Raw genomic sequence first — 57,671 nt, 5'->3', positions numbered from 1 at the left:
ACTGGGACGACATGCTCGCCCTCTGCGCGAAGGCGAAGAAGAAGGGCATCGCCGGCTGGACGTACGCCGGTAAGTACCCGTACTACCTGCCGTTCTCGCTCTACCCGTTCATCGCCAAGATCGGTGGCCGGGAGGTTCTCGACAAGATCGACAACCTGGAGCCGAACGCCTGGAAGGACCCCGCGGTCAAGGCGGCGTTCGAGGCGTACTACGAGCTGTACCAGAAGGGGTACATCCTCAAGGGCACCCCGGGCATGACCCACATCCAGTCGCAGACCGAGTGGACCAAGGGCAAGGCGCTCTTCATCCCGAACGGTTCGTGGGTGGAGAACGAGGCGGCGCCCACCACGCCCAAGGACTTCAAGATGATGGTCGCGGCGCCGTCCAGCCTGGACGCGTCCGACAAGATGCCGTTCGGCACCATCTGGGCCTCCGGCGGCGAGCCCTTCATCGTCCCGGCCAAGGCGAAGAACCCCGAGGGCGGCATGGAGCAGCTGCGCATCATGCTCTCCGAGGAGTCCTCGAAGAACTTCACCAAGCAGGTCAAGTCCCTCAGCGCCTTCAACGGTGGCACCGACGGTCTGACCCTGTCCACGGCCATGCAGGCCGGCGTCGACGCGCTGAAGAAGGCCGGCGACAACGTGGTGAACCCGCGTCTGCAGGACTGGTACGTGAAGCTCCAGAAGGAGCAGATCGGCGTCGCCGGCATCGGCGAGATGATGGCGGGCCGCGCGACCCCGGCGGAGGCCATCAAGAAGATCCAGGCCTTCGCGGACGCGGCGGCCAAGGACCAGTCCATCAAGCACTACAAGCACCAGTGAGCAACCGTCACCAGCGGCGGCACCCGCGGAAAGATCGGGGTCGGTAAACGATGCAGCACGGTAAGTACCGGTTCATTGTGGGGTTCTTGGCAGCCCCACTGGCGTTGTACGCGGTCTTCGTCATTTGGCCGTTCATCCAGTCCATCTACTATTCCTTCACGGACTGGACCGGCCTGAGCCCGGACTTCAAGATGGTCGGCTTCGACAACTACACCAGGATGCTGAAGGACGACATCTTCTGGAAGTCCTTGCAGCACAGCGTGTTGCTTGTGCTGCTGCTGCCGCTGGTGACGCTGGGCCTCGCGCTTTTCTTCGCCTTCATGCTCAATGTCGGCGGCCGGCGGCGGAAGAACGCCACGGTCGCCGGCGTGCGGGGTTCGGGCTTCTACAAGATCGCCTATTTCTTCCCGCAGGTGCTCTCGATCGTGATCGTCGCCCTGCTCTTCCAGTTCGCGTTCAACCCCAGTGACGGGATGCTGAATTCGACCCTGAAGGGCATCGGTCTCGGCTCCATCCAGCCGGACTGGCTGGGCGATCCGAGCCTCGCGCTCATCTGCGTCATGTCGGTGCTGGTCTGGTCGACGGTCGGATTCTTCGTCGTCCTGTTCTCCGCCGGAATGGCGTCCATTCCGAAGGACTTCTACGAGGCGGCGCTCCTCGACGGCGCCAACCGCATCACGACGTTCTTCCGGATCACCCTGCCGCTGCTCTGGGACACGGTGCAGTCGGGCTGGGTCTACATGGGAATTCTGGCGCTCGGCGTGGAGGCGTTCACGGCCGTACAGGTCATGACCGTGGGTCCCGGTGGTCCCGACTACTCGACCACGGTCCTGCCGCTGTACGTGTACCAGACGGCCTTCCGTGACGGCCAGGCAGGATACGCAACAACGATCGGTGTCGGACTGCTCATCGTCACCATGGCCTTCGCGGCTATCGTGATGCGACTGGGCCGGCGCGAGCGGCTGGAGTTCTGATGAAGACCACTGACACCCCTCCCGCGCCTGCGGCGGACCGCGTGCCCGTGTCGCCGGTGACCGTGCCCGGTGGCAAGAAGGAGAAGAGCAGCGAGGGCTCCGTCCTCAATGTCTTCTCACACGGTGTGCTGATCATCTGGGCGATCCTGGTCGTCATGCCGCTGCTCTGGGCGGTGATGGCGTCCTTCAAGACGGACGACTCGATCCTGTCGACGCCGTGGGCACTGCCCGACAAGCTGCACTTCGAGAACTGGTCGCGCGCCTGGAGCCAGGCACACATGAGCGACTACTTCTTCAACACGATCATCGTGGTGGGCGGCTCGCTCATCGGCACGCTGCTGCTCGGTTCCATGGCGGCGTACGTACTGGCGCGGTTCGACTTCCCCGGGAACCGCTTCCTGTACTTCCTGTTCATCGGCGGGATGAGCTTCCCGATCATCCTGGCGCTGGTCCCGCTGTTCTTCGTGATGAACAACATGGGCCTGCTGAACACGGTGCACGGGCTGATCCTGGTCTACATCGCGTACTCGCTGCCGTTCACCGTCTTCTTCCTCACCTCGTTCTTCCGGACGCTGCCGACCTCGGTGGCGGAAGCGGCGATGCTCGACGGGGCCTCGCACACCCGGACGTTCTTCCAGGTGATGCTGCCGATGGCGAAGCCCGGCCTGATCAGCGTCGGCATCTTCAACTTCCTCGGGCAGTGGAACCAGTACATGCTGCCGACGGTGCTGAACACCGAACCGGATCACCGGGTGCTCTCCCAGGGCCTGGTCGAACTGGCCACCAGCCAGGGATACAAGGGGGACTGGTCCGGCCTCTTCGCCGGTCTGGTGATGGCGATGCTGCCGGTCCTCGCGGCCTACATCATCTTCCAGCGCCAGGTCGTCGCGGGCCTGACCGCGGGAGCCGTGAAGTAGCGGCCCACCGAACACCGTAGAGACGGACGAACCGCCCGTCGGCCCTGTGCCGGCGGGCGGTTCGTCCGTTCTTTGTGTCCGTTCTGTGTGTCCGCCCATCGGGGCCTGCCCGCTCATCCGAGGCTCGGACTGCTCAAGGTCTTGACGGGGAGTACCCCAAAACGGTCAGCTTAGAGTTCACATGTTGGAGAAAACGGTAGGAGTGAGAGAGTCGATGGAGACTCCGGGGTCGCAGACATCTCTGCATCGCGCCAACCTTGAGCGGGTCGTGCGTGCCGTACGTATGGCGGGTTCGCTCACCCAGGCGGAGATCGCCAGAAGCACGGGCCTCTCCGCCGCCACGGTCTCCAATATCGTTCGTGAACTGAAGGATGGCGGCACGGTCGAGGTGACCCCTACCTCGGCGGGCGGCCGCCGGGCCCGCAGCGTCTCCCTGAGCGGTGACGCGGGCATCGTGATCGGCGTCGACTTCGGACATACGCATCTGCGGGTGGCGGTCGGCAACCTCGCCCACCAGGTGCTCGCCGAGGAGTCCGAGCCGCTGGACGTGGACGCCTCGTCGGCGGAGGGCTTCGGCCGGGCGGAACAGCTGGTCAAGCGGCTGATCGAGACGACCGGGATCGGCCCGGACAAGGTGATCGGAGTAGGTCTCGGCGTTCCCGGTCCGATCGATGTGGAGTCCGGCACGCTGGGCTCCACGTCGATCCTGCCGGGCTGGACGGGCATCAACCCGAGAGCGGAGCTCGCCGCACGGCTGGGCGTGCCGGTGTACGTCGACAACGACGCCAACCTCGGGGCGCTGGGAGAGCTCGTCTGGGGGAGCGGCCGGGGGGTCAAGGACCTCGCGTACATCAAGGTCGCAAGCGGTGTCGGCGCGGGTCTGGTGATCGACGGGCACATCTACCGGGGGCCGGGCGGCACAGCCGGCGAGATCGGCCACATCACGCTCGACGAGTCGGGCCCCGTCTGCCGCTGCGGCAACCGCGGGTGCCTGGAGACCTTCACCGCCGCGCGGTACGTGCTGCCCCTGCTCCAGCCCAGCCACGGGCCCGATCTGACGATGGAACGGGTGGTCAAGCTGGCCCGGGAGGGTGATCCGGGCTGCCGCCGGGTGATCGGGGACGTCGGGCGGCACATCGGCAGCGGCGTCGCCAACCTGTGCAACCTGCTCAACCCCAGCCGGGTGGTCCTCGGCGGATCCCTCGCCGAGGCGGGGGAGCTGGTGCTCGGGCCGATCCGCGACTCGGTGTCGCGCTACGCCATCCCCAGTGCCGCCCGACAGCTCTCGGTCCTTCCGGGGGCCCTCGGCGGCCGGGCCGAGGTGCTCGGTGCGCTGGCTCTCGTACTGAGTGAAATGGGGGATTCAACCCTTTTGGGGAGTGCTCTGCCCACAGCAACACCTGCCTTCACTTAGATAACGAATGGCACCGTTGTCATCTCGTTAAGGATTTACTCCTTGACGCTGACGGCGCAGCCGAGTTGACTTCCAGCCACCTCGGCCGCAACGTCGCGGCCTCGTCAGGGAGGGGTTCGAGAATGAACACGCGTATGCGTCGTGCCGCCGTTGCCGTTGCCGCGACCACCATGGCTGTCTCGCTTGCCGCTTGCGGCAGCGCCAAGGAGTCCGGCGACAAGGTCAAGGACACCGGCTCCGCGAAGAAGGGCAGCGATCTCAAGATCGGTCTGCTGCTTCCCGAGAACCAGACGGCCCGGTATGAGAAGTTCGACAAGCCGATCATCGAGAAGAAGATCAGCGATCTCACCGGCGGCAAGGCGAAGGTCATCTACGCCAACGCCAAGCAGGACGCCACGCTGCAGACGCAGCAGGTCGACACCATGATCACCAACAAGGTCGACGCGCTGATCGTCGACTCGGTGGACTCCAAGGCCATCGCGGGCGCCGTGAAGAAGGCCAAGGACGCGGGCATCCCCGTCGTCGCCTTCGACCGCCTCGCCGAGGGCCCGATCGACGCGTACACCTCCTTCGACAACGAAGAGGTCGGCCACGTCCAGGGCAAGGCCCTGCTGGAGGCCATGGGCTCCAAGGCCAACGGCGGCACGATCGTGATGATGAACGGCGCGATCACCGACCCGAATGCCGCGCTCTTCAAGAAGGGTGCCAAGGCGGAGCTCGACGGCAAGGTCAAGGTCGGCAAGGAATACGACACCAAGGAGTGGAAGCCGGAGAACGCCAACGCCAACATGGAGGCGGCGATCTCGGCTCTCGGCAAGGGCAAGATCGACGGCGTCTACTCCGCCAACGACGGCATGGCGGGCGGCATCATCACCGCCCTCAAGGCCGCCGGTATCTCCAAGCTCCCGCCGGTGACCGGTCAGGACGCCGAGCTGGCCGGTGTGCAGCGCATCGTCGCCGGTGAGCAGTTCATGAGCGTCTACAAGCCGTACGGCCCCGAGGGCGAGGCCGCCGCCGCGATGGCCGTGGCGCTGGCCCAGGGCAAGACGCTCGACTCGATCGTCACCTCCACGGTCGACAGCCCCACCAGCAAGGGCGTTCCCACGTTCCTGGTCCCGGTCGTCTCGCTGACCAAGGACAACATCAAGGACACCGTCCTCAAGGACGGCGTCTACACGCTGGACGAGATCTGCACGGCCAACTACAAGGCCGCCTGCGACAAGCTCGGCCTGAAGTAGGCTCCACCTTCGTCGCGATCACGGTCGGGTAATCGCCTTACTTATAAGGCGAGTTGACCGCGCTCCGGAAGCAAGTCAGCTGATTGTCCGGCGACTTGCACCATGGAAGCCTGTCCGGCGCCCCGCACATCAACCGTCCCGCTACCGGGCGGGGCGCCGGGCGGAACACTTCCGCACTCTCTGTTCTCTTCTGCTCGACCACCGCGCCCTCCCCCGGCGCGGCATCCCCGCCGGTCAGGCGGCGAAGGAGATGGTTCACGTGTCCGCTACGCCCGTGTTGGCGTTGCGAGGGGTCTCCAAGCGATTCGGTGCCGTTCAGGCGCTCACCGATGTAGAGCTCGAGGTCCACGCCGGAGAGGTGGTCGCCCTGGTCGGCGACAACGGCGCCGGTAAGTCAACGCTGGTCAAGACGATCGCCGGGGTCCACCCCATCGATGACGGCGTCATCGAGTGGGAGGGCAAGTGCGTCCAGATCAACCGGCCGCACGACGCCCAGAACCTGGGCATCGCGACCGTCTATCAGGACCTGGCGCTCTGCGACAACATCGATGTCGTCGGCAACCTCTACCTCGGCCGGGAGCTCCGTAAGTTCGGAGTCCTCAACGAGGTCGAGATGGAGCGCCGCTCCCGCGAGCTCCTCAGCACGCTGTCGATCCGCATACCCAGCGTCCGCATTCCGATCGCCTCGCTCTCCGGCGGTCAGCGCCAGACCGTGGCCATCGCCCGTTCGATGCTCGGTGAGCCGAAGCTCGTCATCCTCGACGAGCCCACCGCGGCCCTCGGTGTCGAGCAGACCGCCCAGGTCCTCGACCTCGTCGAGCGGCTGCGCGAGCGCGGTCACGCGGTGATCCTCATCAGCCACAACATGGCCGACGTCAAGGCGGTCGCCGACAAGGTGGCCGTGCTCCGGCTGGGCCGCAACAACGGCGTCTTCGACGTCGCGACCACCTCGCAGGAAGAGATCATCTCCGCGATCACGGGCGCCACGGACAATGCCGTGACCCGCCGCGCGGCGCGCAACGGGGAGGCCCAGAAGTGAGCACCGACAACACCTCCAAGCCGATACTGGCGAAGACGGCCGACGCGCCCGCCGAGAACCCCGCAGCGGCGGACGGCTCCGTCACCGCTGTCGACCCCCGGCTGCTCGTCCGCGAGCAGGGCTTCGCCGGATACCTCGGCGAGTTCAAGCGCAAGATGAAGGCCGGCGACCTGGGCTCGATCCCCGTCGTCCTGGGACTGATCATCATCTGGGCGATCTTCCAGAGCCTCAACTCGAACTTCCTCACCGCGGGCAACCTCTCGGACATCTCGGTCGCCATGGTCGGCACCGGCATGATCGCGGTCGGTATCGTCTTCGTCCTGCTGCTCGGCGAGATCGACCTCTCGGTCGGCTCGGTCAGCGGTGTGGCGGGCGCCACCTTCGCGGTCCTCAATGTCACCCACGGCATGTCCGAGTGGCTGGCCCTGATCCTGGCGATCCTCACCGGCGCCGCGGCCGGCGCGATCCACGGCTACGTCTTCGCCAGGATCGGCGTCCCCGCCTTCGCTGTCACCCTGGCCGGCCTGCTGTTCTGGAACGGCTTCATGCTCCAGATCCTCGGCTCCAACGGCACCATCAACCTCGACTCCGAGGGCCTGGTCGCCAAGCTGACCAGCTACTACTTCAGCGATGTCGCGGCCGGCTACGGCCTCGCCGCGATCGCCGTGGCGGCGTACTTCCTGTCGTCCTACTTCGACAACCGTCGCCGCGAGGCGGTGGGCGTCCCGTCCCGCCCGCTCAGCGAGATCATCGTGCGCACGGTCGCGCTGGCCGTGGTGGCCTTCGCCGTCGCCATCATGTTCAACCAGTACAAGGGTCTGCCGCTCGCCGTGGTGATCTTCCTGGTCATGCTGGTGGCGACCGACTTCGTCCTGCGCCGCACCTCGTACGGCCGCAAGGTCTTCGCGCTCGGCGGCAGCGTCGAGGCGTCCCGCCGCGCCGGTATCAACGTGGTGATGATCCGGACCTCGGTCTACGCGATCTCCGGCACCTTCGCCGCCATCGGCGGACTCTTCATCGCCTCCAAGATCACCTCTGCCAACCAGGGCGCGGGCAGCGGTGAGCTTCTGATGAACGCCATCGCGGCGGCCGTCATCGGTGGCACCAGCCTCTTCGGCGGCCGCGGCCGCACCTGGAACGCCCTGCTCGGTGTGCTGGTCATCATCTCGATCCAGTACGGCCTTGCCCTGCAGGGCATCGCCTCGCCGATCCAGTACATGATCACCGGTGGTGTGCTTCTCGCCACGGTCGTCATCGACGCAGTCACCCGCAAGACCCAGAAGACGGCGGGCCGCGCCTGACCGCGGAACCCGAGCGTGTGCCCGGCACTCTTCGCGGTGCCGGGCACACGCGCGTACGTACACGCATACGCATCAAAGGGAACGTCCGGAACCGATCCGGTACCGAACACGCCGCCCGATGACCTCGCGCGCGGACGGAACATTAGACTCATCGGATCGGCATGCTCGACCAGCTCGAAACGCAAGGAGGCACGGGTGGCTCTGCTGACCCGCATCGGTGGACCGCGTGATCTGGACCGGCTTACTCCCGAGCAGCTGAACCAGCTCGCCGAAGAGATCCGGACCTTCCTCGTCGACGCCGTTTCCAAGACCGGTGGCCACCTCGGCCCCAACCTGGGTGTGGTCGAGCTGACCATCGCCCTGCACCGGGTCTTCGATTCGCCGAAGGACAAGGTGCTTTTCGACACCGGGCACCAGAGCTATGTGCACAAGCTGCTCACCGGTCGCCAGGACTTCTCGAAGCTCAAGAGCAAGGGAGGCCTGTCCGGTTACCCCTCGCGCGCCGAGTCCGAGCACGACATCATCGAGAACTCGCACGCCTCCACCGTCCTCGGCTGGGCCGACGGTCTCGCCAAGGCCAACGAGGTACTGAAGAAGGACGACCATGTCGTCGCGGTCATCGGTGACGGCGCGCTCACCGGCGGCATGGCCTGGGAGGCGCTGAACAACATCGCCGCCGCCAAGGACCGTCCGCTCGTCATCGTCGTCAACGACAACGAGCGCTCCTACGGCCCGACCATCGGCGGCCTCGCCAACCACCTGGCCACGCTCCGTACCACCGACGGCTACGAGCGCTTCCTGGCCCGCGGCAAGGACATCCTGGAGCGCACCCCCGTCGTCGGGAAGCCGCTCTACGAGACGCTGCACGGCGCCAAGAAGGGGCTGAAGGACTTCATCGCCCCGCAGGGCATGTTCGAGGACCTCGGCCTGAAGTACGTCGGCCCGATCGACGGCCACGACATCGAGGCCCTGGAATCCGCGCTGCAGCGCGCCAAGCGCTTCGGCGGACCGGTCATCGTGCACTGCCTCACCGAGAAGGGCCGCGGTTACACCCCCGCCCTCCTCGACGAGGCCGACCGCTTCCACGCCGTCGGCAAGATCCACCCCGACACCGGCCTGCCCATCTCCACCTCCGGCCTCGACTGGACCTCCGTCTTCGGCGAGGAGATGGTCAAGCTCGGCAGGGAGCGCGAGGACATCGTCGCGATCACCGCGGCCATGCTCCATCCGGTCGGCCTCAGCAAGTTCGAGAAGGCGTTCCCGGACCGCATCTACGACGTCGGCATCGCCGAGCAGCACGGCGCGGTCTCCGCAGCGGGCCTCGCCACCGGCGGACTACACCCCGTCTTCGCGGTGTACGCCACCTTCCTCAACCGCGCCTTCGACCAGGTCCTCATGGATGTCGCCCTGCACAAGTGCGGCGTGACGTTCGTCCTGGACCGTGCCGGTGTCACCGGCACGGACGGCGCCTCGCACAACGGCATGTGGGACATGTCGATCCTGCAGTGCGTGCCGACCCTGCGGATCGCGGCCCCGCGCGACGCCGACCAGGTCCGCGCCCAGCTGCGCGAGGCCGTCGAGGTCGACGACGCCCCGACCGTGGTCCGCTTCTCCAAGGGCGCGGTCGGCCCGGCGGTCAAGGCCGTCGGCCGGGTCGGCGGCATGGATGTGCTGCGCAGGTCCGACGCGACCCGCCCGGACGTCCTCCTGGTCTCCGTCGGTGCGCTCGCCCCGATGTGCCTGGAGATCGCGGACCTGCTGGACGCCCAGGGCATCACGACGACGGTCGTCGACCCGCGCTGGGTCAAGCCCGTCGACGAGGCCATGGCGCCGCTCGCCGAGCAGCACCGCGTCGTCGTCACCGTCGAGGACAACAGCCGGGCCGGCGGTGTCGGCTCCGCCGTCGCCCAGGCGCTGCGCGACGCCGGGGTCGACGTACCGCTGCGCGACTTCGGTATCCCGCCGCGCTTCCTCGACCACGCCTCCCGCAAGGAGGTCATGGCCGAGATCGGGCTGACCGCGCCGGACATCGCCCGTCAGGTCACCGGACTCGTCGCCAGGCTGGACGGCCGCTTCGACAGCGGTGCCGACAGCCGCTCCGTGATCGAACCCGCGCGCGACTGACCCGTTCGACCACGGTCCCCGCGACCTGCGAGCTATACGGCAGATGGGCCGGGCGAACCACCCTGTGCGGGTGGTTTGCCCGGCCCATTCGCGTGAAATCGCCCGGTGCGGAGCCTTCCGCGACCGATGAGGTCCCAATCATGGCGTACACGACGAGCGCGTGGAGGTACGCCGGTGACTGCCCACCAGGACACACCACCCAGGAAGGATGGACTGTTCCGGACCAAGACGGTCGAGCAGTCCATCCGCGACACCGAGGAACCGGAGCACGCGCTCAAGAAGTCACTCTCCGCCCTGGACCTCACGGTCTTCGGAGTGGGTGTCATCATCGGTACCGGCATCTTCGTCCTCACCGGCAAGGTGGCGAAGGAGACCGCGGGGCCCGCCACCGCCCTCGCCTTCGTGGCCGCGGCCATCGTCTGCGCGCTCGCCGCGCTCTGCTACGCCGAGTTCGCCTCCACCGTGCCCGTCGCCGGCTCCGCATACACCTTCTCGTACGCCTCGCTCGGCGAACTCGTCGCCTGGATCATCGGCTGGGACCTGGTGCTGGAATTCGCCCTGGGCACCGCGGTGGTGGCGGTCGGATGGTCCGGCTACGTCCGCTCGCTGATGGACAACGTCGGCTGGCACATGCCCGACGTGCTCTCCGGGACGGATGCGGCAAAAGGATTCGGCTTCGACGTCCTGGCCTTTCTCCTGGTGCTCGTCCTGACCGTCGTCCTGGTGCTCGGCATGAAGCTCTCCGCCCGGGTCACGACGGTCGTCGTCGCCATCAAGCTGGCCGTCGTCCTGATCGTGATCATCGCGGGGCTCTTCTTCATCAAGGCCGCCAACTACTCGCCCTTCATCCCGCCGGCGCAGCCGCAGCCGGCCGGCTCCGGACTGAGCGCGCCATTGATCCAGCTGATGTTCGGCTACGCACCGACCAACTTCGGCGTCATGGGCATCTTCACCGCAGCCTCCGTCGTCTTCTTCGCCTTCATCGGCTTCGACGTCGTCGCGACGGCCGCCGAGGAGACCAAGCTCCCGCAACGCGACATGCCGCGCGGCATCCTCGCCTCGCTCTTCATCTGCACGGTGCTCTACGTCGCCGTATCGCTGGTGGTCACCGGCATGGAGCACTACACCGAACTGTCGGTGAGCGCCCCGCTGGCCGATGCCTTCAAGGCCGTCGGCCATCCCGTCTACGCCGGGTTCATCAGCTTCGGCGCGGCGGTCGGCCTGACGACGGTGTGCATGATCCTGCTGCTGGGTCAGACCCGGGTGTTCTTCGCGATGAGCCGCGACGGGCTGCTCCCGCGGTTCTTCTCCAGGACGCACCCGAAGTTCGGCACCCCGTACCGCCCGACCATTCTGCTCGGCGGGATCATCGCGATCGTCGCGGGCTTCACCAGCATCAACGAGCTGGCGACGCTGGTGAACATCGGCACGCTCTTCGCGTTCGTCGTCGTCGCGCTGGGCGTCATGGTGCTGCGCCGCACCCGCCCCGATCTGCACCGCGCGTTCCGTACTCCGTGGGTGCCGGCGCTCCCGATCCTCTCGGTGGCCGCGTCAGTGTGGCTGATGCTCAATCTGCCGGCCGAGACGTGGCTCCGGTTCGGCATCTGGATGGTCATCGGCGTGATCATCTACTTCGCGTACGGGCGCGGCCACAGCCGGATCAACCTCGAGAGCGGCCGACCGTGAGTCACGGCCTCCCCCGCGATGGGGAGCCCGCTCCCTATCGTGGGGGAGGCCGTCAGTCCGTACGCGACGGCGGCAGCGGCCGTACGGCACGGGGGCCCGCGCACTGAGCCCCGTACGCCTCCACCCGCTGCCGCAGCTCCCGGTCGGCGGTGACCACGACACAGCCGTGGCCCGCCGACCGGGCCGCTTCGGCCGCGACCAGCGCGACGATCAGGTCGTCCCCACTGCCGAGCGCCGACTCCACCCGTACCCCCGGCACCGACGTGACGCCGCGGGCCGCGCCCTCGACGACCAGTACCAGCTCGAGGGGGCCGGGATGCCCGGGCAGACCGTCAGCGGCGAACGGGACCAGGGAGTCCCGCAGCCGCTCGGCCGCGCCCCGCCGGTCCCGCCACCACCCATCGGGGACCGAACCAACCACGTTCGCCGCGTCGACAATCACCAGAGTGCGTTCGCTCCGCATGCCGGAAGCGTGGCACGCACCGGCCGGAGCACGGTCCGTCAGCCGCCGGTGGCGGGGGACTTCTTCGCCGACTCCGGGATCGTGTCGTCCTTGCGGATCGCCTTCCAGAGGTCACCGGCCTGCGGCTGGGCCGCCACCACACGGTTCGGATCCTGCTTGTCGTACGCCACCGGAAGCATGATCGTTTCCATGGTGCTCGGGTCCACGCCGTTCATCGAACGGCCGAACTCGGCAAGGGACGTCAGTGAGTTGAGCTCGGAGTCCGTGGTTAGCGACTTGGTGGCCGAGTTGGCGATCTTGTACGACTTGGTCGGACTGCCCAGCAGATCCTGCGACTTGACCTCGCTCAGCAGTGCCAGCAGGAACTGCTGCTGAAGGCCGATCCGCCCGAGGTCGCTGCCGTCGCCGATGCCGTGCCGGGTGCGGACGTACGCGAGGGACTGGGTGCCGTCGAGCTTGTGCTGGCCTGCCGTGAGGTCGAGGCCGGACGACTTGTCGCGGATGTCCTGCGGGACATCGACCGTGACCCCGCCGATGGCGTCGACCAGATCCTTGAACCCGGCGAAGTTGATCTCCAGGTAGTGGTCGATCCGGACCCCGGACATCTTCTCGACGGTCTTGACCACGCAGGCCGGACCGACCTGCGAGTAGACGGAGTTGAACATCACGCGGTTCGCGGACGGCGTCGTCGAGCCGTCGGCCTTGGTGCACTCGGGCCGGGTGACGAGGGTGTCGCGCGGAATGGACACGGCGACGGCCCTGCTCCGGCCCTCGGGTATGTGCACCACCATCGCGGTGTCGGACCGGGCACCGCTGACGCTGCCGCCGCCGCCCAGTGCCTTGTTCTCGGCGCCGGCCCGCGAGTCCGAACCGAGGACCAGCAGGTTCTGCCCACTCGTCGGCAGCTTCTCCGGTCGGTCGTCGCCCAGCGCCTTGTTGATGTCGACGCCCTTGATGTTGCCGTCCAGCTTGCTGTACAGCCAGTAGACGGTTCCGCCCGCGGCGAGGAGCAGCACGAGCACGATGCTGAGCGTGATCTTGAGGCCGCGGCGGCGCTTGCGCGGCGCGCCTCTCCGCTTCCGTCCGCCGTCATCAGAGGCCGAACGACCGTCGCGCGGGCCCGGTGTCATGGCGTCGTGGCTCATCGTGGTCGAGTCCTCAATCTCATTGCCCGGGGTGGGCGGTGAAGTACGTGGGACTCGGGTGGGGGGTGTGACCGGTCCGTGAAATGCATGACTGACCGAGCACTATAGAACAGAGGATCGTGCGAACGCGCGTGTTGGTCCCGGGAATCATGACGTGGGCATCTCGAACTATTATTCGCTCATGACTTGATTGATCACGGGCGGGGCGGGTTTCATCGGCGCGCATGTGGTGCGCGCCATGCGGGTGTCTGCGGATGCCGCAGGCGCGGCGCTGAACCGAGTGCCGACGACCCGCCGGGGCGGGTCGACGCTGAGCATATGATGTGTCGGCCCCGTGAGGGCAGGATGAACAACCGGTGAGGCAGAGAGGGTGTTACGGGTCATGCGGAGAAGAGGATCGGACTCCGCGAGCAGTGCCCCCCCTCTCGCCCGGTCGTCCGGGCGCCATCAGGTGTGCGGAACGCCGCGTGGCCGCTGGATGCCGCTCGGCAAGGACGGCAGGCTCACGCTCTACGCCCGTACGGACGGCGGTCTGTTGCGCTGGACGCAGCAGAGCCCGGGCGGGGACCGGTGGGACGGCCCGGACTTCGTGCCGATCGCGGACCTGACGGACCTCACCATCGTTCAGGGTGCCGACTCGTACGTGCACTTCCTCGGACGGCGCGAGCGCCGTGGTTCCGACGGGCCGAGCGTGGACATCGTGCACGCGGTCCAGTACCAGACCGGCCGTCCCGTCGCCGAATGGCGCTCGATCGGCAACTTCTACCGTGACCGGGAGACGGGCCGGAAGATAGGCGCGCCGGCCGGGGCCGTCGACGCACAGGGGACGGTCTTCGTCTTCGTGCGCAACGCGGGTCGCGGACTGCAGGTGCGCCGCGAAGGGAAGGGCGGCAAATGGGGAGCCTGGCAGGACCTCAAAGGCGCCGGGCTTGCCGCCGACATCGTGCCGTCGGTGACCTCGAGCGGGCTCGTGGAGGTCTTCGCGCCCAGTGATCGCGGGGCGCAGCAGTGGCGTCAGGACGATCCGGACGGCCCGCTGCTGATCGCTCCGCCCTTGCCGTTCCACGCGCTGGAGGGTTCCGCGACGGCGCTGGAGACGGCGCCTGACCGCCTCACCTACTACTGGACCGATACGAACAGGGCAGGGGTCGTCTCCTACCGGGTGGGCGCTTGGCCCGTGCCGGTGGGCGGACAGCCTGGGGACGGCGCCGTCGTGGCAATGCGCACCCCGCTCGACGGCTATGACTGCACGGTTCTCGCGCAGCGCGGGGCGGGCGGCACTCTGCTGATCGGGGTCTGCAGTACCGAGGGTGAGCAGGGTGGCGTCTGGTGGTCGGACACCACCGAGGAGTGCGTCGGTGATCCCGCGCTCGCCCTCGACGGACGCGGTCGCGTCGTCGTAGCGGTTCGCGGGCGGGACGGGGCGGTGTCCGTCGCCCGACAGGAATCGGGCCCGGGGCTCACGCTCTCGCCGCACTGGCACCGGCTGTGATCTGACGACACCTTCTGGAGTGCTGGGCGACACCGGTGTGTCGCCTCGATTTCATGTGGTGTTTTCGTGAAGTCGTAAAAAGTTGTACGAGCACCTGGTGGGATTCATCACGGGCAACATGTCATATATGTCCACTTCACTGGCTGGACGTTGACTGGACGTTGATCGGTTCTTTATGTGAAAGTTCTGTGACTCGTTCGCGGGTGAGCAGGTGTGACCGTCCAGTGGGGCGGTCTCAATGGGGATGACAGGTTTCGGTCTCATACCGTCCGTCGTCCGGGCATGAGGTGGTGCCTGGTCGCGGCAGGCGCTGGACCGCAGTGGCGTGGGTGGTGGATGCCTCGTGGTCGGTTCCGGTAATCCGGAGGCGGGATCGCTGGTTTCGGCGTACCGGTCTGTGGTGCCGGCGGGCGCGCGAAGGGGCATTGTCCGCAAGGTGCCGGCCCCGCTGCGCTCCGCCGTGAAGTCCTCGTTCACCTCGGTCGACGCCATCCGGTCGGCGACGGTCGTCTGGGCGATGGGCGGCCGCCGCAACGCGCCCCGGCACAGTGCGGCCTCCACGCGCCGGGTGGTGCGTTTCAAGGGCCGGCACATGTATGCCCTGCTCGTGGAGGGCGCCACGGCGTGGGCTGCCCGGGCCCGTAATCTGCACATTCTCATCGCCGCGCTGGAGGCCGGGGGGATCGAATACTTCTGTGTCCGCGGTGCCACGGCGGACCTTCCGACGGTCGCGGTGCCCGTCGGGCTGCGCGAGTCGGCGGAGGAGATGCTCCAGATCGCCTTCGAACAGACTCCGGGCTACGTGGGCGCGGCCACCGCATCGGAGTCGGGCATGCGACCTGGCGAAGACGACAGGTCCTGGCGCCAGCTGCGCAGGCACGACGCCCTCCGGGTCGCCTGGTACGTCACCGACCCCACAGAGGAGCTCGTCTTCGGCGCTGATCAGGGCTGTGACCTGGAGTTCTGGGCGGAACGGAACGGCCGGTTGGAGGCACCCCGCCCCAACCGGGTGGTGGACGAGGTGCCGGTCGACGCACCACGCCACATCGTCCCGCAGGCCCTGTTCGCCCTGGTGCCCGGCGCCTACACCACGGGCAGCGCGCGTACCGTAGCCGAATTCACCCAACCCCTCGCAGAGGACCACCTCTTCCCCATCGACGTCGTCTACACCTGGGTCGACGACTCCGACCCCAAATGGAGCGCCGAACGCGACGCCGTCCGCTCGGGACGGATGGGCGGCCCGCCTCAGGCCCTGCATGCCCAGGCAGCCAACGACGCGCGCTTCACCAGTCGCGACGAACTGCGCTACTCCCTGCGCTCCCTGCACCAGTACGCACCCTGGGTCCGCACCGTCTATCTGGTCACCGCCGGACAGGTGCCCGGCTGGCTGGACACCGATGCCCCAGGCATCCAGGTCGTCGACCACCGCGAGATCTTCTCGGACCCCGACGCTCTGCCCACATTCAACTCACACGCCATCGAAAGCCAGCTGCACCACATCGACGGCCTGTCCGAGCACTTCCTCTACCTCAACGACGATGTGTTCCTCGGCCGCCCGGTCGGCGCCGAACGCTTCTTCCACACCAACGGCCTGACCAAGTTCTTCCAGTCCAAGGCACTCATACCGAGCGGCCCCGCGGACACGGACGACCTGCCGGTGAACGCAGCGGGCAAGAACAGCCGGGCACTGATCGAGCGGTCCTTCGGCACCCGTATCGCGCAGAAGATGAAGCACACCCCGCATCCGCTGCGCCGTAGCATCCTCGCCGACATCGAGCTGGTCTACAGCGAGGAACACCACCGCACCCAGCACTCCCGCTTCCGGTCCCCCGAGGACGTCCCGATCGCCTCGTCCCTGCACCACTACTACGGCTTCCACACCGGCCGTACGACCGCCGGGAACCTGCGCTACCAGTACATCGACCTTGCCGCCGACCAGGCCCGACGCCGCCTGGACAACCTCCTCGCTCATCGGAACTTCGACACGTTCTGCCTGAACGACACCGTCGAGCATCCCGACCCGGAGGCTCAGGAGCGCATGGTCAGGAACTTTCTCGACGCATACTTCCCCGTCCCCAGCCGCTTCGAGCGGGTGGACTTGGACGAGTACCGCAACGCGAACCGGTCGATCCGGTCACGGAAGGCCGAAATCAGACGGTGAGCGAACCGCTCCTCCTGCCGCAGCACCCATCCCCCGTAACGAAAGTGAACCGCGTGTTTGACACCTCCAGCCGAGAAACGGCTGGCGAGACCGCCATGGGCACCGGCCCTCGCCCGGAGCCCACGCCGGCGCGACTGCGCGGGAGCCGTACGGAGCGGCAGGTCGTCGTGGACATGCACAAGCGTGTCGCGCTGGTGCACGACCGTCTCACACCGCTCGCCGCGCGTGAGCTGAACAACCTGGAAGTCCGTCGCGCCCTGGAAGCCGAGCGGATCGACTGGTTCGCGGTGCCGGGCCTCGACGACACCGCCTCCGCGGTCGGCGTCGACGCGCGTCGACGCCCTGAGGCCCTGGCGGCGCTGCGCGCCCGCCTGTCCGACAGCAGGGGCTACATCGCCCGCCCCAAGGCCGGGATGGCCCCCGGCGACGGCGCGTGGGACGGCTCCTCGGACAAGACCTGGGAGCGGGCGAACGGCCTGTCTATCGTGCGCGCCTTCTGGTTCCGCACCACGGAGGAAGGGCATCTGACGCATGGTGCCGATACGGGCTGTGACATCGAGTTCTGGGAGCCCGAGGAGAGCGTGCCCGGCCAGGGAGTCGACCGCCTTGTCGCACCCCGCCGCAACCGCGCCAGCGAGCACGTCTTCCTCGGCCACCAGCAGATTGTCGTCCCCGGAGAGCAGATGACCAGGCTCGTGGGCCGGGCCCACGAGTCCGAGGTGCCGCCGCTGCGCCCGACACGTACCCGCCCCGAACTGGACATCCTCTTCCCCGACGAGCACCCCTTCCCCATCGACGTCGTGTACACCTGGGTGGACGGCGACGACCCGGCCTGGCAACGGCGCCGCGCCGAGAGCCGCGGTGAGGTCTTCCATGCGGAGGCGGCAAGCCTGGCCCGTTATGTCTCCCGCGACGAGCTGAAGTACAGCCTTCGCTCGGTGCGGATGTTCATGCCGTGGGTGCGGAACATCTACATCGTCACCGACCAGCAGATTCCGCACTGGTGGGCCGACGGCGACGGCAGGGCCCGCGTGGTGGACCACCGGGAGATCTTCGACGACCCCTCCCACCTGCCCACCTTCAACAGCCATGCGATCGAGTCCAGGCTGCACCACATCCCCGGACTGTCGCGCCACTTCGTCTACTTCAACGACGACATGTTCATCGGTCGGACTCTCACTCCCTCCGCGTTCTTCCACCCGAACGGCATCGCCAAGTTCTTCCCGTCCCCGGCACAGGTCCCCTATGGCCCCCCGGAGCCCGACGAGGTGCCAACCTCGGTCGCCGCGAAGAACAACCGTCAGCTCATCCAGGAGCGGTTCGGCCGCACGCTCGTACAGAAGATGAAGCATGTGCCGTACGCGCTCAACCGGGACATCCTCGCCGCCATCGAACGGGACTTCCCCGAAGAGCACCAGCGCACCTCCGCCAGTCCCGTGCGGAGTATCTCCGACCTGTCCATAGCCTCCTCGCTGCACCACTACTACAGCTACTACTCCGGGTGCAGCCTGCCCGGCGACCTCCGGTACGGCTACTTCGCGCTGGACGACCCCGAGCTGGAGCACAAGCTGGAACTGCTGCTGCTGCGCCGGGACCGGGACACCTTCTGCCTCAACGACTCCGCGAGCGACCCCGCCGAGATCGAGCACCAGAGTCAGGTGCTCCACCGGTTCCTCGAGGCCTTCTACCCGGTGCCGAGCCCGTACGAGAAGACGGCGGCCTGAGCCATGAACATCGAAATCCTGGTCCATACCCTGGCTACCGATTCCGTCGGCGCGCGGGCGGCTGCCCGGCTCGCCCAGTCCCTCGTCGCCAGGCACCGGGTGACCGTCGTCACCGTGCGAGGCGCGGCCGCACCGCACCCGGGGCTGCGGCTCCCGGAGAACGTCGGCGTCCTGGCCCTGGCTCCCTCGGTCGGGGCCGGCGACCGGGACGACGACGACACGTCACAGCTTGTCATCGCCGGCGACCCCGAGTTCCGGCGCTACAACCGCGCCGACGACGGAAGGCTCCGCAAGCACCTGTCCGCGAGCGGCGCCGACGTGGTGGTCGCCCTCAGCTCCGCACTCGGTGCGGCCCTGGCTCAGTGCCGCGTACCCCACGCGCGGCGCATCGCCCGCCAGCCGGCACCTGTCGAGCGACTCCCGGAGTCGGTGCGCGCCCGCTGGACGGAGCTCTACCGCGAGCTGGACGCGGTCGTCCCGCTCACCCAAGGCGACGCCGCCGCCCCCGAGTACCAAGCGCTGCGCGCCGCAGGCGTCGAGGTGCGCCACATTGCTGAGCCGGTGCTGCTTGCCGAGAGCCCGGACAAACCGACGACAGGTGTGGTGATCAGCGCCGGGCGGCTGATCTCGCACCGGCGCGTCGACTTGGCGCTGCACGCCTTCGCCCAGACCCGGGCGGCTCAACCGGGCTGGCAGCTGAGGGTCGTCGGCACCGGGCCGCTGCGCCGTGAGACCCGCGAACTGGTCACCGCGCTGGGACTCCATGACCATGTGCTGCTGTTCGACCGGGAAGCCGGCGAAGAGGACTTCTACGACGCCGACATCGCCCTGGTGACCGCGGAGCGCCTGGACAGTGCTCGTCCGGTGTTGGAGGCGCTCGCCCAGGCCACGCCCGTGGTCGCCACGGAGGTGCCCTACGGAGCTCCCGAGGTGATGGCCGAGGGCCACGGCGGGCTGCTGGTGCCGGTCGGTGACGTCCATGCCACGGCCCGCGCCCTGGAGCGCTACATGGCGGACGAGCGACTGCGCTCCGCGCATCGGGCCCAGGCCCTGCGGACCGCACAGTCCGCAGGCACGGAGCAGGTCGGCGACGCGTACGAGGAACTGTTCAGGACGGTCAAGGCCGGGATACGCGGCCGCTGGGGCAAGGGGCGGCGCACGGGCGGCGGCGCGCCCGCCGAGGACCGCCCCCTCCCCACCGCTGACTGCCGGGTGCTGCCGAACGGCGCATGGGAGGTCACCTTGCGTGGCGTGTCCGGTGCCCGCACCGTGCGGGTCAAGGAGCAGGGCAAAGGCCGCGAGGAAGTGGTCGACTTCGCAGTCGAGAGCGGCGGGACCCGGGCCCTGATCGACGCTCGCGCGCTTGCCGTGCTGGGCGAGGGACGCGCCGATCTCTACGTGGTGGACGGCAGGGGCAAGGAGAGGCGCCTGCGCTACGGGCGGTGCACGCTCGGCGGGGCACGCGACGTCGGACACCTGAGCGACCTGGACCACTTCCACTGGGTCCTGCCGTACGCGACCGAGGGCGGCTATCTGCGTCTGCGTGTCTGGTCCCGGCCGAGCCATGCCGAGCTGGTGGCCGTCGACTACAGCGACACGAGCCTGTGGCTGACGGGCTGGCTGCAGGGGGAGTGGCAGCTCGGCGGCGAGCTGTTGCTGCTGCTGCGTCGGCGCCAGGAGCCCGCGCGCACGCTGGCAGCCGGTCGGGTGCGCTTCGAAGACGGCTGGTTCGGCGCGGAGTTGAACATGGACGAGGCCATGAGGGCCCGGCTGCTCATGCGCGAGAACTGGGACGTGCTGCTCACCGACAGCGGCGGCAGCGAGCCGGTCAGGGTGGCGCGCATCGCCGACGACCAGGTGGTGAGGCGCGACGTGCAGCGCTTCCCGGAGCTGGTGCGGGAGGAGCCGACGGACCTGTTCGGCCCCGACGTCGGCCGTGCCGTAGTCGGACTGCGCCCCTACTTCACCGCGGACAACGAACTCTCGCTCGTGGTGACCGAGCATCACTGACAGAGCGGCCCCTTACCGACCTCGAGAATCCCGAAGGACACTTGTGCGGATCTCCTTCCTGCTCCACAGCATCGACAATTTTGGCGGGGTACCGCGGGCGACCAGCAGTCTGGCCTCCGCGCTGGCGGTCCACCATGAGGTGGAGATCGTCTCGGTTTTCCGTACAGCGGACCGGCCGTCCTTCGCGCCGTCCAGCGGAGTGACCGTGCGCTACCTGGCCGACCGGCGCGAGGGGGCGGCGAAGACCAAGGGCGGCAAACCGTCCCGGATCATGCCGCGAGAGGACGGCTGGGCCGACCAGTACACCCAGGAAGACGATGACCTGATCCTCGGTTACCTCGGCAGTTGCAGCGCCGATGTCGTGATCGCTGCCCGGCCGGCGTTCGCCGCGTATTTCATCGCCCATGGGCGGCACGGCTACGGGCGCGTGGTCATCGACCACGAGGGCTCGATGGTGCCCTCTCAAGAGCTGCGCGAGCGCACTCTGGAGCTGTACCGCGAGATGGACGGGGTCGTCTGCCTCACCCAGGCCGACTCGAACAACTACCAGCGACAGCTGGGCGACCAGGCGCCCCCGTTCGCCGCCATCGGGAACATCGTGCCGCCGCCGGCCCGGCATGCCCGTGTGCGCGGCCTGCCGCTGATCGCCGCCGCGGGACAGCTCGTGCCGCGCAAGGGCTTCGACACGCTGATCAACGCGTTCGCCCAGGTTGCCCCCCACCACCCGCAGTGGCGGCTGCGCATTTTCGGCCGCGGGCCCGAGCACGCACGGCTGCAGGACCTCGTGCACGCGCACGGGCTCAGCGACGCCATCCGTCTCATGGGCGCGCTGCCCGACCTCACAGCGGAGTGGGACAAGGCCGCGTTCGCGGTGAGCGCGGCCCGCCGCGAGTCCTTCGGCCTGACGATGGTGGAGGCCATGCACCATGGGCTTCCGGTTCTCGCGGCCGATGCGCCCTTCGGCCCCGGCGAGATCGTCGTCCCCGGCCGCAACGGCATCCTGGTTCCGGTCGGTGACGAGGAGGCCATGGCCCAGGCGATGCGCTACCTCATCGAACAGCCGGCCGAGCGGGAGAAGCTGTCGCAGGGCGCCTACGCCTCGGCCCCGCTCTACAGCGCCGAGCGCATTGCCTTCCGTTACGACGCGTTCCTGCGGGATGTGGCGGCCTCGGTACCGAAGGAGCCCACCGCCGCGGTCGCGTCCGTGGTCCCGTCCGGTGTCCCGGCGGAGGTACTGGTGCGCGGCGACGGCGCCATCGAGGTCCGCGCCGTGCTGCACCCCGGCACAGAGCCCCCCACGCTGTGTGTCACCCCGCGCAGGGCTGAGACACTGGTCAGGCTGGCTGCCCTCGGGACGTCGGTGGATGAGGCGACGGGCACTCTGCGGTCGGTGTACGCGATCCCCGCCGAACCGCCGGTCCTCGCGGAGGGCCGTTATGACATCGACCTGGAGCTGCCGGACGGCCGACGCCAGCCGCTCGCCGTGGAGGGCGTCCACACCGGTGGTCTGCTGATCCGGCGGATTCCGGCGGAAGGTCCCGCGTACTGGCCCGTGCCCTACCGCACCGCGGACGGCCATCTGTCGATTTTCGTGCGTCATCGCGTGGAGCATGCCGAGGTGCATGCCGTGCTGGTGGGGCAAGACGGTTGGCTCGTGCGCGGCAGCCTGGTCGTTCCGCCGGGCACCGACCTCTCCGGGCTGCGGCTGGGGGCCATGCCCCGCAAGGGGAGTGCGGCGTCCACTGTGTCGGGCCAGGTTTCCGTGGGACACGACGGCGCCTTCGAGGCGCATCTGCCGTTCGCCGGGGTGGTGGCCGCCTCGTCGGGCGGCCACGACGACTGGGACCTGTGGCTGGAGCGTGAACCCGGCCAACCGCGTATCCGGTTGGCGCGCTTCTTCGACGACATCCTGGAGCGCAAGCGGATCGATGTCTATCCCACGCAGCGCTGGCACCACCCGACGCAGGGTCCGGCGCGCGGAAGGGTCTTCTTCACGCCTGGCAACGAGCTGTCCTTCACCGTCAGCCCCGACAAGGCCTGACCCCCCTTCTTTCCGGCCCTGGATCCCCGGCCTCGGGCCCGGCTCCGGGCCTCCGTCCCGTCACATCGTCATATCCGCCGCCCGCTGTGGAGTACACGTTCATGCCTACGCACCACTGCCGCACCCGCAAGGCCGTCATCCCGGCCGCGGGTCTTGGCACCCGATTCCTCCCCGCGACCAAGGCGACTCCCAAGGAGATGCTCCCGGTCGTGGATCGGCCCGCCATCGAGTACGTCGTGGCGGAGGCCGTACGCAGCGGACTCGATGACGTGCTCATGGTCACCGGCCGTAACAAGCGGGCCCTGGAGGACCACTTCGACCGTGCCTACGAACTGGAGCATCTGCTGGAGCTGAAGGGCGACCTCGGCAAGCTGCGCCAGGTCCGTGAGTCAAGCGAACTGGCCGACGTCCACTACGTGCGGCAGGGCAACCCGCTCGGCCTGGGCCACGCCGTCCTCTGCGCCGAACCGCATGTCGGCGACGCCCCGTTCGCGGTGTTGCTCGGCGATGACCTCATCGACGAGCGCGATTTGCTGCTCGCCCGGATGCTGGAGGTCCAGGAGCAGCGTGGCGGTAGCGTCGTGGCGCTCATGGAGGTCGAGGACGACCGGACGCACCTGTACGGATGCGCAGCTGTGGCCCCCTCGGGCGATGAGGCGGGCGACGTATTGGCCGTCACCGATCTCGTGGAGAAGCCCGAACCTGGCACCGCGCCCAGCAATCTCGCCGTGATCGGGCGGTACGTCCTCGCCCCGCAGATCTTCGAGATCCTGCGCAAGACCCCGCCGGGCCGCGGCGGTGAGGTCCAACTGACAGATGCCCTACGTCAGTTGGCCCTCGATCCGACTCTCGGTGGTCCCGTGCATGCGGTGGTCTTCCGCGGTCGCCGCTACGACACCGGGGATCGCGGCGACTACCTGCGTGCCGTCGTCCGGCTGGCCTGCGAGCGCGAGGACCTCGGCCCGGAATTCCGTGCCTGGCTGGGCGAGTTCGTGCAGGAAGAGGGCATCCGGTAGCAGGCCGGCCCGTGACATGCGGGAAGCTGAATCAATGAGGGCCGTACGGGAGTGATCCCGTACGGCCCTCACCGCGTTCGCAGTGGTGCTGTTACGCCGGAACGCTCGCCACGCCCTGCGCCAGGAACTTCTTGCCGTTCACCCGCTCCGAGACGCCCTCACGGTCCAGGTACGGCGTGATGCCGCCCAGGTGGAAGGGCCAGCCCGCGCCGGTGATCAGGCAGAGGTCGATGTCCTGGGCCTCGGCGACGACGCCCTCGTCCAGCATCAGACCGATCTCCTGCGCGACTGCGTCCAGGACTCGGTCGCGGACCTGCTCCGCGGACAGGACGACATCGCCCTGCTTGAGGAGCGCGGCGACCTCCGGGTCCAGCTCCGGCTTGCCGGAGTCGTACACGTAGAAGCCGCGCTTGCCGGCCTTGACGACCGCCGCCAGGTTCTCGGAGACGGTGAAACGCTCCGGGAAGGCGCGGTTCAGGGTCTCGGAGACATGCAGACCGATGGCCGGGCCGACCAGTTCCAGGAGCACCAGCGGGGACATCGGCAGACCGAGGGGCTCGATGGCCTTCTCGGCGACCTCGACCGGGGTGCCCTCGTCGATGACGTTCTGGATCTCGCCCATGAAGCGGGTGAGGATCCGGTTGACGACGAACGCCGGGGCGTCCTTCACCAGCACCGCGGTCTTCTTCAGCTTCCGTGCCACACCGAACGCCGTGGCGAGCGAGGCGTCGTCGGTCTGCTCGCCGCGGACGATCTCCAGCAGCGGGAGGATCGCGACCGGGTTGAAGAAGTGGAAGCCGACGACCCGCTCCGGGTGCTGCAGCTTCGACGCCATCTCGGTGACCGAGAGGGACGAGGTGTTGGTGGCGAGGATCGCGTGCGCCGGGGCGACCGCCTCGACCTCCGCGAACACCTGCTGCTTGACGCCGATCTCCTCGAAGACGGCCTCGATGATGAAGTCGGCGTCAAAGAAGCCCTCGGCCTTGTCCAGCACACCGGTGACCAGGGCCTTGAGGCGGTTGGCCTTGTCCTGGTTGATCCTGCCCTTGCCCAGCAGCTTCTCGATCTCGGCGTGGACGTAGCCCACACCCTTGTCGACGCGCTCCTGGTCGATGTCGGTGAGGACGACCGGGACCTCGAGGCGGCGGAGGAAGAGAAGAGCGAGCTGCGAAGCCATCAGGCCCGCGCCCACCACGCCGACCTTGGTGACCGGGCGGGCCAGGTTCTTGTCCGGGGCGCCGGCCGGGCGCTTGGCGCGCTTCTGGACCAGGTTGAAGGAGTAGATCCCGGAGCGCAGCTCGCCGCCCATGATCAGGTCCGCGAGGGCCTGGTCCTCGGCGTCGAAGCCGGCGCTCAGGTCGCCGTCCTTCGCCGCGGCGATGATCTCCAGCGCGCGGTACGCGGCCGGGGCGGCGCCGTGCACCTTGGAGTCGGCGATGGCCTTGCCGCGGGCGACGGCCTGGTCCCAGGCGTCACCGCGGTCGATCTCGGGGCGCTCCACCGTGACCGTGCCGTTCAGCACGTTCGCGGTCCAGATCAGCGACTGCTCCAGGAAGTCCGCGCCCTCGAAGAGGGCATCGGCGATCCCGAGCTCGAAGACCTGCTTGCCCTTCAGCTGGCGGTTCTGGTTCAGCGAGTTCTCGATGATCACCGAGACCGCGCGGTCGGCGCCGATCAGGTTCGGCAGCAGGGCGCAGCCGCCCCAGCCGGGGACCAGACCGAGGAAGACCTCGGGCAGCGAGAACGCGGGCAGCGCCTTGGAGACAGTGCGGTACGAGCAGTGCAGACCGACCTCGACACCGCCGCCCATCGCCGCGCCGTTGTAGTACGCGAACGTCGGGACCGCGAGACCGGAGAGACGGCGGAAGACGTCGTGTCCGCCCTTGCCGATGGCCAGCGCGTCGTCGCGGTTCTTCAGCAGCTCGACGCCCTTGAGGTCGGCGCCGACCGCGAAGATGAACGGCTTGCCGGTGATACCGATACCGGCGATCGCGCCCTCGGCGGCCTCCTTCTCGACCTGGTCGACGGCGGCGTTCAGGTTCGCCAGCGACTGCGGTCCGAAGGTGGTCGGCTTGGTGTGGTCCAGGCCGTTGTCCAGCGTGATGAGGGCGAACCTGCCCGCACCCGCAGGGAGGTCGAGGTGGCGTACGTGCGCCTGCGTGACGACCTCACCCGGGAACAGCTCGGCTGCGCCCTTCAGAAGCTCAGTGGTGGAACTCACTTGTTGCCTCCGTCTGCCTTGTCGAAGTGCGGGTTCTCCCAGACGACCGTCGCGCCCATGCCGAAGCCGACACACATGGTGGTCAGGCCGTAGCGGACGCTCGGCTGCTCCTCGAACTGGCGGGCCAGCTGCGTCATCAGACGCACACCCGAGGAGGCCAGCGGGTGACCGTAGGCGATGGCGCCGCCGTACTGGTTGACACGCGCGTCGTCGTCGGCGATGCCGTAGTGGTCGAGGAAGGCGAGCACCTGGACGGCGAACGCCTCGTTGATCTCGAAGAGACCGATGTCACCGATCGACAGACCGGCCTTGGCGAGGGCCTTCTCGGTCGACGGGATCGGGCCGTAGCCCATGACCTCCGGCTCGACACCTGCGAAGGCGTACGAGACGAGACGCATCTTGACCGGGAGACCGAGCTCGCGGGCGACGTCCTCGGCGGCGAGCAGCGAGGCGGTGGCGCCGTCGTTGAGACCGGCGGCGTTACCCGCGGTGACGCGGCCGTGCGTACGGAACGGCGTCTTCAGGCCGGCCAGGGACTCCAGCGTGGTGCCCGGGCGCATCGGCTCGTCGGCGGTGACCAGGCCCCAGCCCGTCTCGCCGACCTCCGCGTTGGTGTTGCGCACCGAGATCGGTACCAGGTCCTGCTGGATCTTGCCGTTGGCGTACGCCTTGGCGGCCTTCTCCTGCGAGCGCACGGCGTACTCGTCGGCGCGCTGCTTGGTGATCTGCGGGTAGCGGTCGTGCAGGTTCTCGGCGGTCATGCCCATGAACAGGGCGGACTCGTCGACCAGTTTCTCCGACACAAAGCGCGGGTTCGGGTCCACGCCCTCGCCCATCGGGTGGCGGCCCATGTGCTCGACACCACCGGCGACGACGACGTCGTACGCGCCGAAGGCGATGGAACCGGCCGTCGACGTGACGGCGGTCAGGGCGCCCGCACACATGCGGTCGATGGAGTAGCCGGGCACCGACTGCGGCAGACCGGCCAGGATTCCGGCGGTCCGGCCCAGCGTCAGGCCCTGGTCGCCGATCTGGGTGGTCGCGGCGATGGCGACCTCGTCGATACGGGCGGGGTCCAGGTCCGGGTTGCGGCGCAGCAGCTCCCGGATGGCCTTCACAACGAGATCGTCGGCGCGGGTCTCGTGGTAGATGCCCTTCGGGCCCGCCTTGCCGAACGGGGTGCGGACGCCGTCGACGAAGACGACGTCCCGGATGGTACGAGGCACGATGGCTCTCCTCCAGGGTGCGGGGTGGCACTGCTGCGGAGCACGCCCCGGAGGCGTGCCGCATCCCCTCATGCTACTTGCGAGTAACCAGACTGCCCACCCCCCACGACGGGAGCGGCGAAGGTCACATGCGGGCGGGGCGGGCGGGCGGCCGTTTCACCCTCCATTGCCGGACAGGCCGGAAACGCCGATCGCCGGGCGGGCTCGCGATGAGCCCGCCCGGCGATGGACGAGACGGCGCGGTCGCGGGCCGCGCAACCTGGCCCGAATTCGACCTCGGGAAACCGCTCAGGCGGCCTCGGCCAGCGCGCGGAACAGCAGCGGCGCCACCTGTTCGACCTGCCAGCGCCGCGCCCCGTACGCGACGAGCGCGTCCTCGACCGCGCCCGGCGTGGGATTCTTCGGCGGCTCCCAGCAGAGGCGGCGCACCGTGTCCGGCGTGATCAGGTTCTCCTGCGGCATGTGCAGCCGCTCGGCGAGTTCCGACACCGCGGCGCGGGCCGCCGACAGCCGGGCGGCGGCCGCCGGGTCCTTGTCCGCCCAGGAACGTGGCGGCGGCGGGCCCGCGAGAGGCTGGCCCGGCTGAGGGAGCTCGGCTTCGGGCAGCGCCCTGGCCCGGTCGACGGCCGCCTGCCACTGCTCCAGCTGACGCCGTCCCATCCGGTGGCCGAAGCCGGGCAGGGCGGTCAGGGACTGGACGTTGGCCGGCAGCGAGAGGGCCGCCTCGACGATCGCCGCGTCGCCGAGCACCTTGCCGGGCGAGATGTCACGGCGCTGCGCGACCTGGTCGCGGGCGTTCCACAGTTCCCGTACGACCGCCATCTGGCGGCGACGGCGCACCTTGTGCATGCCGGACGTACGGCGCCACGGGTCCTTGCGCGGGGGAGCGGGCGGCGCCGAGGCGATCGCGTCGAACTCCTCCTGCGCCCACTCCAGCTTGCCCTGACGGTCGAGCTCCCCCTCCAGGGCGTCGCGCAGATCGATCAGCAGCTCGACATCGAGCGCGGCATAGCGGAGCCAGGGGTCGGGCAGCGGGCGGGTGGACCAGTCGACGGCGGAGTGCCCCTTCTCCAGCGCGTAACCGAGCACGCTCTCGACCATCGCGCCGAGGCCGACCCGCGGGAACCCGGCCAGCCGCCCGGCGAGCTCCGTATCGAAGAGCCCGGTGGGGGTCATCCCTATTTCGCGCAGACAGGGCAGGTCCTGCGTGGCGGCGTGCAGGATCCACTCGCTGCCCAGCAGCGCCTCGCCGAGCGACGACAGGTCGGGGCAGCCGACCGGGTCGATCAGCGCGCTGCCCGCACCCTCCCGGCGCAGCTGTACGAGATAGGCGCGCTGGCCGTAGCGGTAGCCGGATGCGCGCTCGGCATCGACGGCGACGGGGCCGGTGCCCGCGGCGAAGGCCGCGACCATCCGGGCAAGGGCGTCGTCGGAGGCCACCACCGGGGGAATGCCCTCGCGAGGTTCGAGCAAGGGGATCGGCGCCGGGGCGACGTCGGCCGGGGGAGCGCCCCCGGTGGTTCGCAGTGAAGTGTCTGCTGCGGTCTCTTGGGCGTCGGTCACGTGTCAAGGGTATCTGTGTATGCACGGCGCCCGTCGACGGAACGTTCCGTCGACGGGCGCCGATGAATGTAAACCAGCCGGGTCCGTATCTCGGTACACGCCGGCCGGCGTGCCGGGGTCAGTGGATGATGCCCGTGCGCAGGGCCACGGCGACCATTCCGGCGCGGTCACCGGTGCCGAGCTTGCGGGCGATGCGGGCGAGGTGGCTCTTGACCGTCAGGGCGGAGAGCCCCATGGAGACGCCGATGGCCTTGTTGGACTGGCCTTCGGCAACCAGCCGGAGCACCTCCACCTCGCGGCCGGACAGTTCGCGGTAGCCGCCCGGGTGGCTCGGGGTGCCGGGGGGCCGGCGGTGCATACGGGCGGCGTTGGCGCCGATGGGGGCGACGCCGGGTCGGGTCGGGTGGCCGATATTGGTGCGCGTGCCGGTGACGACATAACCCTTCACGCCGCCCGCGAGGGCGTTGCGTACGGCGCCGATGTCATCGGCGGCGGAGAGGGCGAGGCCGTTCGGCCAGCCGGCGGCTCGGGTTTCGGACAACAGGGTCAGCCCGGAACCGTCGGGCAGATGGACGTCGGCAACACAGATGTCGCGCGGGTTGCCGACGCGGGGACGGGCCTCCGCGATGGACGACGCCTCGATGACGTCACGTACTCCGAGGGCCCACAGGTGGCGGGTGACGGTGGAACGGACGCGGGGGTCGGCCACGACGACCATGGCCGTCGGCTTGTTCGGGCGGTAGGCGACCAGGCTTGCGGGCTGCTCTAGGAGAACGGACACCAGGCCTCCTGGGGAGTGGCGGGACGGGCCGGCTCGGGGATGAAGCCGGGGCGAACCGTGCTTGAAGGGTCATTGACCTCTTCGGCAGCAGACCCGTCCTCCTTTAGAGGAAGATCACGATTTCATGCGTAACAATTCGGACAAATCGGACGGGCGATCGATTGTACGAAAAGAATGCCGGTGGCTGTGCGAAGCCTGTGACGCGCCGTCGAGGACAGGACCCGGTCGCCGGGACGCGCGGCACGGTCCGGTGCCGCGTGCTCCGGCGGCCGGGACGGGCGTGCGGGATCCGGCGTACGGCACCGACGGCGGGACACTGCAGGCAGGACCGGGCGTCCGGGGGTTGCGGCGGTGCGACCCGGCGTGCGGGGCCGGGGGTGCGGATACGACGGCGCGACCGGGCGTGCGGCATCCGGCCGCGGAGCGACGGGCCGCGCCGGCGTGAGGAACCGGGGGAACGGAACCGGCATACCGGGCCCTCTGTCGGAGCCGCCGCGCGGAACCTGGGTCCCGGATCCGGTTTCGGACCGGCTACAAGGAATGGGCACAACGGAATCGGTGGGATACGGAACCGGCGTAGGCGGGATCCGCCTCCGCGTCCGGCCTGCGCACCCACATGGCGCATCCGGCCTACGCACCCACATGGCGCACCCGGCCCTGGGACCCGCCCCTGGGAGTCCGCCCGGCGTGGCCCCGCTACGGCGCCTGCGGGCCGCGCCGCTGGGGCAGTGTCACCACCGCCGCGTCGGCGGGTCCCGACGGCGGCAGACCGGCGATCTGGCACAGCAGATCTCCCCACGCCGCCAGATGCGCCGCCGTGTCCGGCACCCCGCCACGCCCCTCGCGCGGCGTCCAGGACGCACGGATCTCGATCTGGGTCGCCGGGCGCCGCTCGGCCAGCGTCCCGAAGTAATGGGAACCGGCGCGGGTGACTGTGCCGCCCGCCTCCCCGTACGACAGGCCCCGCGCCTCCAGCGCGCCGGTCAGCCAGGACCAGCACACCTCCGGCAGCAGCGGGTCGGACGCCATCTCCGGCTCCAGCTCGGCACGTACCAGCGTGACCAGGCGGAATGTGCCCTGCCAGGCGTCATGCCCGGCCGGATCGTGCAGCAGCACGAGGCGGCCGTCGGCGAGATCGTCCTCGCCGTCGACGACCGCCGCCTCCACGGCGTACGCGTGCGGAGCGAGGCGCTGGGGCGGCCGAGTCGGCTCCACTTCCAGCTCAGGGCGGAGCCGCGCAGAGCGCAACGCGTCCACCGCCGACCGGAACGCGGGCGGGACGGAACTGCCCTCCGCACTGTCCTTGCCGTCAGCGCTGTCGGAATGTTCGGAAAATTGTCCCTGAGCCGGAGCCATGCGGGGAAGAGTAGGCGGAACCGGAGCCTCGTGCAGGGAGGGACACCCTGCGGGGCTCGGCTCCTTACCGCTTCATGCGAAGATTCTGTGCGTGAGCGCCAACGACAGCCCCTCGGGCCAGCAGACGAAGACCTCCGCCACCCATGAGTCGGCGTTCCTGAAGGCGTGCCGCCGCGAGCCCGTGCCGCACACGCCGGTCTGGTTCATGCGTCAGGCGGGGCGCTCGCTGCCCGAGTACCTGAAGGTGCGCGAGGGCATCGCGATGCTCGACTCCTGCATGATGCCGGAGCTGGTCACGGAGATCACGCTGCAGCCCGTACGCCGCCACAAGGTCGACGCGGCGATCTACTTCAGCGACATCGTCGTCCCCCTCAAGGCCATCGGGATCGACCTCGACATCAAGCCCGGCGTCGGTCCGGTCGTCGCGGACCCGATCCGTACCCGAGCCGACCTGGCCAGGCTGCGTGACCTCACGCCGGAGGACGTCCACTACGTCACCGAGGCCATTGGCATGCTCACCGCGGAACTCGGGTCGACGCCGCTGATCGGGTTCGCCGGTGCGCCGTTCACTCTGGCGAGCTACCTCGTGGAGGGCGGCCCGTCCCGCAGCCACGAGCGCACCAAGGCGATGATGTACGGCGAGCCGGAGCTCTGGGCCGAGCTGCTCGACCGGCTGGCGGAGATCACCGGTGCGTTCCTGAAGGTGCAGATCGAGGCGGGCGCCTCGGCCGTGCAGCTCTTCGACTCCTGGGTCGGCGCGCTCGCCCCCGCCGACTACCGCCGCTCCGTGATGCCGGCCTCCGCGAAGGTCTTCGACGCGGTTGCCTCGTACGGCGTCCCGCGCATCCACTTCGGCGTCGGCACCGGTGAACTGCTCGGGCTGATGGGCGAGGCGGGCGCGGATGTCGTCGGCGTCGACTGGCGGGTCCCGATGGACGAGGGCGCGCGCCGGGTCGGACCCGGCAAGGCGCTCCAGGGCAACCTCGACCCGGCGGTGCTGTTCGCGCCGACGGCGACGGTGGAGGCGAAGACGCGTGAGGTGCTGGACGCGGCCGCCGGTCTGGAAGGTCACATCTTCAACCTGGGGCACGGCGTAATGCCGACGACCGACCCGGACGCACTGACCCGGCTCGTCGAGTACGTCCACACGCAGACGGCCCGCTGAACCGGTCGCCGAAACGCACCCTGCTCGCCGTGAAACCCTCGGGTTCCGCGGCGAGCAGTGCATTCGGGGGCGCGGCGCGGAGCGCGCGTACGGAGTGTCGGATCACGTGATCGATTCAATTCACCGTGTCCATTTCGTCCCATTCGGCGACCATGGAGTGACCGTCCGTCCGCCTGACGACGGAGAGTTCTCCTACACACCCGCCGCGCGCACGGCCTGGACCGTCTTGCGCGCCGCCACCAGGACCGGGTCCCACACAGGCGAGAACGGCGGGGCATATCCCAGGTCGAGCGCCGTCATCTGCTCCACCGTCATCCCCGCGGTGAGTGCGACCGCCGCGATGTCGACGCGCTTCGCCGCTCCGTCCCGGCCCACGATCTGTACGCCGAGCAGCCGGCCCGTGCGGTACTCCGCGAGCATCTTCACCGTCATCGGCCGAGTGCCCGGGTAGTAGCCCGCCCGCCCGGTCGACTCGATCGTCGCCGTGACGAACCGCAGCCCCACCGCGCGGGCGTCCTTCTCCCGCAGCCCCGTCCGGGCGATCTCCAGGTCGCAGACCTTGCTGACCGCCGTACCGACCACGCCCGGGAATGTCCCGTACCCGCCGCCCGCATTGGACCCGATGATCTGGCCGTGCTTGTTGGCGTGGGTGCCCAGCGCGATATGCCGGGTGCGGCCCGCCACCAGGTCGAGAACCTCGACGCAGTCGCCGCCCGCCCAGATGTTGTCGTGCCCGACGACCCGCATCGACAGATCGGTGAGCAGGCCGCCGTGCGGGCCGACCGGGAGGCCGGCCGCGCGGGCCAGCGTCGTCTCCGGTTCGACGCCGATGCCGAGCACCACCACGTCCGCGGGGTAGGTCCCCTCCTCCGTGGCGACCGCGCCGACCCGGCCGTCGGCGCCGGTGATGATCTTGCTGACCCGGGCCCGGTTCACCGTTGTGATCCCCAGACCGTCCATCGCGTCGTGGACCAGGCGCCCCATGTCGGGGTCGAGCGTCGCCATCGGCTGCTCCCCGCGGTTGAGGACCGTCACCTCGAAGCCGTGCTTCAGCAGCGCCTCCGCCATCTCGACACCGATGTAACCGGCGCCGACAACGACCGCGCGCCGACCGGGCGCCCGGTCCAGGGAGTCCAGCAGCGCCTGACCGTCGTCCAGGGTCTGCACCCCGTGCACCCCGGCCGCGTCCATGCCGGGCAGCGCGGGGCGCACCGGCCGGGCACCGGTCGCGATCACCAGCTTGTCGAAGCCGGCCCAGTATGTATCGCCGGTCTCCCGGTCCAGCGCGCGCACCCGCTGCCCGGCGACATCGATCTCCGTCACCTCGGTGCGCATCCGCAGATCGATGGCGCGGGCCCGGTGCTCCTCGGGCGTACGGGCGATGAGGTCGTCCCGCTGCTCGACGTCTCCGCCGACCCAGTAGGGGATGCCGCAGGCGGAGTACGAGGTGAAGTGGCCGCGCTCGAAGGCGACGATGTCCATCTCGCCCGGCCCCTTGAGCCGGCGGGCCTGGGACGCGGCGGACATGCCCGCCGCGTCCCCACCGATGACCACCAGTCGCTCCGCTGCCATGCCGGGTCCCTTCGAGCGTCGAGTACGAAGGGACCACGCTACGACCCTCAGGGAGCGGACGGAGTCTCCGGCGGTACGGAGGCATGCTCGGGCGCCGCCGCCGGTACGGAGGCGTGCTCGGCCGCCCGGGGCGTGCGGCGCCGGGTGAGCCGGGTGCGCACCAGCCGCCAGAGCAGCAGCAGCGCGGCCGCGGCCGCCAGGAACGGCGCCGCCGCACCCACCGCCATCGCGATCCACTTCACCATGGTCACGAACGCGTGCCAGCCGCCGCCGAGCGCGTCCACGAACCCCGGATCGTCGCCGTCCGCGCCCTGCGCCGAGGGCTCCGGCTCGGCGAGGTCGAGGGTGATCGTGGCCAGGGTGGTGCGGTCCTTGAGCGACTCCTGCCGGGCGAGCAGCGACTCCAGCTCTGCCTGGCGATTGCTCAGTTCCCCTTCCAGGGCGACCACATCGGCAATCTTCTCGGCCCGGTCCATCAGTTTCCGGACCCGGGCGACGCTCGCCCGCTGGGTGGCGATCCGGCTCTCCACGTCGACGACCTGATCGGTGACGTCCTTCGCCTCCGACGTACGGGACAGCAGTTTCCCGCCGCCCGCCAGCTTCCGCAGCACGGCGTCGTACTCGGCCTGCGGCACCCGCAGCACCAGGTGCGACGTCTCGCGCAGGTCGTCGATCCGGTCGGTGGACTCGTTCGCCACCAGCCCGCCCGCGTCCTCCGTGACCGAACGGGCCGCCGCGGCCGCCTTCGGCACGCTTTTCACCTCCACGGAGAGCGAGGCCTTACGGATGACATGGGCGGTCGTCAGCGACGTGGGCTTCGCCGACTGAGCCGGGCTGCCGTTCGAGGCCGCCCGGTCCGACTCCCCGCCGGCGGATTCGGCGCGCTCCGCAGGAGCCGCCGCCTTGTTGTCTGCGGAGTCCATCGCGCTCTTGCTGTCGGAGCTGTCGTCGGCGCCGCCGCAACCGCTCAGCGCGAGCAGCGCGGCAAGCATCCCGGCGGCGAGCACCGTGCGTGAACGACAGGTGGACGAACGGCTCGAATGACGTGTTCTCTGCATAACTGCTCCCCCGGGGCGGGTGGTTGATGGTGTCGGTTCGACGTGCGAGACGGGGGTGCGGGTTGCCCTTTACCGATTTCGAAGCGGTCACGGTCAGGACTCGGAAGGGGTCTGAGAGAGTGGAGGCATGCAGCGTTCAACACACCGCGTGGACACAGGTACGGGTCATGTCGTCGTCATCGGCGGCGGCATCGCCGGACTCGCGGCCGCCCACCGGCTCATCGGCGCAGGACTGAGGGTCACGCTCCTGGAGGCGACCGACCGGCTGGGCGGCAAGCTCATGACCGGTGAGATCGCCGGCACCCGGGTCGATCTGGGTGCGGAGTCGGTGCTTGCCAGACGACCCGAGGCGGTCGACCTGGCGCGCGCCGTCGGGCTCGGCGACCGTCTTCAGCCACCCGCCACCGCCATCGCGTCGGTCTGGACGCGGGGCGATCTCCGGCCGATGCCCAAGGGCCATGTGATGGGAGTCCCGGGCGACCCCGACGCACTCAGCGGGGTGATCTCCCCGGAGGGTCTCGCCCGCATCGCGCAGGAACGGGACCTCACGCCGACCGCGGTCGGCGACGATGTCGCGGTCGGCGCGTATGTCGCCGACCGGCTGGGCCGCGAGGTTGTCGACCGGCTCGTGGAGCCCCTGCTCGGCGGCGTCTACGCGGGCGACGCCTACCGGATCTCGATGCGCGCAGCCGTGCCGCAGCTCTTCGAGGTGGTCCAGGAGGGCGGCTCGCTGCTCGACGGCGTGCAGCGCATCCAGCGGCAGGCCGCAGCCCGGCATCAGACCGGCCCGGTCTTCCAGGGCATCGACGGCGGCATCGGCACCCTGCCGGAGGCGGTCGCCGACGCCGTGCGCGCCGGAGGCGGCGAGATCATCACCGCCACGCCCGTCCTGGGCCTGACCCGTACCGCCGACGGCTGGGACGTCCGCACCGACACCCGGGTGATCGCCGCCGACGGCATCGTCCTCGCCGCCCCCGCCTGGTCCGCGTCGACGCTGCTGGCTGCCGAGTCCCCGGCCGCCTCCGCCGAGCTCGCGGGCGTCGAGTACGCGTCGATGGCGCTGGTCACCCTGGCGTTCCGACGCTCCGACGTGGCGACCACGGGCGCCCTCGGCGGGCGCTCCGGCTTCCTCGTGCCGCCGGTCGACGGCCGTACGATCAAGGCCTCCACCTTCTCCACCCACAAGTGGCAGTGGGTCGCCGACGCCGCCCCCGACCTGTTCATCCTGCGCACCTCGGTCGGCCGGTACGGCGAGGAGGACCATCTCCACCGCGAGGACACCGAACTCGTCGACGTCTCGCTGCGTGACCTCGCCGACGCCACCGGACTCGCCGCGAAGCCGGTGGACACCGAGGTCACCCGGTGGATCGGCGGCCTGCCCCAGTACCCCGTCGGCCATCTGACCCGGGTCGCCCGGATCCGCGACGAGGTCGCCAAGCTGCCGGCCCTGCGGGTCTGCGGAGCGGTGTACGACGGGGTCGGCATCCCCGCCTGCATCGCCGGCGCGCACCGGGCCGCGGACGAGATCGCCGCGGACATCGCGGGCGGGACCGCGGGAGAGATCATTGCCACTCCGACCCCGGTTCAGGGCACACGGAGCGAGGCGGGACAATAGCCGTATGAGTGCGCCTGAGACTGTGAAATCAACCAAGGGCCCGAACGCCGGTAAGAAGGCCAAGGACCTCAACGAGGTCATCCGCTACACGCTGTGGTCCGTCTTCAAGCTGCGCGATGTGCTGCCCGCCGACCGTGCCGGTTACGCCGACGAGGTCCAGGAACTGTTCGACCAGCTCGCGGCCAAGGACATCACCGTCCGCGGCACCTACGACGTGTCCGGCCTGCGTGCCGACGCCGATGTCATGATCTGGTGGCACGCGGAGACGGCGGACGAGCTGCAGGAGGCGTACAACCTCTTCCGGCGCACCAAGCTGGGCCTGGCGCTGGAGCCCGTCTGGTCGAACATGGCGCTGCACCGCCCCGCCGAGTTCAACAAGTCGCACATCCCGGCGTTCCTCGCCGACGAGACGCCGCGCAACTACATCAGCGTGTACCCCTTCGTGCGCAGCTACGACTGGTACCTGCTGCCCGACGAGGACCGCCGCCGTATGCTCGCGGACCACGGCAAGATGGCCCGCGGCTACCCCGACGTCCGCGCCAACACCGTGGCCTCGTTCTCGCTCGGCGACTACGAGTGGATCCTCGCCTTCGAGGCCGACGAGCTGTACCGCATCGTCGACCTCATGCGTCATCTGCGGGCCTCCGAGGCGCGGATGCATGTTCGCGAGGAGGTCCCCTTCTACACGGGCCGCAGGAAGTCCGTCGCAGACCTGGTGGCCGGGCTCGCGTAGCGAGCGGGCTCCGACCACCCCAACCCGGAAGATCAGACGGCGGGCGCCGGCGCACAGCTGTGCGCTGCCCGCCGCTCCAGCGACACCGGGTTCGGCTTCGGGTTCGCCGAGGGCTCCGACCTGCGGCGATCCCGAGACCTGCGGGGAAGCGCACCGCCCTTCCCCGCAGGTCCCCGGCCCGCCTCCGCGTGGGCCGGTCGCATGTTCCCGCGGGGGCACGACGGTCCGTGCCGCCCCGCCGCACGATCGCTCACCAGCCAGGAACGGCTTCGCCCCGTACCGCGAGGTGCCGGTGTCAGGAGCTGCTGCCGCAGCTCGACCCCCCGCAGCTGGATCCACTGCTGCTTGAACAACTGCTGCTGGAACAGCTGCTGCTGGAACAGCCGGAGCCGCCCGACCCGCCGCAACTGGATCCGGAACTGCCGCCGCACCCGCTGCCTCCTCCGCAGCTGCTGCCCCCGCCCGGCGTCCCGCTGGAGCTCCCGCAGCCGGAGCCGGAACCGCCCGAACCGGCGCACCACACCGTCGCGACGAAGTGGTCGTTGCTGCCGGAGGAGGAGTGCGAGGGCGACATCGGCCGCATCCCGCCGGCCGTCCGCATCCGCGCGGCCGCCGCCAACCGCGCCCGCAGCACGGGATCGGGCAGTGCGCGCAGCCCCAGATTCGCCAGGAGGTGGGCGGGTTCGGCGGTGTGGGCATGGGCGGCGCGGTACTGCTCGGCGGCGCGCCGCCCTGCCTTGGTGACCCGGGCGCGGGCGACTCCCGCGCAGATCAGCCCGGTCGGAAAGCCGACGAACAGGGCGGGGAACACCTTGACGACGAAGGGGAGGGAGAAGTCGAGCTCGTCGGACTCCGCCATGAACTGTGACACCGTCACCGCCAAGGAGGCCGGGATGGCCAGCAGGCAGCCCAGCCCCTGGAACAGGCCCCAGCGGCGCCACTTCACGGTGGCCTCCGGTGCGGCCAGCAGTCCGCGGGCCGCGAGCCCGTCACCGACCTCCTGCACCGCCGGGTGCCGCATCACCGCGTCCCGCAGGGTGTGCAGCGCACCGCTGGGGGCGGCGGCGTGCTCCTGAAGAACGGCTCGCTCCACCGGGTCGTGGGCGACCGGCCGCTGGACGGAGACGATGCCGGGGCCGCCGACCACCAGGCGTCCGTCCGTCTGCATGGCGGCGAGTGCGGCGTCCACGACCCTGCCCGGCCCGCCGTTCAGGAATGCCACTTCGTAGAGGTCGTGGGCAGGGCCACCGGGGCCGCGCCGGGCATTCGAGAGCCCCACGATCAGGAGGGCCGAGGAGGCCGCGACGGCCAGCGTCACCAGCAGAGCGACGATGTTCATTCCGGTCACCTCCCGACGAGCGCGGCGCGGGCGGCCCGTAGCAGCCGGGTCGTGCGGCGGGGCGGCCTGGCGGCCGCGCGGTCCTGCCACCAGATGGTCAGCCGGCGCCGGGCGGCGTCGTCGGTGGGGCGCCCGGCGATCAGCAGCTGCTCGGCGAAGTCCAGTGCGTCGCGCCGGTATCCGGCGGCCATGGGGCGGGTCCTGGCGTACGCGAGAAAGGCGCGCCGGTAGCCGTCACCGAGGATCTCGGGCAGCTCGGGCGCCACCTTGGCGACGACATCGGCGCGCTTGGAGGCCAGTGCGCGGCTCTGGACACCGAGGCGGCGGTGGTCGAAGCCCTCGGGGGCGGGGGTGCCGGCGACGAGGGCGGAGAGCAGCGCCGTCTGGGCGACGGCGGCGCGGTCGCGGGCGGCGTCGGTCGTGGGGCCGGGGGAAGAAGCGGTGGAGTGTGCGGCGGGAGGGGCGGCGGGGCGCCCGGCGGGTTCGATCCGGGCGACGCCGTCTCCGGACGCCCCGGCGCCCTGTCCCCGTCCGGGCCCCGCCTTCCCTGCCGCGTCCAGCGTGGCGCGGATCGCCGTCAGTTCACCCGCCAGCTCCTCCGCGGGCGGGAAGCCGGCGTCGCGCTCCAGGAGTACGCCCGGCGGGTCGACCCGCGAACGGAGCTCGGCGAGCACGTCGAGGACGGGCCGGGTCACCGGGTGGGCGTGCGTGTCGTGCCAGACGCCGTCCTTCTCGATGCCGCCCGCCACATGCACGTACGCGATCGCCTCCACCGGCAGCTCGTCGAGCGCCCTCGCGGGATCCTCGCCGCGGTTGACGTGATTGGTGTGCAGGTTGGCCACGTCGATCAGCAGCCGGACCCCGGTGCGCGCGACCAGCTCGGCCAGGAACTGGCCCTCGGTCAGCTCCTCGCCCGGCCAGGCGATCAGCGCCGCGATGTTCTCCAGCGCCAGCGGCACCGGCAGCGAGTCCTGCGCGATCCGGACGTTCTCGCACAGGACGTCCAGCGCGTCCCAGGTCCGCGGCACGGGCAGCAGGTGGCCCGCTTCGAGCCCCGGCGACGCGGTGCGGGTCCCCCCGGCCCGTACGAAGGCGATGTGCTCCGTGACCAGCGGTGTGCCCAGCAGCGTCGCCCGCGCGGCAAGGTCCGAGAGCCGGCCGGGGGCGGGACGGTCGGCCCCGCCGAGGCCCAGCGAGACGCCGTGCGGGACGACGGTCACGCCGCGGGCGCGGAGCCGTACCAGGGAGTCGGGCAGGCGGTCGGCGCAGAGGTTCTCCGCGACCGCTTCCACCCAGTCGATCCCCGGCAGTGCCTCCACCGCATCCGCGATCTCCGGTCGCCAGCCGATGCCGATTCCCAGCTCCATGGTGTCCCCCTCCTCCACTGCGTTCAGGGGTAATGGCCCCGACGGGCAGCGGCCAATCCGAAGAGGGGGACGTTCAGAGCATGATTTGAGGTTCCGGCCACAGAGGGACCGGCGCGTGGACCGGTGCGCCGACCGGTGCGGTCCCGCTCAGGGCATCGGCATCGTGGACGGACGCGAGGTGAAGGGCTGGTCCCCGGTCGGCTCCGCGGGCACCGGTAGCGGCGGCGCCCCGCCCCCGGACGGCGGGGGCGGCTCGGTCGGGCTGGCCGTCGCCGTGCCCGCCGCTTCGCGGGCGATCGCGTCGAAGTCGACGAAGCCGGTGCCCTCCGGCATGGTGATGTGGTCGAGCACGGTCTGGTTGGCGTCGGTCGCCAGCGGACGGATCAGCGAATTGCGGGTGGTGTTCCGGACCTGGGCGATCAGCGCGAAGACCCTGCCGTGCGCGGCCCGCAGCAGATTGGCGAACTTCCGCTCGTAGTCCTCGCCGCTTGCCGCCGTCAGCTCGCGCAGCCATCCCTGCTGCTGCTCGTTCGGCTGGTTCGGCAGTTCCACCCCGAGAGGGGCGGCCACGTCCCGGGCCCGGCGGTCCAGATCCGTGTGCCCGACCACCAGATGATCCCCGGCGGCCTTGACCGCCTCGCTCGGCGCGCGCTGGATGGCCTGCTGCCCGGCGGGCAGTTCCCACAGACCGGCCAGGCGCACCTTCACGAGAAAGTCCCGGTCGGTCGCGGAGAGCGGTCCCCACTGCGTTGCGACGGACGACGCGTTGAGATTGGCCTGACCGGTGCCGGAACGGTCGGCGCAGGACCAGACGGGGTAGGCGAGCGCGCCGAGCGTGGCGACAAGTGCCGCGATGATGAGGGCCGTTCCGTTGATGCGTCGCAACAAGGTCTCCCCCGGGCCGAGGCGTGACGGCGGCGAGTCAACCGTCCGGTTCCAACGACCGGCGGCTGACTGGTCGTTCAAGATACTGGGCAGTAGTGCCGGTGACGGCAGTATCGGGAGATACGTATCGGCGCACCGAAGTGTTCAGCGGCGCAGTGCCGGATGGCCGGCGACCACCGTGCGGGATCCCGGGGCAGTCTCCCTGACGCTCAACGTGACGGGCCTGCCGCGCGGGCGACAGGCGACGCCACCGGGGCCCGATCTGCACACGGTGGGCCGTCAACTCCCTCGTCGGCCCGTCCGATGTCCGAAAAGGTCCGTCGTCCGCGAGGTCCACCGCCGCCCACCCCACATCGTCCGAACCACCGGACCCCTCCCGCAGACCACCCGACGGTCCATAGAAGCTTCCGCATGTACCGCGGATGGAGTACACCATCCGCGGTAGCGGCATCGGCATAGTGCCTTCATACGCACGTCGACGCAGGGGAGCCTGATCACGAGTATTGAGCGCAACGCTCAACGACTCGAGGAGAAGAAGATGCCAACCGAGACTCCCCGTAAGGATGGAGCTCTGGCGGGACTGGCCCGGTTCTGTTATCGGCGCCGCCGCCTGGTCCTCTTGACCTGGATCGTCGGCGTGATCGCTGTGGCGTTCGTCGGCTTCCGCTTCGGTGCCGCCTCCGACAACGACTTCACCGGTGGAGACTCCGGGTCCGCCAAGGCGCAGGTTCTGATCGAGAAGCACTTCCCCGAGCAGCAGGGGGACACGCTGACTCTCGCGATCAAGGCAGAGAAGGGGATCGACGACCCCGCCGCCCGGCAAAAGATCGAGAAGGTCGTCGCCGATCTGGCCGCCTCACCCATTACAGGCCCGGTGACCTCGCCGTATCAGGACAAGGCTCTGGTGACGGATGATCGTCGTATCGCCCGTACGACCATCCCGCTGACCGACAAGAACGTGACGAAGACCGAGGTCAAGCCCCTGGTGACCACGGTCAAGGAAGCCTCCGGTGACGGAGTGACGCTGGGCCTCGGCGGCGACAAGGCAGAAAAGGCCGAGACGCCCAAGCAGGGTCCGGCCGAGAGCGTGGGCGTCCTCGCGGCAGCGGTGATCCTGTTCATCGCCTTCGGGTCACTGGTGGCGATGGGCCTGCCGATCGTGACCGCACTGGTGGCGATCCTCGGCGGCATCGCCCTGATCAAGCTCGTGGGGCACCTGGTCCCCTCGCCGGACTTCACTGTGCTCGTCGCCGCGTTGATCGGGCTCGGCGTCGGCATCGACTACGCACTGTTCATCGTGACCCGCTACAAGGAGAGCCTGCAGGACGGCGACGAGCCCGAGATCGCCACGGTCAAGGCCATCACCACCGCAGGTCACGCGGTGCTGTTCGCCGGCACGACCGTCGTGATCGCGCTCCTTGGCCTGGTCGCGATGGGACAGAGGCTGATGACCGGCGTGGCCATCGGCGCGTCGGTGACCGTGCTGGTGACGATGGCCGCCGCGGTGACCCTGCTGCCGGCGTTCCTGGGTTTCACCGGCTACAAAATCAACTCGCTGCGCCTGCCCCGTCGTACGTCCCGCCGGCACAAGCCGGTCAGTACCCCGTCCCGGGAGCGCCGAAGCCCCGCCGAGCGCTGGGCCGGCGTGGTACAGCGCAAGCCGCTCGTCGCCGCGGTGCTGGCCGGCGTGGGCCTGCTGCTGCTGGCCGCGCCCGCGCTGTCGATGCGGCTGAGCCTGCCCGACGCCAGTGTTCAGCCCCACGACAGGAGCAGCTACACCTCATACAAGATCGTGTCCGAGGGCTTCGGACCCGGCTACGGCGCACCCCTGATCTTCGCCACCCAGATCGACTCCAAGGACGCCGATCTGCGTCCCGCCGTCGAAGCGGTCAGGAAGACCGAGGGCATCGCCTACGCCACGCAGCCCCGGGTCAGCAAGGACGGGCAGGCCGCCACCTTCATGGCCTTCCCCAAGACCGGATACCAGGACGAGGCGACCGTGGACCTGGTGCACGAGCTCCGCGACGACGTGCTGCCCAAGGCACCCGGCGGCGGAGAGATCTACGTCGGCGGCCCGAACGCCGGCGCGATCGATTTCGCCCAGGAGACCAGCTCGCGCCTGCCCCTGATGATCGCGGTCGTCATCGTGATGTCCCTGGTGCTGCTGATCGCGCTGGTCCGGTCGGTCACGATCGCGCTGCAGGCCGCCGTGATGAACCTCTTGTCGATCGGCGCCGCCTACGGCGTGCTCGTCGCGGTCGTGCAGTGGGGATGGTTCGGCAAGGCCCTCGGGTTCCCCACCGACATGCCGATCACGACCTGGGTTCCGATGATGATGTTCCCGGTCCTGTTCGGCCTGTCGATGGACTACGAGGTCTTCCTGATCTCGCGGGTCCGTGAGGAGTACGAGCGCACCGGCGACACCCGGATGGCCGTCACTCGCGGCCTTGTACGGACCGCCAAGGTCATCACGGCCGCGGCCGCCATCATGATCGGCGTCTTCACGACCTCCCTGCTCGGCCACGACGTCGCGATCAAGCAGATCGGTCTGGGCATGGCCGTTGCTGTGTTCATCGACGCCACCGTCATCCGGATGATCCTCGTCCCCGCGGTGATGGAACTGTGCGGCAAGGCCAACTGGTGGATGCCCGGACGCCGGACGCCGAAGGTGTCCCCGGCTCCACAGGCCGAGGTCGGGGAAGAGGCCAGAGTCTGACTCTTCCTCGAGTCGGAGTGCGGAGGACCCTCGGGCGCGGTGGGGCTTCGGTGCAATCGCGTGACGCCGTGTTCATGACGTTCTGCCAGGGCGACGGTACGCCCCGAACGTGACGGGCACGGGCTTCCACACGCGACTGCGCCGAAGCCCCGCCTGCCGGGCGGGGTTCCCTGCACTTCTTTGCGAAGCTTCGACGAGACCCCCGATCCAAAGCGGACGGGGGTTTTTGAATTGATGCGAGATGACTTCTATGTGTCTGTTATGACCTGTCGATAAGGTGTCCCACCGCAACACCTCGGTGTGCAGTAGTGAATGGAGCGGGCCATTACGTATGTCATGGTCAGGATCGATCAAATGTAATGCAGGAGACTGTGACAACTGCATCCACATGCCGTGACAAAACTTCTATGGAAACGTTCAAAAATTCAGGCCATGATTTCGCTGCGGTCTGCCCGGGCGTCTGAGCTGGCAATACGTGTGGAAGGGGAGGCTGGGCCGTGCACCATCCATCCTTCGTCTTCTATGCTGAATGAAAAGCTCCGGTTGGGTTGGCTGCAAGGTCGGCTGTGCTTCCGCTGCTGGCAGGTCGACCTTTTCCGCCGGTACTGCCACCAGGAGCAGTCTTGAATGGTAAGTGAATAACGCGATACAAGAATGCACGGATGTGTAGCACGCCGGACGAAGCGCGGGGGAGAGCCGGGGGCATGACAGCAAGACCGACGATAGAGAACCGCAAGCCGGAAACCATATCTGACGTTGTAAATGTCACCGAGCGGCTGGTGCCGGGGTCGCTGGATGAAGATGCGAAAGAACAGGTCTTGCGGGCCGTACTCGGGGCTGACATAGATCGCGAGTTACTTGACTTCGCAGCCGGTGCCGGCGGGAACCCTCGGCTGCTTGCCGAATTTTCGTTCGGGCTTGTGGAAGAAGAACTCGTAAAGGAACACAATGGAACGGTTCAGCTGACCGGACGGCGGATTCCGCGTCGCGTTCTGGCGTTCGTGAAGCACCGGTTGGGCGGTTTGAGTGCGAACTGTCAGCAGTTTCTGAAGGTCGCAGCAGTATTGGGGAGATCCTTCATGCTGGAGGATGTGTCCAGGATGTTGGAACGATCCTCGGCTGCGTTGCTCCCGCCCTTGGATGAGGCAATGGCCTCGGGCTTCGTTGTTGCCGCCGAGCATCGATTCGCGTTCGAGAGCGATTTCCTCTTGCGCGGAGTCATCGAGTCCATCCCCGCTCCCGCACGTGGCGCGTTGCAATCCGAGGCGATGGGTCACTCCGGGAGACGTGCGCAGGCATACGATCAGCAATTCTGGGTGTCCGAGCATCCGATGCGGGTGACCGAGGGTCCGGCCGAACCGTCCCACGGGGCCAAAGAGGAAGCCGGCGGAGTTACTTCCAGGGCCCACCGTCTGATCATGACAGGCGAGGCGGCAGCTGGAATTCATGCCGCGGAGTGTATTCTCGCCAGCCCGAGCAGCTCGGCTTCCGCCCGGCTTGATGCGGAAGCATCTATAATTCTGGGTTACTCCCTGCTTGACAAGGAAAAAGCCGAGAAGCATTCCGAGAAAATTTTGCGGGAACGAAGGAATGTGCAAGTCGATATTGCCGCGTTGATGGCACTGACAACACTCTCCAACGCTCGTTGGTGTCTTGGGGAATTGGCTGAAGGTCTTAGCCTGGGCCGTACTGCGGTCCGATACAGTAATAATGTCGATCCGGTTTGGCGTCTTCATTTCCAGCTAGCTCTGGCTGGGAAGCTCGCAAACCTTCGTGAATTCGACAAGGCTGAATCGCTGATCAATGACGCGGAAGCCGGCCTGTATGGCCTGTCCACGCCGGTCTGGACTGCTGCGCCTGCGGCGCTGCGATCTCGCTTGTTCCTTCAAGCCGGACGGTTCGGTGACGCTCGCCGACAGGCGGAGATGGCGACTGCCGCAGTGGAGCGTGACGCTGTTCCCATGCTCCTGCCTCTTGCTTTCTCCGTGCTCAGCACCGTCTCTCTTTACGTGGGGGACTTGCCCACGGCCGATGAGTACTTGAGGCGGATGCAAAGTGGGCTGGCGAGAGACCGGGCGGTGCTTTACTCCGCACAGTATGCCTGGACGGAAATGCGTATCACTCTCAAGAGAGAAGGGCCCCGGGCGGCTGTCGAGCTTTTGTCCGGAAAGTGCAGCCATCTTCCGACGCAACGGAGTCTGTATATCGAGGATCCGGGGGCCGCTGCATTCCTGGTTCGCCTCGCACTCGATGTGGGTGACACCGACCTCAAGCGCAGTGTTCTCGAAACAGTGAACGGCCTCGCGCAGGATAACCCTGGCATTTCGGTCATCAGTCTTGGCGCCGCGCATGCGAACGCGTTGGCGAACGGTGATCCCGCTGCACTGGCGCACATCATCGCCCTGTCGCCGGATCCTATATCGGTCGCCCTGGCAACAGAGGAACTCGCCAAGCTCTACGCCGAGAGAATTCCGGCAAGGAGTCGGCATACTGCTTCGACGCATCCGGATCCGCCGCTACTGAGTTCTGAAGGAGGCGGCTCACAACAAAATTTCACTTGCTGGTCCGGTCTCTCCGACATGGAGCGACGTATCGCGTATCTGGTGAGTGTGGGGCTGACGAACCGCCAGGTCGCCAATCAAGTTCACCTGTCCGCGCATACCGTGAATTACCACCTCAGGAAGGTCTACAGGAAGTTGGGCATCAACACCCGCATCGAACTGGCGCGCGGAGCGGCAACCTATTCGAGCAGGGCTGCCATCTATTCGGTGAGGGACGAGGGGGAGCGGGGCTCCGGCGAAGCCGGCGCTGAGAATTGCGACGAACGGGCTGGTAGATGGTCTGTCGGACCGTGATGATCCCGATCATGGTCATGATGGAAGGTGCTTGCTGAAGTTTTCGCGGTCGAGCATGTACTGCCCGATCGCGGGCGGCCCCTGAGGGCTGCGGGCGGGCGGAGTGCCCCGGTGGGTGGCACTCCGCTTCGGCGATCCTCGGGTCCTGGTCCTGACCGGCGCTCTGGGCTCTACCCACATGGGCCTCCACCACCGCCGGTTCAGCCCGCCGACTCAGGCTGATACGCAGCGGCCAGAACAGGCGAGGAGGCCTCGTGCGCGATGAAGTGCTTGGTCAGTTCGACGCGACTGTTGATGTCGAGCTTCGAGAACACGCGGCGGAGGTGGCTGTCGACGGTGTGGGGTGACAGGAACAGCATGCTCGCCGCTTCTCTGTTGGTCCTGCCGTCGACGATCGCCCGTACGACGCGGAGCTCCGCACTTGTAAGACTCTGCCAGCCCGTCTTGGGCCGGCCGACCCCCAGGCCACGTACGTTGTGCTCGCCGAGGCGACGCAGCTTCTTCTGCACTCGGGCCGTGTCACGCTGGGCACCGCAGTCCAGATAGAGATCCATGGCGGACTCGAGGAGCCGAACCGTCCGGGCCTTGTTCCGCATGCTCTGTTCCTCCCATGCCGTGTCCTCGAGTGCGCTGCCCGCCGCCAGCGGGCGCGCGGCGAGCCGATAGAGTTCCACGGCGCGGCCCAGAGCAACCGGGTCGTTGCGCAGGACGCCCTCGGCATGTTCGGCGCCACCCTCCAACGACTGCACGGTCGGGTTGCGCTCGGCGATCCGCCGGGCGAACTCGGCCGCCCGTTCAGCCTCCGCGCCAAGTCCTACCTGCCTGGCCAGGCGTACGAGCGTTGCCGCCGCCGTCGGAGCCTCGGTGAAGAGCAGCGGGTCGGGCGTGACCGGCCCTTCGACGTTGATCAGAGTCTGGACCATCATTGCCGGACGGCCACTGGCTGCGTGGAACTGCGCGAGTGTCCAATCCAGGCCGGCCTTGTCGGCAGCCGCGTCACCGGTCACCAGCCGTTCGGCCATTCGCAACTGTTCGCTGGCGCTGGCGAGATCGCCACGATGCATGCTGATTCGGGCCAGAACAATGCGCGCGGGTACGGAGTCCCGTGGTGCCGACCGGTCCGCCAGACGAAGCGCGGCCTCGGCTTCGATACGCGCTTCCTCGAGCCGGCCCACCGCTGCCAGGAGTTGGGCGCGGTGGCCGTACCACAGGGACTCCGGCCAGGTCCCGCCGAGCTTCTCCGCCTCCTGCTTGATGGCGGCGCAGACGGCTGTCGCCTCCTCGAACTGATCGGCTGCGATGAGGGCCCGCACCATCCACGTCCACAGCGGGCGTTCGCACGCGTCACAGTGCGGCGGGGTCGCCACCTGCCGCGGCCCCCGAGCGGCGAATCCCCTGAGGGGCGTATCGGTGCCGTTGCCGGCTCCCGTGTCCCGACCGGGGATGAGCGGTGGCGCGAGGCCGGCCGGTTGCCCAGGCCACGGTGCCGTGACCGCGCTGGGCACGCCACTCACGCGCTTCGCGGTGTCCGCGAGCGCCCTGTTCAGCTTGGCACGATCCAGCTCACAGATGTCCTGCCGCGCCAGCGTCCGCTGAAGAAGCTCGGCCGACATGCCGTGGCAGTCGGCGTCCCGTAATCCTTGCCCCAGCTCGAGCACCAGCTGCGCCTCGGCCGCCGCCTCGATACCGGGGCGCAGGGCGACGTCCGCGAGGCGGCCGGCTTCCACGCCGCGCCCGGCTCCGGCGAGCAGACGCAGAGCACGTGCCAGCGTTTGCGGTGCTTCGTCGAACAGATCTGCCAGAGTCGATATGGCCCGAGCCGCCATACCGTCGCAACCGCATGCGGGCGACTGCGGTGGTGGTGAAGTGGAAGGTGTAACGACGGGTGGGACAGGGCCTGGCCGTCCGGCGTGGGCGCCCGCCGCCACGCTGGTCAGGGATGGGTGCACGCCAGGAGCAGGGGAAGGCCGGCCTCCGGGCCGAGGTTCCCCGCCGTCCGTTCCAGTGCCGATCACGGGCACGGCACCTGACATGGCCGAAGCCACGGCAGCGGGCACGGCCGTGGCGGGCTCCCACCCCCGGAACGCGGCATGCTGAAGCGCTTCCCCGATCACCTCGTGGGGGAACGCCAGCTCCGTGCCGTGCCTTCGCATCAAGCCTGCTTGCACCGCCTCGTCGATGCTGGAGGACAGATCGGGGGCCGACTCGCCGAGCAGGGCTGCCGCCTCCTCGACCGTGAACGTATGACCGATCCTCCTGCCGGACACAAGCAGACGCCGAACCGCGGGCGGCATTTCGTCCAGCAGACGGCCAACGGCAGTGAGGACGCCTGCGGGCAGACGGTCGGCCACCACCGAAGCTGCGCCGTCCACGATGACCATCTGTCCCGCTTGGATGAGCGCGCTGAACAGGGTCTCCACCAACCACGGGTTACCGCCGCAGCGAGCCGCCCAGTTGAGCACGGACGAATCCGGTTTGGCGCCGAGGATGCTCGTACACAACTCGGCCACCGCCTCATTGTCCAGCGCCCCCAGGTGAAGCCGCACCGCAGCGTGATCGATCAGCCAGCCGACTGCGTGCTGGGCGAGCGACCGTGTGGGAACCGGCCGACGTGCGAGCAGCCACAGCACCGGTGATGAGGCGAGCGACTGCACGAGTCCCCGGAGGGCCAGACCACTGACATCGTCGACCCGCTGGGCATCGTCCAGAACGACGACGAGGGGGTGCCTGCGTGCCGCGTTCTCGACTAGTTCACCAATACGATCCATCAACCAGAAAGGGTTTCTGTCAGGGCGAACCAGATCATCGAAATCGACTTCACTCGACATCACGTGCCGCAAGAAGTTGATCAGCAAGTGAATAGGGATCGGCTGATCGGTTTCACTTGCTCGCCCGGCAACCACGGTCAGGCCGCGTTCAGCCCCCTCCAGGGCCGCGGCCTTCAGCAGGTGAGTTTTGCCGATACCGAACGGCCCCTCGACGATGACGCAGCCGCCGGAGCCCTGCGAGGTGGCATCCAAATGACTGCCCAACGCGGACAGTATGTGTTCACGCCCTACCAATGGATTCATGATTTACCCCCGTTCGGCTCCGGAGGATCCTCCAATGCGCGCCACGGGCATGGCAATAGACGGTCAACGAGTACTCATACCGCAGCCGCAGTTGCTGTGACCGGTGGTTCTGCAGGTCATTGAGCTGGTCATGGGTGGGGCATCTCGATTCTTCGGGCGCATCGTGGTGTTCAACTGTCCGGATTGGACAGTTGAACGCTCAGGGCCGGGCTGATCACTGCAAGTGACCCACGCTACTCTCCGTATCCGAGGATTGTCCGGCGCGCGGCGCATTCATCGCTGCGATCTGCTCCCGAACCGGACGGGAGTTCGCCACACGCCAGCCGAACAGCCCGAATGGCTCATTCAGTTGAACGGGATCTGTGACGGTGTGGCGTGAATGCCTGTACCAGTTGGCACTACTCGCCCGAGTAGTGGGCAGGGCGGCACCTCGCGATTACTGTCGTGCCATGCCGATTCGATTTCGAGTGGGGTAGAGATCGTGGATGCGCTGGAACAGAAATCGGCGTCATTTTCCTGGAGATGCTCGACCGCGTTCGTCACGCCGCCGCGCGTATCGGGAAGACGCGGTGGCGGGGGTCGTGCGTTCGGAATGGACCTGAAACGCTCGAAGTGACGTGACCTCAGCGAGTTCATGGGAGTCGGAGATGCATGAGTGTGAGAGTGATCGTCGCCTCGATCGGGAGATGAGCTGATGACCGTCAGCTATCTCGGGGCAGGCGCGGATACGGCTGCTGTCGATGCCGCGATCAGGGACTTCTTCGCCGAGCGTCGAGCCGAAGCCGACGCGCTCGGTCAGGACTTCGCGGCAGCGGTCGCCGAGCTGGAGAGCTACGTTCTGCGCGGGGGCAAGCGCATCCGGCCGGCCTTCGCCTGGTTGGGCTGGATCGGTGCCGGCGGTGACCAGCGCGACCCGGTCGCCACGGCAGTGCTGAGCGCCTGCGCAGGGCTCGAACTGCTGCACGCGTCGGCCCTGATTCACGACGACATCATCGACGCGTCACGGACACGCCGCGGCCATCCCGCCGCGCACGTGACGTTCGCCGAGCGGCACCGGGTGCGGCGCTTCTCCGGTGACGCCGACGCCTTCGGCACGGGTACCGCCATCCTGGTCGGGGACCTGGCCCAGACATGGGCCGACGTCATGGTCCGCGCGTCCGGGTTGCCGGCGGACGCGCAGGCCCGGGTCGGACCGGTGTGGTCCGCGGTGCGCTCGGAGGTCTTGTACGGTCAGTTGCTCGACCTGATCAACCAGGCGAGCGACGACGAGGACATCGATTCGGCGCTGCGCGTCAATCAGTACAAGACGGCCTCGTACACGGTGGAACGCCCGCTGCAGTTCGGTGCCGCGATCGCCGGTGCGGAGCCCGACCTCGTCGCGGCCTATCGAGCGTTCGGCGCCGACATCGGGATCGCGTTCCAGCTCCGCGATGACCTGCTGGGTGTGTTCGGCGACCCGACGGTGACGGGCAAGCCGTCGGGCGACGATCTTCGCGAGGGCAAGCGAACGGTTCTGCTCGCGACGGCGCTCAAGAGCGTGGACGAACGCGATCCGGACGCGGCGAGATTTCTCAGGGCGAAGATCGGCACCGACCTCTCCGATGATGAACTCGCCGCCATACGCGCCATACTCGTCGACATCGGCGCCGTGGAACACATCGAACGGCAGATCGGGCGCCGCACCGACCAGGCCATGGCCGTGCTGGAGGCGAGCAACGCCACCATCCCCGCAAAGGACCAGCTCGGCGCGATGGCGGTCAAGGCGACGCAGCGGGCTCGATGATGGCACCGACGAATGCACGCACTTTCGACGACCGCGGAAGCTCCGCGGGTGATCCGGACACCGAATGCGGCCGGCTCGGTGTCGGACGCGCCCACGGCAAAGCCATTCTGCTCGGGGAGCATGCCGTCGTTTACGGCGCTCCGGCACTGGCTATCCCGGTTCCGCAACTGACGGCCACAGCGAAGGCCACACGACTCCTGGGTCCGGGCGACGGTGCGGACAGGGTCTCCTTCGCGATGACGGGACCGGGGCCCGCGACGGTGGCACCGCTGGCAGCGGACGGCCTGCGGCGCCTGGTGGCGGAGTTCAAGGAAATGACCGGCGTCGTCGGCTGCATATGTGTCGATGTGCTCATCGACTGCACGATCCCGCAAGGCCGTGGGCTTGGCTCCAGTGCCGCGTGCGCCCGGGCGGCAGCTCTGGCCTTCGCGGATCTCTTCGACCGCCGGCTCGACGCCGGGGCGGTGTTCGATCTCGTGCAGGCTTCGGAGAGGGTGGCGCACGGCAGGGCGAGCGGCATCGATGCGCTCGCCACCGGTTCAACGTCTCCCATCCTCTTCCGTTCCGGCACCGCCAGGGAACTGCCCATTCCCATGCCGGGGGACGGTGCTGCACACCCCCCGGAGCGGGCCGACGGCCGCGCCGGTGCAAGCCGGCCTTTCGGCTTCGACGGGCTGTTCATCATCGCGGACAGCGGTGTCAGCGGCAGTACCAAGGACGCGGTGGAGCTGGTGCGGCACACGTTCGAGCGCAACGCGGAAACGCAGGCGGCCTTCGTACGCCGGGTGTCGAGCCTGACCCACGCGGCCGTGCGCGACCTCGCTCGCGGCCAATGGAGCGACTTCGGCGCGCGGTTGACCGAAAACCACAGGCTGCTCCGCGAGATCGGGCTCAGCACGGACCGGATCGATGCGCTGGTCGATGCCGCGCTCGCGGCCGGCAGCCCGGGAGCCAAGATCAGTGGCGGCGGGTTGGGAGGCTGCATGATCGCGCTGGCCGGAGAGCCTTCCCGGGCACAGGCGGTCGTCCGGCGCCTTCACGAAGCCGGCGCCGTCCGGACCTGGGTCGTGCCGACAGGGAGGTTCGCGAGTCATGCCGACTGACCACCAGTGGGGGCCGGCCGGGCCGCACGAGAGGGTCCTCGACCGCGGGGCGACCGCCATCGCCCATCCGAACATCGCGCTGATCAAGTACTGGGGCAAGCGCGACGAGCGACTCATCATCCCGTACGTCGACAGCCTGTCGATGACCTTGGATGTCTTCCCGACGACCACCACCGTCCGACTCAACCCTGCCGCGCGGGCAGACACCGTAACGCTCGATGGCATGCCCGCGACGGGCGAACCGCGGCAGCGCGTCATCGCTTTCCTGGAGCTGGTACGGGAGATGGCCGGGCGTACCGAACCGGCCGCCGTCGACACCCTCAACACCGTCCCCACCGGGGCGGGCCTGGCATCTTCGGCGAGTGGATTCGCCGCCCTGGCCGTCGTCGGCGCCGCCGCATACGGTCTGGATCTCGATCCCACCGCACTGTCGCGCCTGGCCCGGCGTGGGTCCGCATCGGCCTCCCGGTCCATATTCGGCGGCTTCGCGATATGCCATGCGGGCCGGGGCGTCGGCGCGGCCGCGGACCTCGGCTCCTACGCCGAGCCGGTGCCAGTCCCGGAATTCGACCCCGCGCTGGTGATCGCGCTGGTCGATGCCGGACCCAAGGCCGTGTCCAGCCGGGCGGCCATGCGGCGAACCGTCGAGACATCGCCGCTCTACCGGTCCTGGGCGATCTCGAGCAAGGCCGACCTGTCCGACATGCGGGCGGCGCTGCATCGCGGCGATCTCGAAGCGGTAGGGGAGATCGCCGAGCGGAACGCCCTCGGCATGCACGCGACGATGCTGGCCGCGCGGCCGGCGGTGCGCTACATGGCGCCGGCGACTCTGGCCGTGCTCGACAGCGTCCTGCAGCTTCGGGGGGACGGTGTACCGGCCTACGCGACCATGGACGCCGGACCGAACGTCAAGGTGCTTTGCCATCGTGCGGATGCCGCCCGGGTGTCCGAAGCGGTGTGCAGCGCCGCGCCGGGATGCTCGGTGGTCACCGCCCGGCGCGGGCCGGGCGCTCGCCTGCGGATGGGGGCCGAGCAGTGACCGGTCAGGGAACGATCAGCCGGCATGCGCCGGGCAAGCTGTTCATCGTCGGCGAGTACGCGGTCCAGGAGCCGGGTCACCCGGCGATCCTGGTAGCGGTCGACCGGCAGGTCGGCGTCACCGTGTCGGGATCCGACGGCGTCGACGTCGTGATCGATTCCGACCTCTGCCCGGGAGAGGCGCGATTTCAGCGGCGTGTCGGCGGGTTCGCCGGGCTCGGTCCAGACGACGAGCAACAGGCGCTGGGCGGTCTCACCCATGTGGTGTCGGCGATCGAAGTGGTCGACGGGCTGCTGGCCGAGCGCGGGCTGCGCACACCCCCGATGCACATCTCGATCAGGAGTCGCCTGCACCGCAACGGAACCAAGCTCGGCCTGGGGTCGAGCGGCGCGGTGACGGTCGCCGCGGTGGCCGCCGTGGCCGCGTACTGCGGCATGGAGTTGTCGCCCGATGCCCGGTTCCGGCTTGCGATGCTGGCGACGGCGCGGCGCGATACCCGTTCCTCAGGCGGCGATCTCGCCGCGAGTGTCTGGGGCGGTTGGATTGCGTACCAGGCGCCCGATCGGGCCGCCGTGCTCGAAATGGCGCAGCGCCGGGGCATCGAGGAGACGATCCGCGCGCCGTGGCCGGGTTTCGGGCTGCGACGGTTGCCACCACCCCGCGGACTCGCCCTGGAGGTGGGCTGGACGGGACAACCGGCCAGCACCGCCTCGCTGGCGGGGCGCCTCGCATCGCGGGAGTGGCAGGGGAGCACGTCACAACGCAACTTCCTGGCGCGCAGCGATGAGTGCGTGGACGCCTCGATCCGTGCGCTCGAGCGCGGAAACGACCACGAGTTGCTGCAACAGGCCCGAGGCGCCCGGCAGGTGCTTGCCGATCTGGACGACGAGGTTCGGCTGGGCATCTTCACCACCGAGCTGACGGCAATGTGCGACGCCGCCGAGGCCGTCGGCGGTGCGGCCAAACCGTCGGGCGCCGGGGGCGGCGACTGCGGCATCGCGTTGCTGGACGCCACGGCGAAAAGGGAGATCTCACAACTGCGGGAGGGGTGGGCCGCAGCGGGGGTGCTCCCCATGCCGATTCACATCCAGCCGACGACAGGGAGCGCAGAATGATCGCTGATCGCAAGGACGACCATGTCCGGTTCGCCGCCGAGCAGCAACGCCACCTCGGCGGACAGAACCAGTTCGACGATGTGACCTTTGTCCATCACGCCCTGGCCGGCATCGACCGGTCCGATGTCTCGCTGGCCACGCGGTTCGGCGGCATCGAATGGAAGGTTCCGCTGTACATCAACGCGATGACCGGCGGCAGCACCAGGACCGGCGCCATCAACAGGGATCTGGCGATCGCCGCCCGCGAGACCGGCGTCCCCATCGCGACCGGCTCCATGAGCGCGTATTTCGCCGATGACTCCGTGGCCGACACGTTCAGTGTGATGCGTCGCGAGAATCCGGACGGGTTCATCATGGCGAACATCAATGCGAATGCCTCCGTCGAGAAGGCGCGGCGGGCCATCGACCTGTTGAGGGCGGACGCCCTGCAGATCCACCTCAACGTCATCCAGGAAACGGTGATGCCAGAGGGCGACCGGTCGTTCGCCTCCTGGGGACCGCAGATCGAGAAGATCGCGGCCGGAGTCGACGTTCCGGTGATCGTGAAGGAGGTCGGCTTCGGGCTGAGCCGCGAAACCGTATTGACGTTGCAGGAAATAGGAGTGCGCGTGGCCGATGTCGCCGGTCGCGGCGGCACGAACTTCGCGCGCATCGAAAACGACCGGCGCGGTCACGCCGACTACTCCTACCTCGACGGCTGGGGACAATCCGCTCCCGCTTGCCTGCTGGACGTCCAGGATGCCGATATCCCGGTGCTGGCTTCCGGCGGTATCCGCAATCCGCTTGACGCCGCGCGCGGACTGGCGCTGGGCGCTGCCGCCGTAGGAGCGTCCGGAGGGTTTCTCAGGACCCTTCTCGACGGTGGCGTGCCAACGCTGATCTCGCAGATCTCCACGTGGCTCGATCAGCTTGAAGCCCTGATGACCGCGCTGGGCGCGCGGACCCCGTCCGATCTGACCAGGTGCGACGTGCTCGTCCATGGCGACCTGCGCGCGTTCTGCGCCGACCGGGGAATCGAAACGCGCCGACTGGCCACCCGCTCCAGATCCAGCGGCACCACTCACGAGACGGTTGGAGGCATCCGATGAACGACACGCACGCGATCGCCGGCGTTCCCATGAAATGGGTGGGACCCCTGAGGATTTCGGGAAACACGGCGACAACCGAGACGGAGGTTCCGCTCGCCACGTACGAGTCGCCCCTCTGGCCCTCCGTCGGCAGGGGCGCGAAGCTCTCGATGCTGACTGAGCACGGTATCGTCGCCACTCTTGTCGACGAGCGGATGACGCGCTCGGTGTTCGTCAAGGCCAAGGACGCGCAGACCGCATACTTGGCCGCGTTGGAAGTTGATGCGCGGTTCGACGAACTGCGCGACGTTGTGCGCACCTGCGGCAGATTCACCGAATTGATCGGGTTTCGCCACGAGATCGCAGCCAACCTGCTATTTCTCCGGTTCGAGTTCACCACCGGCGACGCCTCAGGGCACAACATGGCGACACTGGCCGCGGATGCGCTCCTGACGCACATCCTGGAGACTATTCCGGGAGTTTCGTACGGCTCGATTTCGGCAAACTACTGCACCGACAAAAAGGCAACCGCGATCAACGGTATCCTCGGGCGCGGTAAGAACGTAGTCACTGAACTGCTGGTACCGCGTGACATCGTCCATGATGTGCTGCACACTTCGGCCGCCGCGATAGCCGAGCTCAATGTGCACAAGAACATGATCGGAACCTTGCTCGCCGGCGGAATTCGCTCGGCGAATGCACATTATGCGAACATGCTGCTCGCATTCTATCTGGCGACGGGTCAGGATGCGGCAAATATCGTTGAAGGGTCACAGGGTGTGACCGTGGCCGAAGACCGGGACGGCGACCTCTATTTTTCCTGCACCCTGCCGAACCTGATCGTGGGAACCGTTGGCAACGGAAAGGGGCTCGAGTTCGTCGAAGAAAACCTGACGCGGCTCGGCTGCCGGGTGGAGCGCGAACCCGGCGAGAACGCGCGCCGGCTCGCAGTCATCGCGGCCGCGACGGTGCTGTGCGGTGAACTCTCACTTCTGGCGGCGCAGACGAATCCGGGCGAGCTCATGCGAGCGCACGTCCAATTGGAGCGCAAGAACGACATCACGAGGATCGGGGGCTAGCGATGCCCGGGGATTCCGCCATCGGCCTCGTCCCTCGTGATCGCTCGCAACTGGTCCTCGTCACGACATCACTGCCTCGCCCGGCGGGCGAATGCTTGGAGGATAAATGTCCGGAACCCCTGAGGTGGCAGAACTTTATTCGGCCATTGAGGAATCAGCTCGGCTGCTGGATGTAGCCTGCTCGCGCGACAAGGTCTGGCCTGTCCTGACCACGTACGGCGACGCCTTCTCGCATGCCGCGACCGTAGTTGCTTTCAGGGTGGCGACCGGCGTGCGCCATGTGGGAGAGCTTGACTGCCGCTTCACAACGCATCCGAATGAGCGGGATCCATACGCCGTCGCTCTGTCGAACGGCCTGACCACGCAGACGGACCATCCCGTCGGCGCCCTGCTCTTCGATCTGCAGGGACGATGCCCCATTGACAGTTACGGTATCGACTTCGGAGTCGTTGGCGGCTTCAAGAAGATCTATGCGTTCTTCACTCCGGATGACCTGCAGGAGCTGTCACGGGTTGCCGACATCCCGTCCATGCCGCGCAGTCTGGCCGAGAACGGCGGTTTTTTCACCCGCCATGGTCTGGACGACAGAGTCGGAGTGATCGGGATCGACTACCCGCACAGAACGGTGAATGTGTACTTCAACGAGGTGCCCGCTGAGTGCTTCGAATCGAAGACCATCCAGTCGATGCTCCGCGAAATCGGACTGCCGGAACCGAGCGAGCAGATGCTGAGGCTCGGTCAGGAAGCCTTCGGACTGTATGTCACCCTGAGCTGGGATTCTTCGAAGATCGAGCGGATCTGCTTTGCCGTGACAACCACGGATCTGACGATGCTTCCCGTTCGAATGGAGCCAGAAATCGAGCAGTTCGTGAAAGGCGTTCCGAATGGTGGCGCCGACAGAAAGTTCGTCTACGGCGTCGCGTCGTCACCCGAAGGGGAGTACTACAAACTCGAGTCACACTATAAATGGACGCCAGGGATGATGGACTTCATTTAGACCGTGAGGCTCTTCCATCCTCGTGTTGCGGGCGTACGCCTTCGACGCCCGGGCCCGCATCGCCTCTGACGGCGTCGGGGCGCGGGCGGCCGGCACCTCGACGGCCTCGGCGACAGACGCCGCCACCGGGACCCGATCCGCACGCGATGTGATGTCAACACCCGTGCCAGGAACCGCAGGGCGGCTGGACGGGTCGATGGCCGAGGGGTGCACAAGCACTCGCAGCTCCTGGTTGATGGTGTTGCTCTTCGTCGACAACTCATCCGCCAGGAGCTTCGCCGTGCCCGAGCCATGGCCAACGCTCAACCTCATGTATTCAGCCGGGAATGCGTTCTGATGCCCCGACAGCGGAAGGGTGCCTCTCACCTGCGATGATCTGGACTGTCTAGATCAAGAACA

40 protein-coding genes (1 of these 40 running past the window's edge) are annotated in these 57,671 nt (G+C 68.5%); 27 read left to right on the top strand and 13 right to left on the bottom strand.

The genetic code is table 11. From position 1 onward, the window contains the following. The 9 genes from ngcE to ACGFSA_RS24835 form a co-directional block, all read left to right on the top strand. Nucleotides 1-821, top strand: partial view of an N-acetylglucosamine/diacetylchitobiose ABC transporter substrate-binding protein gene (ngcE, locus tag ACGFSA_RS24875; RefSeq protein ID WP_393307715.1) — the 3' portion only. It extends 628 nt beyond the left edge of the window; only the last 821 of its 1,449 coding nucleotides appear in the window; its start codon lies beyond the left edge, outside the window; it ends in the stop codon at nt 819-821. A gap of 50 nt (nt 822-871) precedes the next feature. Continuing rightward, entirely contained in the window at nt 872-1,795 is a 924-nt protein-coding gene (locus ACGFSA_RS24870) for a sugar ABC transporter permease (protein ID WP_366693079.1), read from the top strand. Then, the gene (locus ACGFSA_RS24865; protein WP_393307712.1) at nt 1,795-2,712 is read left to right on the top strand and encodes a carbohydrate ABC transporter permease; all 918 of its coding nucleotides are present in this window, start codon (nt 1,795-1,797) and stop codon (nt 2,710-2,712) included. Before ACGFSA_RS24870 ends, ACGFSA_RS24865 begins: the two co-directional genes overlap by 1 nt. A gap of 214 nt (nt 2,713-2,926) precedes the next feature. Continuing rightward, nucleotides 2,927-4,126: an ROK family protein gene (locus ACGFSA_RS24860; protein ID WP_393307710.1), complete on the top strand. Its 1,200-nt coding sequence runs from the start codon at nt 2,927-2,929 to the stop codon at nt 4,124-4,126. Nucleotides 4,127-4,248: 122 nt separating this feature from the next. Further along, on the top strand, nt 4,249-5,364 hold the full coding sequence (locus ACGFSA_RS24855) for a sugar ABC transporter substrate-binding protein (RefSeq protein WP_393307708.1): 1,116 nt from the start codon (nt 4,249-4,251) through the stop codon (nt 5,362-5,364). Between the two features lie 250 nt (nt 5,365-5,614). Beyond that, the gene (locus ACGFSA_RS24850; protein ID WP_393307706.1) at nt 5,615-6,403 is read left to right on the top strand and encodes an ATP-binding cassette domain-containing protein; all 789 of its coding nucleotides are present in this window, start codon (nt 5,615-5,617) and stop codon (nt 6,401-6,403) included. Beyond that, nucleotides 6,400-7,704, top strand: coding sequence for a sugar ABC transporter permease (locus tag ACGFSA_RS24845; RefSeq protein WP_393307704.1), 1,305 nt, complete (start codon nt 6,400-6,402; stop codon nt 7,702-7,704). Before ACGFSA_RS24850 ends, ACGFSA_RS24845 begins: the two co-directional genes overlap by 4 nt. 195 nt (nt 7,705-7,899) lie before the next feature. After that, the gene (gene dxs / locus ACGFSA_RS24840; protein WP_393307702.1) at nt 7,900-9,828 is read left to right on the top strand and encodes a 1-deoxy-D-xylulose-5-phosphate synthase; all 1,929 of its coding nucleotides are present in this window, start codon (nt 7,900-7,902) and stop codon (nt 9,826-9,828) included. 126 nt (nt 9,829-9,954) lie between these two features. Further along, nucleotides 9,955-11,514 carry an amino acid permease gene (locus ACGFSA_RS24835; protein WP_393307700.1) on the top strand — a complete coding sequence of 520 codons (1,560 nt, stop codon included), beginning with the start codon at nt 9,955-9,957 and terminating at the stop codon, nt 11,512-11,514. A 52-nt stretch (nt 11,515-11,566) separates the two neighbouring features. On the opposite strand, the gene ACGFSA_RS24830 is transcribed toward ACGFSA_RS24835, so the two are convergent. Then, entirely contained in the window at nt 11,567-11,977 is a 411-nt protein-coding gene (locus tag ACGFSA_RS24830) for an NTP pyrophosphohydrolase (protein ID WP_393307696.1), read from the bottom strand. 38 nt (nt 11,978-12,015) lie between these two features. Next, complete coding sequence (locus ACGFSA_RS24825; protein ID WP_393307694.1) at nt 12,016-13,122, bottom strand: LCP family protein; 1,107 nt, start codon at nt 13,120-13,122, stop codon at nt 12,016-12,018. 451 nt (nt 13,123-13,573) lie between these two features. Between ACGFSA_RS24825 and ACGFSA_RS24820 the strand changes: the two genes are divergently transcribed. The 6 genes from ACGFSA_RS24820 to galU all read left to right on the top strand — a co-directional run bounded on the left by ACGFSA_RS24820 (nt 13,574) and on the right by galU (nt 23,566). After that, nucleotides 13,574-14,614 (top strand): hypothetical protein, encoded by a 1,041-nt coding sequence (locus ACGFSA_RS24820; protein ID WP_393307692.1) that lies wholly within the window; start codon nt 13,574-13,576, stop codon nt 14,612-14,614. 397 nt (nt 14,615-15,011) lie between these two features. Next, nucleotides 15,012-16,775: a stealth family protein gene (locus ACGFSA_RS24815; RefSeq protein WP_393307745.1), complete on the top strand. Its 1,764-nt coding sequence runs from the start codon at nt 15,012-15,014 to the stop codon at nt 16,773-16,775. A gap of 95 nt (nt 16,776-16,870) precedes the next feature. Next, a complete protein-coding gene (locus tag ACGFSA_RS24810; protein ID WP_393307690.1) occupies nt 16,871-18,499 on the top strand; it encodes a stealth family protein in 1,629 nt (542 codons plus the stop codon). A 3-nt stretch (nt 18,500-18,502) separates the two neighbouring features. Beyond that, nucleotides 18,503-20,509: a glycosyltransferase gene (locus tag ACGFSA_RS24805; protein WP_393307688.1), complete on the top strand. Its 2,007-nt coding sequence runs from the start codon at nt 18,503-18,505 to the stop codon at nt 20,507-20,509. Between the two features lie 43 nt (nt 20,510-20,552). Beyond that, nucleotides 20,553-22,550, top strand: a complete 1,998-nt coding sequence (locus ACGFSA_RS24800) for a glycosyltransferase (protein ID WP_393307686.1) — start codon at nt 20,553-20,555, stop codon at nt 22,548-22,550. A 101-nt stretch (nt 22,551-22,651) separates the two neighbouring features. Beyond that, the gene (galU, locus tag ACGFSA_RS24795; protein ID WP_393307684.1) at nt 22,652-23,566 is read left to right on the top strand and encodes a UTP--glucose-1-phosphate uridylyltransferase GalU; all 915 of its coding nucleotides are present in this window, start codon (nt 22,652-22,654) and stop codon (nt 23,564-23,566) included. Nucleotides 23,567-23,657: 91 nt separating this feature from the next. Here galU and ACGFSA_RS24790 read toward each other — a convergent pair whose 3' ends face one another. The 5 genes from ACGFSA_RS24790 to ACGFSA_RS24770 form a co-directional block, all read right to left on the bottom strand. Next, complete coding sequence (locus tag ACGFSA_RS24790; protein WP_393307682.1) at nt 23,658-25,787, bottom strand: 3-hydroxyacyl-CoA dehydrogenase NAD-binding domain-containing protein; 2,130 nt, start codon at nt 25,785-25,787, stop codon at nt 23,658-23,660. After that, nucleotides 25,784-27,013, bottom strand: coding sequence for a thiolase family protein (locus ACGFSA_RS24785; RefSeq protein WP_393307680.1), 1,230 nt, complete (start codon nt 27,011-27,013; stop codon nt 25,784-25,786). The genes ACGFSA_RS24790 and ACGFSA_RS24785 overlap by 4 nt, the downstream gene beginning before the upstream one ends. A gap of 288 nt (nt 27,014-27,301) precedes the next feature. Continuing rightward, nucleotides 27,302-28,576, bottom strand: coding sequence for an HRDC domain-containing protein (locus ACGFSA_RS24780; RefSeq protein WP_393307678.1), 1,275 nt, complete (start codon nt 28,574-28,576; stop codon nt 27,302-27,304). Nucleotides 28,577-28,694: 118 nt separating this feature from the next. Next, on the bottom strand, nt 28,695-29,357 hold the full coding sequence (locus ACGFSA_RS24775; protein ID WP_024488613.1) for a response regulator transcription factor: 663 nt from the start codon (nt 29,355-29,357) through the stop codon (nt 28,695-28,697). A 696-nt stretch (nt 29,358-30,053) separates the two neighbouring features. Continuing rightward, a complete protein-coding gene (locus tag ACGFSA_RS24770; protein WP_393307675.1) occupies nt 30,054-30,713 on the bottom strand; it encodes a DUF3000 domain-containing protein in 660 nt (219 codons plus the stop codon). A 91-nt stretch (nt 30,714-30,804) separates the two neighbouring features. Here ACGFSA_RS24770 and hemE point away from each other — a divergent pair, with 91 nt between their 5' ends. Next, the gene (gene hemE, locus ACGFSA_RS24765) at nt 30,805-31,878 is read left to right on the top strand and encodes a uroporphyrinogen decarboxylase (RefSeq protein WP_393307673.1); all 1,074 of its coding nucleotides are present in this window, start codon (nt 30,805-30,807) and stop codon (nt 31,876-31,878) included. Between the two features lie 192 nt (nt 31,879-32,070). Here hemE and ACGFSA_RS24760 read toward each other — a convergent pair whose 3' ends face one another. Beyond that, nucleotides 32,071-33,450: an FAD-dependent oxidoreductase gene (locus ACGFSA_RS24760; protein ID WP_393307671.1), complete on the bottom strand. Its 1,380-nt coding sequence runs from the start codon at nt 33,448-33,450 to the stop codon at nt 32,071-32,073. A 47-nt stretch (nt 33,451-33,497) separates the two neighbouring features. Next, nucleotides 33,498-34,508 carry a DUF4349 domain-containing protein gene (locus ACGFSA_RS24755; protein ID WP_393307669.1) on the bottom strand — a complete coding sequence of 337 codons (1,011 nt, stop codon included), beginning with the start codon at nt 34,506-34,508 and terminating at the stop codon, nt 33,498-33,500. A 127-nt stretch (nt 34,509-34,635) separates the two neighbouring features. Here ACGFSA_RS24755 and hemG point away from each other — a divergent pair, with 127 nt between their 5' ends. Continuing rightward, on the top strand, nt 34,636-36,123 hold the full coding sequence (hemG, locus tag ACGFSA_RS24750; protein ID WP_393307667.1) for a protoporphyrinogen oxidase: 1,488 nt from the start codon (nt 34,636-34,638) through the stop codon (nt 36,121-36,123). 4 nt (nt 36,124-36,127) lie between these two features. Then, entirely contained in the window at nt 36,128-36,856 is a 729-nt protein-coding gene (gene hemQ / locus ACGFSA_RS24745; RefSeq protein ID WP_393307665.1) for a hydrogen peroxide-dependent heme synthase, read from the top strand. A gap of 295 nt (nt 36,857-37,151) precedes the next feature. On the opposite strand, the gene ACGFSA_RS24740 is transcribed toward hemQ, so the two are convergent. The 3 genes from ACGFSA_RS24740 to ACGFSA_RS24730 form a co-directional block, all read right to left on the bottom strand. Continuing rightward, nucleotides 37,152-38,195 carry a TIGR04222 domain-containing membrane protein gene (locus ACGFSA_RS24740; RefSeq protein WP_393307663.1) on the bottom strand — a complete coding sequence of 348 codons (1,044 nt, stop codon included), beginning with the start codon at nt 38,193-38,195 and terminating at the stop codon, nt 37,152-37,154. Nucleotides 38,196-38,200: 5 nt separating this feature from the next. Then, a complete protein-coding gene (locus tag ACGFSA_RS24735; RefSeq protein WP_393307661.1) occupies nt 38,201-39,562 on the bottom strand; it encodes a DUF692 domain-containing protein in 1,362 nt (453 codons plus the stop codon). A gap of 147 nt (nt 39,563-39,709) precedes the next feature. Next, entirely contained in the window at nt 39,710-40,447 is a 738-nt protein-coding gene (locus ACGFSA_RS24730; protein WP_393307659.1) for a DUF4142 domain-containing protein, read from the bottom strand. A 538-nt stretch (nt 40,448-40,985) separates the two neighbouring features. On the opposite strand from ACGFSA_RS24730, the gene ACGFSA_RS24725 reads away from it, so the two are divergent. After that, nucleotides 40,986-43,163, top strand: coding sequence for an MMPL family transporter (locus tag ACGFSA_RS24725; RefSeq protein ID WP_393307657.1), 2,178 nt, complete (start codon nt 40,986-40,988; stop codon nt 43,161-43,163). Between the two features lie 704 nt (nt 43,164-43,867). Then, the gene (locus ACGFSA_RS24720) at nt 43,868-46,018 is read left to right on the top strand and encodes a LuxR C-terminal-related transcriptional regulator (protein ID WP_393307655.1); all 2,151 of its coding nucleotides are present in this window, start codon (nt 43,868-43,870) and stop codon (nt 46,016-46,018) included. 200 nt (nt 46,019-46,218) lie between these two features. Here the strand turns inward: ACGFSA_RS24720 and ACGFSA_RS24715 are convergent, their stop codons facing one another. Then, nucleotides 46,219-49,089 carry an AAA family ATPase gene (locus ACGFSA_RS24715; RefSeq protein WP_393307653.1) on the bottom strand — a complete coding sequence of 957 codons (2,871 nt, stop codon included), beginning with the start codon at nt 49,087-49,089 and terminating at the stop codon, nt 46,219-46,221. Between the two features lie 694 nt (nt 49,090-49,783). Between ACGFSA_RS24715 and ACGFSA_RS24710 the strand changes: the two genes are divergently transcribed. From ACGFSA_RS24710 to ACGFSA_RS24680, 7 genes are all read left to right on the top strand, one after another. After that, entirely contained in the window at nt 49,784-50,872 is a 1,089-nt protein-coding gene (locus tag ACGFSA_RS24710; protein WP_393307651.1) for a polyprenyl synthetase family protein, read from the top strand. Continuing rightward, nucleotides 50,869-51,975 (top strand): mevalonate kinase, encoded by a 1,107-nt coding sequence (gene mvk, locus ACGFSA_RS24705; RefSeq protein WP_393307649.1) that lies wholly within the window; start codon nt 50,869-50,871, stop codon nt 51,973-51,975. The genes ACGFSA_RS24710 and mvk overlap by 4 nt, the downstream gene beginning before the upstream one ends. Then, complete coding sequence (gene mvaD, locus ACGFSA_RS24700) at nt 51,965-53,014, top strand: diphosphomevalonate decarboxylase (protein WP_393307647.1); 1,050 nt, start codon at nt 51,965-51,967, stop codon at nt 53,012-53,014. The genes mvk and mvaD overlap by 11 nt, the downstream gene beginning before the upstream one ends. Next, the gene (locus ACGFSA_RS24695; RefSeq protein ID WP_393307645.1) at nt 53,011-54,129 is read left to right on the top strand and encodes a phosphomevalonate kinase; all 1,119 of its coding nucleotides are present in this window, start codon (nt 53,011-53,013) and stop codon (nt 54,127-54,129) included. The genes mvaD and ACGFSA_RS24695 overlap by 4 nt, the downstream gene beginning before the upstream one ends. Further along, nucleotides 54,126-55,217, top strand: coding sequence for a type 2 isopentenyl-diphosphate Delta-isomerase (fni, locus tag ACGFSA_RS24690; protein WP_393307643.1), 1,092 nt, complete (start codon nt 54,126-54,128; stop codon nt 55,215-55,217). Before ACGFSA_RS24695 ends, fni begins: the two co-directional genes overlap by 4 nt. Continuing rightward, on the top strand, nt 55,214-56,275 hold the full coding sequence (locus tag ACGFSA_RS24685; RefSeq protein ID WP_393307641.1) for a hydroxymethylglutaryl-CoA reductase: 1,062 nt from the start codon (nt 55,214-55,216) through the stop codon (nt 56,273-56,275). The genes fni and ACGFSA_RS24685 overlap by 4 nt, the downstream gene beginning before the upstream one ends. Before the next feature lie 106 nt (nt 56,276-56,381). Then, nucleotides 56,382-57,272 carry an aromatic prenyltransferase gene (locus ACGFSA_RS24680; RefSeq protein ID WP_393307639.1) on the top strand — a complete coding sequence of 297 codons (891 nt, stop codon included), beginning with the start codon at nt 56,382-56,384 and terminating at the stop codon, nt 57,270-57,272. Nucleotides 57,273-57,671: the final 399 nt, after the last annotated feature.

Origin of the sequence: Streptomyces sp. NPDC048496, from assembly GCF_043200055.1 — a bacterium.
Classification (GTDB): Bacteria; Actinomycetota; Actinomycetes; order Streptomycetales; family Streptomycetaceae; genus Streptomyces.
The sequence above is the reverse complement of the archived record's forward strand: the minus strand, read 5'-3'. Positions and strand labels throughout refer to the sequence as shown.

Bases quoted from the DNA above. Each gene is read 5' to 3' on its own strand.
- ACGFSA_RS24870 (WP_366693079.1), top strand. From the start codon at position 872: ATGCAGCACGGTAAGTACCGGTTCATTGTGGGGTTCTTGGCAGCCCCA.
- ACGFSA_RS24865 (WP_393307712.1), top strand. From the start codon at position 1,795: ATGAAGACCACTGACACCCCTCCCGCGCCTGCGGCGGACCGCGTGCCC.
- ACGFSA_RS24860 (WP_393307710.1), top strand. From the start codon at position 2,927: ATGGAGACTCCGGGGTCGCAGACATCTCTGCATCGCGCCAACCTTGAG.
- ACGFSA_RS24855 (WP_393307708.1), top strand. From the start codon at position 4,249: ATGAACACGCGTATGCGTCGTGCCGCCGTTGCCGTTGCCGCGACCACC.
- ACGFSA_RS24850 (WP_393307706.1), top strand. From the start codon at position 5,615: ATGGTTCACGTGTCCGCTACGCCCGTGTTGGCGTTGCGAGGGGTCTCC.
- ACGFSA_RS24835 (WP_393307700.1), top strand. From the start codon at position 9,955: ATGAGGTCCCAATCATGGCGTACACGACGAGCGCGTGGAGGTACGCCG.
- ACGFSA_RS24830 (WP_393307696.1), bottom strand. From the start codon at position 11,977: ATGCGGAGCGAACGCACTCTGGTGATTGTCGACGCGGCGAACGTGGTT.
- ACGFSA_RS24825 (WP_393307694.1), bottom strand. From the start codon at position 13,122: ATGAGCCACGACGCCATGACACCGGGCCCGCGCGACGGTCGTTCGGCC.
- ACGFSA_RS24810 (WP_393307690.1), top strand. From the start codon at position 16,871: ATGGGCACCGGCCCTCGCCCGGAGCCCACGCCGGCGCGACTGCGCGGG.
- ACGFSA_RS24805 (WP_393307688.1), top strand. From the start codon at position 18,503: ATGAACATCGAAATCCTGGTCCATACCCTGGCTACCGATTCCGTCGGC.
- galU (WP_393307684.1), top strand. From the start codon at position 22,652: ATGCCTACGCACCACTGCCGCACCCGCAAGGCCGTCATCCCGGCCGCG.
- ACGFSA_RS24770 (WP_393307675.1), bottom strand. From the start codon at position 30,713: ATGGCTCCGGCTCAGGGACAATTTTCCGAACATTCCGACAGCGCTGAC.
- ACGFSA_RS24760 (WP_393307671.1), bottom strand. From the start codon at position 33,450: ATGGCAGCGGAGCGACTGGTGGTCATCGGTGGGGACGCGGCGGGCATG.
- ACGFSA_RS24755 (WP_393307669.1), bottom strand. From the start codon at position 34,508: ATGCAGAGAACACGTCATTCGAGCCGTTCGTCCACCTGTCGTTCACGC.
- hemG (WP_393307667.1), top strand. From the start codon at position 34,636: ATGCAGCGTTCAACACACCGCGTGGACACAGGTACGGGTCATGTCGTC.
- hemQ (WP_393307665.1), top strand. From the start codon at position 36,128: ATGAGTGCGCCTGAGACTGTGAAATCAACCAAGGGCCCGAACGCCGGT.
- ACGFSA_RS24740 (WP_393307663.1), bottom strand. From the start codon at position 38,195: ATGAACATCGTCGCTCTGCTGGTGACGCTGGCCGTCGCGGCCTCCTCG.
- ACGFSA_RS24735 (WP_393307661.1), bottom strand. From the start codon at position 39,562: ATGGAGCTGGGAATCGGCATCGGCTGGCGACCGGAGATCGCGGATGCG.
- ACGFSA_RS24725 (WP_393307657.1), top strand. From the start codon at position 40,986: ATGCCAACCGAGACTCCCCGTAAGGATGGAGCTCTGGCGGGACTGGCC.
- ACGFSA_RS24720 (WP_393307655.1), top strand. From the start codon at position 43,868: ATGACAGCAAGACCGACGATAGAGAACCGCAAGCCGGAAACCATATCT.
- ACGFSA_RS24715 (WP_393307653.1), bottom strand. From the start codon at position 49,089: ATGAATCCATTGGTAGGGCGTGAACACATACTGTCCGCGTTGGGCAGT.
- ACGFSA_RS24710 (WP_393307651.1), top strand. From the start codon at position 49,784: ATGACCGTCAGCTATCTCGGGGCAGGCGCGGATACGGCTGCTGTCGAT.
- mvk (WP_393307649.1), top strand. From the start codon at position 50,869: ATGATGGCACCGACGAATGCACGCACTTTCGACGACCGCGGAAGCTCC.
- mvaD (WP_393307647.1), top strand. From the start codon at position 51,965: ATGCCGACTGACCACCAGTGGGGGCCGGCCGGGCCGCACGAGAGGGTC.
- fni (WP_393307643.1), top strand. From the start codon at position 54,126: ATGATCGCTGATCGCAAGGACGACCATGTCCGGTTCGCCGCCGAGCAG.
- ACGFSA_RS24685 (WP_393307641.1), top strand. From the start codon at position 55,214: ATGAACGACACGCACGCGATCGCCGGCGTTCCCATGAAATGGGTGGGA.
- ACGFSA_RS24680 (WP_393307639.1), top strand. From the start codon at position 56,382: ATGTCCGGAACCCCTGAGGTGGCAGAACTTTATTCGGCCATTGAGGAA.